At 60.6% G+C, this 56,209-nt stretch carries 58 protein-coding genes (1 of these 58 cut by a window edge); 37 read left to right on the top strand and 21 right to left on the bottom strand.

Going from position 1 to position 56,209, the window contains the following annotated elements; genetic code table 11:
• The 5 genes from gcvT to ABL914_RS06800 form a co-directional block, all read left to right on the top strand.
• On the top strand, positions 1-285 hold the final stretch of the coding sequence (gcvT, locus tag ABL914_RS06820; RefSeq protein ID WP_391562418.1) for a glycine cleavage system aminomethyltransferase GcvT. The gene continues 864 nt to the left of window position 1, outside the view; 285 of the gene's 1,149 nt are visible here — the last part of the coding sequence; its start codon lies off the left edge, out of view; its stop codon occupies positions 283-285.
• 11 nt (positions 286-296) lie between these two features.
• Positions 297-668, top strand: coding sequence for a glycine cleavage system protein GcvH (gene gcvH, locus ABL914_RS06815; RefSeq protein WP_391562417.1), 372 nt, complete (start codon positions 297-299; stop codon positions 666-668).
• Between the two features lie 104 nt (positions 669-772).
• Positions 773-2,131: an aminomethyl-transferring glycine dehydrogenase subunit GcvPA gene (gene gcvPA / locus ABL914_RS06810; protein ID WP_391562416.1), complete on the top strand. Its 1,359-nt coding sequence runs from the start codon at positions 773-775 to the stop codon at positions 2,129-2,131.
• Entirely contained in the window at positions 2,128-3,690 is a 1,563-nt protein-coding gene (gene gcvPB, locus ABL914_RS06805) for an aminomethyl-transferring glycine dehydrogenase subunit GcvPB (protein ID WP_391562415.1), read from the top strand. Before gcvPA ends, gcvPB begins: the two co-directional genes overlap by 4 nt.
• 12 nt (positions 3,691-3,702) lie before the next feature.
• Complete coding sequence (locus tag ABL914_RS06800; protein WP_391562414.1) at positions 3,703-4,161, top strand: ABA4-like family protein; 459 nt, start codon at positions 3,703-3,705, stop codon at positions 4,159-4,161.
• A 1-nt stretch (position 4,162) separates the two neighbouring features.
• On the opposite strand, the gene ABL914_RS06795 is transcribed toward ABL914_RS06800, so the two are convergent.
• Both ABL914_RS06795 and ABL914_RS06790 read right to left on the bottom strand, forming a co-directional pair.
• The gene (locus ABL914_RS06795) at positions 4,163-4,294 is read right to left on the bottom strand and encodes an entericidin A/B family lipoprotein (protein ID WP_391562413.1); all 132 of its coding nucleotides are present in this window, start codon (positions 4,292-4,294) and stop codon (positions 4,163-4,165) included.
• A gap of 86 nt (positions 4,295-4,380) precedes the next feature.
• Positions 4,381-5,304, bottom strand: a complete 924-nt coding sequence (locus tag ABL914_RS06790; protein WP_391562412.1) for a DMT family transporter — start codon at positions 5,302-5,304, stop codon at positions 4,381-4,383.
• Positions 5,305-5,326: 22 nt separating this feature from the next.
• Here ABL914_RS06790 and ABL914_RS06785 point away from each other — a divergent pair, with 22 nt between their 5' ends.
• Entirely contained in the window at positions 5,327-5,566 is a 240-nt protein-coding gene (locus ABL914_RS06785; protein ID WP_391562411.1) for a hypothetical protein, read from the top strand.
• On the opposite strand, the gene ABL914_RS06780 is transcribed toward ABL914_RS06785, so the two are convergent.
• Positions 5,563-7,104: a CpaF family protein gene (locus ABL914_RS06780; RefSeq protein WP_391562410.1), complete on the bottom strand. Its 1,542-nt coding sequence runs from the start codon at positions 7,102-7,104 to the stop codon at positions 5,563-5,565. The two genes, ABL914_RS06785 and ABL914_RS06780, sit on opposite strands and share 4 nt — an antisense overlap.
• Before the next feature lie 260 nt (positions 7,105-7,364).
• Between ABL914_RS06780 and ABL914_RS06775 the strand changes: the two genes are divergently transcribed.
• From ABL914_RS06775 to ABL914_RS06765, 3 genes are all read left to right on the top strand, one after another.
• Positions 7,365-7,835: a DUF6265 family protein gene (locus ABL914_RS06775; protein ID WP_391562409.1), complete on the top strand. Its 471-nt coding sequence runs from the start codon at positions 7,365-7,367 to the stop codon at positions 7,833-7,835.
• A gap of 3 nt (positions 7,836-7,838) precedes the next feature.
• On the top strand, positions 7,839-8,678 hold the full coding sequence (locus ABL914_RS06770) for a PhzF family phenazine biosynthesis protein (protein ID WP_391562408.1): 840 nt from the start codon (positions 7,839-7,841) through the stop codon (positions 8,676-8,678).
• 168 nt (positions 8,679-8,846) lie between these two features.
• Complete coding sequence (locus ABL914_RS06765; protein ID WP_391562407.1) at positions 8,847-9,185, top strand: HNH endonuclease; 339 nt, start codon at positions 8,847-8,849, stop codon at positions 9,183-9,185.
• Between the two features lie 57 nt (positions 9,186-9,242).
• Here the strand turns inward: ABL914_RS06765 and ABL914_RS06760 are convergent, their stop codons facing one another.
• The 5 genes from ABL914_RS06760 to ABL914_RS06740 are packed head-to-tail and all read right to left on the bottom strand — an operon-like array spanning position 9,243 to position 14,090.
• Positions 9,243-9,500: an ATP synthase F1 subunit epsilon gene (locus tag ABL914_RS06760; RefSeq protein WP_391562406.1), complete on the bottom strand. Its 258-nt coding sequence runs from the start codon at positions 9,498-9,500 to the stop codon at positions 9,243-9,245.
• Positions 9,501-9,506: 6 nt separating this feature from the next.
• Positions 9,507-11,000, bottom strand: a complete 1,494-nt coding sequence (atpD, locus tag ABL914_RS06755) for a F0F1 ATP synthase subunit beta (protein WP_391562405.1) — start codon at positions 10,998-11,000, stop codon at positions 9,507-9,509.
• Positions 11,001-11,059: 59 nt separating this feature from the next.
• Positions 11,060-11,938: a F0F1 ATP synthase subunit gamma gene (locus tag ABL914_RS06750; RefSeq protein WP_391562404.1), complete on the bottom strand. Its 879-nt coding sequence runs from the start codon at positions 11,936-11,938 to the stop codon at positions 11,060-11,062.
• A gap of 23 nt (positions 11,939-11,961) precedes the next feature.
• The gene (gene atpA, locus ABL914_RS06745; RefSeq protein ID WP_391562403.1) at positions 11,962-13,491 is read right to left on the bottom strand and encodes a F0F1 ATP synthase subunit alpha; all 1,530 of its coding nucleotides are present in this window, start codon (positions 13,489-13,491) and stop codon (positions 11,962-11,964) included.
• 44 nt (positions 13,492-13,535) lie between these two features.
• Positions 13,536-14,090 carry a F0F1 ATP synthase subunit delta gene (locus tag ABL914_RS06740; RefSeq protein WP_391562402.1) on the bottom strand — a complete coding sequence of 185 codons (555 nt, stop codon included), beginning with the start codon at positions 14,088-14,090 and terminating at the stop codon, positions 13,536-13,538.
• Positions 14,091-14,248: 158 nt separating this feature from the next.
• On the opposite strand from ABL914_RS06740, the gene ABL914_RS06735 reads away from it, so the two are divergent.
• From ABL914_RS06735 to ABL914_RS06705, 7 genes are all read left to right on the top strand, one after another.
• Positions 14,249-14,929 (top strand): dienelactone hydrolase family protein, encoded by a 681-nt coding sequence (locus ABL914_RS06735; RefSeq protein ID WP_391562401.1) that lies wholly within the window; start codon positions 14,249-14,251, stop codon positions 14,927-14,929.
• A gap of 3 nt (positions 14,930-14,932) precedes the next feature.
• Positions 14,933-15,688 (top strand): type 1 glutamine amidotransferase domain-containing protein, encoded by a 756-nt coding sequence (locus tag ABL914_RS06730; RefSeq protein ID WP_391562400.1) that lies wholly within the window; start codon positions 14,933-14,935, stop codon positions 15,686-15,688.
• Positions 15,685-16,512 (top strand): TauD/TfdA dioxygenase family protein, encoded by an 828-nt coding sequence (locus tag ABL914_RS06725; RefSeq protein WP_391562399.1) that lies wholly within the window; start codon positions 15,685-15,687, stop codon positions 16,510-16,512. The genes ABL914_RS06730 and ABL914_RS06725 overlap by 4 nt, the downstream gene beginning before the upstream one ends.
• Positions 16,513-16,592: 80 nt before the next feature.
• Complete coding sequence (locus ABL914_RS06720) at positions 16,593-17,072, top strand: DUF1203 domain-containing protein (RefSeq protein ID WP_391562398.1); 480 nt, start codon at positions 16,593-16,595, stop codon at positions 17,070-17,072.
• On the top strand, positions 17,069-18,088 hold the full coding sequence (locus tag ABL914_RS06715) for a bifunctional transcriptional activator/DNA repair enzyme AdaA (protein ID WP_391562397.1): 1,020 nt from the start codon (positions 17,069-17,071) through the stop codon (positions 18,086-18,088). Before ABL914_RS06720 ends, ABL914_RS06715 begins: the two co-directional genes overlap by 4 nt.
• Positions 18,088-18,855, top strand: a complete 768-nt coding sequence (locus tag ABL914_RS06710) for an isocitrate lyase/phosphoenolpyruvate mutase family protein (RefSeq protein WP_391562396.1) — start codon at positions 18,088-18,090, stop codon at positions 18,853-18,855. The genes ABL914_RS06715 and ABL914_RS06710 overlap by 1 nt, the downstream gene beginning before the upstream one ends.
• 45 nt (positions 18,856-18,900) lie before the next feature.
• A complete protein-coding gene (locus ABL914_RS06705) occupies positions 18,901-19,785 on the top strand; it encodes a CPBP family intramembrane glutamic endopeptidase (protein WP_391562395.1) in 885 nt (294 codons plus the stop codon).
• Positions 19,786-19,789: 4 nt separating this feature from the next.
• On the opposite strand, the gene ABL914_RS06700 is transcribed toward ABL914_RS06705, so the two are convergent.
• Positions 19,790-21,955 (bottom strand): primosomal protein N', encoded by a 2,166-nt coding sequence (locus tag ABL914_RS06700; protein ID WP_391562394.1) that lies wholly within the window; start codon positions 21,953-21,955, stop codon positions 19,790-19,792.
• An 84-nt stretch (positions 21,956-22,039) separates the two neighbouring features.
• Between ABL914_RS06700 and ABL914_RS06695 the strand changes: the two genes are divergently transcribed.
• From ABL914_RS06695 to ABL914_RS06660, 8 genes are all read left to right on the top strand, one after another.
• Entirely contained in the window at positions 22,040-22,720 is a 681-nt protein-coding gene (locus ABL914_RS06695) for a DUF4197 domain-containing protein (RefSeq protein ID WP_391562393.1), read from the top strand.
• A gap of 65 nt (positions 22,721-22,785) precedes the next feature.
• Positions 22,786-23,436 carry a fructose-6-phosphate aldolase gene (gene fsa, locus ABL914_RS06690; RefSeq protein ID WP_391562392.1) on the top strand — a complete coding sequence of 217 codons (651 nt, stop codon included), beginning with the start codon at positions 22,786-22,788 and terminating at the stop codon, positions 23,434-23,436.
• A 10-nt stretch (positions 23,437-23,446) separates the two neighbouring features.
• Positions 23,447-25,267 carry a cobaltochelatase subunit CobT gene (gene cobT / locus ABL914_RS06685; protein ID WP_391562391.1) on the top strand — a complete coding sequence of 607 codons (1,821 nt, stop codon included), beginning with the start codon at positions 23,447-23,449 and terminating at the stop codon, positions 25,265-25,267.
• Positions 25,264-25,935: a nitroreductase gene (locus ABL914_RS06680; protein ID WP_391562390.1), complete on the top strand. Its 672-nt coding sequence runs from the start codon at positions 25,264-25,266 to the stop codon at positions 25,933-25,935. Before cobT ends, ABL914_RS06680 begins: the two co-directional genes overlap by 4 nt.
• A gap of 34 nt (positions 25,936-25,969) precedes the next feature.
• On the top strand, positions 25,970-27,424 hold the full coding sequence (gene cysS / locus ABL914_RS06675) for a cysteine--tRNA ligase (RefSeq protein ID WP_391562389.1): 1,455 nt from the start codon (positions 25,970-25,972) through the stop codon (positions 27,422-27,424).
• Between the two features lie 61 nt (positions 27,425-27,485).
• Positions 27,486-27,665: a type II toxin-antitoxin system HicA family toxin gene (locus ABL914_RS06670; protein WP_391562388.1), complete on the top strand. Its 180-nt coding sequence runs from the start codon at positions 27,486-27,488 to the stop codon at positions 27,663-27,665.
• 16 nt (positions 27,666-27,681) lie between these two features.
• Complete coding sequence (locus ABL914_RS06665; protein ID WP_391562387.1) at positions 27,682-28,080, top strand: type II toxin-antitoxin system HicB family antitoxin; 399 nt, start codon at positions 27,682-27,684, stop codon at positions 28,078-28,080.
• Positions 28,077-28,532 carry an RES family NAD+ phosphorylase gene (locus ABL914_RS06660; protein WP_391562386.1) on the top strand — a complete coding sequence of 152 codons (456 nt, stop codon included), beginning with the start codon at positions 28,077-28,079 and terminating at the stop codon, positions 28,530-28,532. Before ABL914_RS06665 ends, ABL914_RS06660 begins: the two co-directional genes overlap by 4 nt.
• Here the strand turns inward: ABL914_RS06660 and ABL914_RS06655 are convergent.
• Positions 28,529-29,398 (bottom strand): alpha/beta fold hydrolase, encoded by an 870-nt coding sequence (locus ABL914_RS06655; RefSeq protein WP_391562385.1) that lies wholly within the window; start codon positions 29,396-29,398, stop codon positions 28,529-28,531. The two genes, ABL914_RS06660 and ABL914_RS06655, sit on opposite strands and share 4 nt — an antisense overlap.
• A 115-nt stretch (positions 29,399-29,513) precedes the next feature.
• Here ABL914_RS06655 and trxB point away from each other — a divergent pair, with 115 nt between their 5' ends.
• Positions 29,514-30,467, top strand: a complete 954-nt coding sequence (trxB, locus tag ABL914_RS06650) for a thioredoxin-disulfide reductase (protein ID WP_391562384.1) — start codon at positions 29,514-29,516, stop codon at positions 30,465-30,467.
• Between the two features lies 1 nt (position 30,468).
• Here the strand turns inward: trxB and ABL914_RS06645 are convergent, their stop codons facing one another.
• Genes ABL914_RS06645 through ABL914_RS06630 form a run of 4 tightly spaced genes read right to left on the bottom strand, consistent with a single transcriptional unit; the run spans position 30,469 to position 33,234 of the window.
• On the bottom strand, positions 30,469-31,284 hold the full coding sequence (locus ABL914_RS06645; RefSeq protein WP_391562383.1) for a hydrolase 1, exosortase A system-associated: 816 nt from the start codon (positions 31,282-31,284) through the stop codon (positions 30,469-30,471).
• Positions 31,281-31,961 (bottom strand): hypothetical protein, encoded by a 681-nt coding sequence (locus ABL914_RS06640; protein ID WP_391562382.1) that lies wholly within the window; start codon positions 31,959-31,961, stop codon positions 31,281-31,283. The genes ABL914_RS06645 and ABL914_RS06640 overlap by 4 nt, the downstream gene beginning before the upstream one ends.
• On the bottom strand, positions 31,958-32,218 hold the full coding sequence (locus ABL914_RS06635; protein WP_391562381.1) for an acyl carrier protein: 261 nt from the start codon (positions 32,216-32,218) through the stop codon (positions 31,958-31,960). The genes ABL914_RS06640 and ABL914_RS06635 overlap by 4 nt, the downstream gene beginning before the upstream one ends.
• Before the next feature lie 11 nt (positions 32,219-32,229).
• Positions 32,230-33,234: a GNAT family N-acetyltransferase gene (locus ABL914_RS06630; protein ID WP_391562380.1), complete on the bottom strand. Its 1,005-nt coding sequence runs from the start codon at positions 33,232-33,234 to the stop codon at positions 32,230-32,232.
• A 36-nt stretch (positions 33,235-33,270) separates the two neighbouring features.
• Between ABL914_RS06630 and ABL914_RS06625 the strand changes: the two genes are divergently transcribed.
• The 12 genes from ABL914_RS06625 to ABL914_RS06570 all read left to right on the top strand — a co-directional run bounded on the left by ABL914_RS06625 (position 33,271) and on the right by ABL914_RS06570 (position 49,105).
• Positions 33,271-34,794, top strand: coding sequence for an acyl-CoA ligase (AMP-forming), exosortase A system-associated (locus tag ABL914_RS06625; RefSeq protein WP_391562379.1), 1,524 nt, complete (start codon positions 33,271-33,273; stop codon positions 34,792-34,794).
• Complete coding sequence (locus ABL914_RS06620) at positions 34,791-36,017, top strand: pyridoxal-dependent decarboxylase, exosortase A system-associated (protein WP_391562378.1); 1,227 nt, start codon at positions 34,791-34,793, stop codon at positions 36,015-36,017. Before ABL914_RS06625 ends, ABL914_RS06620 begins: the two co-directional genes overlap by 4 nt.
• Before the next feature lie 175 nt (positions 36,018-36,192).
• Positions 36,193-36,837: an XrtA/PEP-CTERM system exopolysaccharide export protein gene (locus ABL914_RS06615; protein ID WP_391562377.1), complete on the top strand. Its 645-nt coding sequence runs from the start codon at positions 36,193-36,195 to the stop codon at positions 36,835-36,837.
• Positions 36,838-36,862: 25 nt separating this feature from the next.
• The gene (locus ABL914_RS06610) at positions 36,863-38,392 is read left to right on the top strand and encodes an XrtA system polysaccharide chain length determinant (RefSeq protein ID WP_391562376.1); all 1,530 of its coding nucleotides are present in this window, start codon (positions 36,863-36,865) and stop codon (positions 38,390-38,392) included.
• Positions 38,393-38,402: 10 nt separating this feature from the next.
• Complete coding sequence (locus ABL914_RS06605; RefSeq protein ID WP_391562375.1) at positions 38,403-39,494, top strand: P-loop NTPase; 1,092 nt, start codon at positions 38,403-38,405, stop codon at positions 39,492-39,494.
• 2 nt (positions 39,495-39,496) lie between these two features.
• A complete protein-coding gene (locus tag ABL914_RS06600) occupies positions 39,497-41,248 on the top strand; it encodes a preprotein translocase subunit YajC (RefSeq protein ID WP_391562374.1) in 1,752 nt (583 codons plus the stop codon).
• A gap of 24 nt (positions 41,249-41,272) precedes the next feature.
• A complete protein-coding gene (locus ABL914_RS06595; RefSeq protein ID WP_391562373.1) occupies positions 41,273-42,451 on the top strand; it encodes an XrtA/PEP-CTERM system-associated ATPase in 1,179 nt (392 codons plus the stop codon).
• A 25-nt stretch (positions 42,452-42,476) separates the two neighbouring features.
• Positions 42,477-43,346: an XrtA system polysaccharide deacetylase gene (locus tag ABL914_RS06590; protein ID WP_391562372.1), complete on the top strand. Its 870-nt coding sequence runs from the start codon at positions 42,477-42,479 to the stop codon at positions 43,344-43,346.
• A complete protein-coding gene (locus ABL914_RS06585) occupies positions 43,343-44,419 on the top strand; it encodes a FemAB family XrtA/PEP-CTERM system-associated protein (protein WP_391562371.1) in 1,077 nt (358 codons plus the stop codon). The genes ABL914_RS06590 and ABL914_RS06585 overlap by 4 nt, the downstream gene beginning before the upstream one ends.
• Positions 44,416-45,654, top strand: coding sequence for a TIGR03087 family PEP-CTERM/XrtA system glycosyltransferase (locus ABL914_RS06580; protein ID WP_391562370.1), 1,239 nt, complete (start codon positions 44,416-44,418; stop codon positions 45,652-45,654). The genes ABL914_RS06585 and ABL914_RS06580 overlap by 4 nt, the downstream gene beginning before the upstream one ends.
• Positions 45,655-45,673: 19 nt before the next feature.
• Positions 45,674-47,200 (top strand): exosortase A, encoded by a 1,527-nt coding sequence (xrtA, locus tag ABL914_RS06575; RefSeq protein WP_391562369.1) that lies wholly within the window; start codon positions 45,674-45,676, stop codon positions 47,198-47,200.
• Positions 47,201-47,212: 12 nt separating this feature from the next.
• Positions 47,213-49,105, top strand: a complete 1,893-nt coding sequence (locus ABL914_RS06570) for an XrtA/PEP-CTERM system amidotransferase (RefSeq protein WP_391562368.1) — start codon at positions 47,213-47,215, stop codon at positions 49,103-49,105.
• A gap of 438 nt (positions 49,106-49,543) precedes the next feature.
• Here the strand turns inward: ABL914_RS06570 and ABL914_RS06565 are convergent, their stop codons facing one another.
• The 7 genes from ABL914_RS06565 to ABL914_RS06535 all read right to left on the bottom strand — a co-directional run.
• Positions 49,544-51,853 (bottom strand): EAL domain-containing protein, encoded by a 2,310-nt coding sequence (locus ABL914_RS06565; RefSeq protein WP_391562367.1) that lies wholly within the window; start codon positions 51,851-51,853, stop codon positions 49,544-49,546.
• Between the two features lie 192 nt (positions 51,854-52,045).
• Complete coding sequence (gene zapE / locus ABL914_RS06560; protein WP_391562366.1) at positions 52,046-53,167, bottom strand: cell division protein ZapE; 1,122 nt, start codon at positions 53,165-53,167, stop codon at positions 52,046-52,048.
• Positions 53,164-53,640: a PaaI family thioesterase gene (locus ABL914_RS06555; RefSeq protein ID WP_391562365.1), complete on the bottom strand. Its 477-nt coding sequence runs from the start codon at positions 53,638-53,640 to the stop codon at positions 53,164-53,166. Before ABL914_RS06555 ends, zapE begins: the two co-directional genes overlap by 4 nt.
• 12 nt (positions 53,641-53,652) lie before the next feature.
• Entirely contained in the window at positions 53,653-54,435 is a 783-nt protein-coding gene (locus tag ABL914_RS06550) for a succinate dehydrogenase iron-sulfur subunit (protein WP_391562428.1), read from the bottom strand.
• 87 nt (positions 54,436-54,522) lie between these two features.
• Positions 54,523-55,098, bottom strand: a complete 576-nt coding sequence (locus ABL914_RS06545; protein WP_391562364.1) for a helix-turn-helix transcriptional regulator — start codon at positions 55,096-55,098, stop codon at positions 54,523-54,525.
• Between the two features lie 16 nt (positions 55,099-55,114).
• Positions 55,115-55,588 carry a hypothetical protein gene (locus ABL914_RS06540; protein WP_391562363.1) on the bottom strand — a complete coding sequence of 158 codons (474 nt, stop codon included), beginning with the start codon at positions 55,586-55,588 and terminating at the stop codon, positions 55,115-55,117.
• A partial coding sequence (locus ABL914_RS06535; protein ID WP_391562362.1) for a response regulator transcription factor occupies positions 55,582-56,209 on the bottom strand: 628 nt, incomplete at its 5' end. The genes ABL914_RS06535 and ABL914_RS06540, both read right to left, overlap by 7 nt.

Raw genomic sequence — 56,209 nt, 5'->3', positions numbered from 1 at the left:
GTGCTGCGTGATCTGGCACAAGGCACGCCGCAAAAGCTTGTTGGGCTTTCGCTTGATGGCCGCCAGGCCGCCCGCGAAGGGGCCGAGGTATATTCGGGTGATCAAAAGGTTGGTGTGCTGACTTCGGGTGGTTTCTCACCCACGCTCGGTCATCCGATCGCGATGGCCTATGTTGATACCGCATTGGCCGTTCCTGGCACCGCGCTGGAAATCGACGTTCGCGGCAAGCGCCTTGCTGCCGTGGTTACTGCAATGCCTTTCGTTGCCCATCGTTATCACCGTTAAGGAGCCTCCCCATGCCGCGTTACTTTTCTGAAGACCACGAATGGATCGATGTTGACGGCGAAATCGGCACCGTTGGCATTACCGATTATGCGCAAAGCCAGCTGGGTGACATCACCTTTGTCGATTTACCTGAAGCCGGATCGAACCAGAGCAAGGGCGATGCGGCCTGCGTGGTCGATAGCGTCAAGGCCGCCAGCGATGTTTACGCGCCGGTCGGCGGCACGGTGAGCGAAGCCAACGGTGCGCTCGATAGCGAGCCTGAACTTGTCAACACCGATCCCGAAGGCGCAGGCTGGCTGTTCAAGCTTACCGTGGGCGATGCCGCAGAGCTGGACGCGCTGATGGATAGGGCCGCCTACGACGCTTACGTGGCTGGGCTGTGAATACGGCGTCCCGGACTTGATCCGGGACAGCTGGCTGCTCGCAGCGAGGCTGGCTTGTTAGGCCAGCGATCCTTGTTTTCGCGAGGGTGACGAAGGAATATTGTATGCGCTACCTCCCACTTACCGCCGATAACCGCAGCGAAATGCTCGCCGTCATCGGAGCCGCTACGGTCGATGATCTGTTCGCTGATGTTCCTGCTGCAGCACGCCTGTCTGGCCCGATCGCAGGCCTGCCCAATCACGCCAGCGAAATGGCGGTGGAACGGCATATGGCGGCGCTGGCGGCCAAAAACCTTAGTGCTGGGACGGTTCCGTTCTTCCTTGGGGCCGGGGCTTATCGCCATCATGTTCCAGCCAGCGTCGATCACCTGATCCAGCGCGGCGAATTCCTCACCGCTTACACCCCCTACCAGCCCGAAATTGCCCAGGGCACGCTGCAGATGCTGTTTGAGTTTCAGACTCAGGTAGCGCGGCTTTTGGGCACCGATATCGCCAATGCATCGATGTACGATGGATCGACCGCGTGCTGGGAGGCCGTGGCGATGGCCGGCCGGGTAACCAAACGCAGCCGCGCGGTGCTCTGTTCGGGGCTGCATCCGCACTATGTTTCGACCGTCCAGACCATGGCGAAATTCACCGGCGACACCATTGAATGGACTGCGCCGGACCTCGCTGCTGAGCCTGACACCGCGGGCGTTATTTCCAAAATCGATGATACGACCAGCTGCGTGGTTGTGCAGTATCCCGATATCCTGGGCCGACCGACCGAGCTTGCCGCGATTGCCGAAGCCGCGCAGGCGCACGGCGCGCTGCTGGTGGCTGTCGTGACCGAGCCGGTTGCGCTGGGGTTGATCGAGGCTCCAGGCAAGCTTGGCGCGGATATCGTCGTTGGCGAAGGGCAATCGATTGGCGTTGGGCTACAGTTCGGTGGGCCTTACCTGGGCCTGTTCGGGTGCCGAGAAAAGTTCGTGCGGCAGATGCCGGGGCGGCTGTGCGGCGAAACTGTCGATGCTTCGGGCAAGCGCGGATATGTGCTGACGTTGAGCACGCGCGAACAGCATATCCGGCGTGAAAAGGCGACCAGTAACATCTGCACCAATGCCGGCCTGTGTGCATTGGCGTTCAGCATCCACATGACGTTGCTGGGCGGGGAAGGGCTGGCGCAGCTTGCCCGCCTAAGCCACGCCCGCGCCCGGCAAACCGCGATCCGTTTGGCCAAAGTGCCGGGTGTTTCGGTGCTGAACAATGCCTATGTGAACGAGTTCACCGTGCTGCTGCCCACAGACGCAAGAGATGTTGTGCGGCAACTGGCAGACCAATCAATTCTGGGCGGGGTTTCGCTGGGGCGGCTTTATCCCGGCGTAGCTGGGCTGGCCAATGGCCTGGTTATCTGCACCAGCGAAATGACCACCGATGCGGATATCGAAGCGCTGGGCACGGCGCTGGAAGGAGTACTGGCATGAGCGCCACCAACGCCGCCGGATGGCGCCCAGAAATGGGAAATGCAGAAACATCGAGCCGCCCGACCAACAGCGGAGACCGCGCGCTGATGCTGGAAGAGGCGCTGATTTTTGAATTGGCTCCCCCAGGCACAACCGGCGTGGATATTGATGTGCCCAGCGCAGAGCCGATGGCTTCGCTGAGCAAGTTCATTCGCCAGGATATTGCCGCCTTGCCGGGCCTGTCCGAACCCGAAACCGTGCGGCACTATACCCGCCTGTCGCGTCAGAATTATGCGATTGATCTGGGGCCGTTCCCGCTGGGATCGTGCACCATGAAGCACAACCCGCGCCTGAACGAAAAGGTTGCGCGGATGGCGGGCTTTGCCGATGTTCATCCGCTTAGCCCGCAGCAATCGGTGCGCGGCGCGCTGGAGGTTATCAACGAGCTGGCGTTCTGGCTGATCGAGCTGACCGGCATGCACGGCGTGGCGATGACACCAAAGGCCGGCGCCCATGGCGAGCTGTGCGGGGTGCTGTGCATCAAGGCTGCATTGCAGGCGCGCGGAGAAGACCGCCGGGTAATTTTGGTCCCTGAAAGCGCCCACGGCACCAATCCCGCAACCGCCGCCTTTGCCGGTTTCGCAATCGAGAATATCCCCGCCACCGCTGAAGGCCGGGTTGATCTTGCCGCGCTGAAGGCCCGGCTGGGGCCAGATGTGGCCGGGGTGATGATCACCAACCCCAATACCTGCGGCTTGTTTGAGCGTGACATGAAAGTCATTTCCGACGCGGTCCATGCCGCTGGCGGATATGTTTACTGCGATGGAGCCAATTTCAACGCGATTGTTGGCAAGGTTCGCCCGGGCGATCTTGGCATCGATGCGATGCACATCAACCTTCACAAGACCTTTTCCACACCGCACGGCGGCGGCGGTCCGGGCTCTGGTCCGGTGGTGCTCAGCAAGGCGCTTTCGCCCTTTGGCCCGCTGCCGTTCACCGCACGTCAAGCCGATGGCACTGTGCTGTTGATCGAGGAAGAGGATGCCGCCGCTGCGCACCCGAACAGCTTTGGCCGGATGGCCGCGTTTCATGGCCAGATGGGGATGTTCACCCGCGCGTTGGCCTATATCCTCAGCCACGGCGCAGATGGGCTGGCCCGGGTAGCTGAAGATGCGGTGCTGAACGCCAACTACGTCTTGCGCAGTCTGGAGGATGATCTTGATGCGCCGTTCGGCAAAGCCGGCCCATGCATGCACGAAGCGCTGTTCAGCGATGCGGGGTTGGCCGATGGCTTCACCACGCTCGACATCGCCAAGGGACTGATCGACGAGGGCTTTCACCCGATGACTGTCTATTTCCCGCTTGTGGTCCACGGAGCAATGCTGGTTGAGCCGACCGAGACCGAGAGCAAAGCCGGGCTGGACCGTTTTATCGCCAGCTTGCGCAGTGTTGCACGGCGGGCGAAAGCGGGCGATGAAGGCCTCAAGAACGCGCCGCATTTTGCCCCGCGCCGCCGATTGGATGAAACCCAGGCCGCCAGAAAACCGGTGCTGGTGTGGAAGGGCGATCAGGAAGTTTAGGGAGAACGCGCGATGTGGTCAGCACTGTTCAGTTTCGTCAACATTGTGGCAATTGCCGCATGGCTGGTGCTGGCCGCCGCGCCGCGCACCCCATTGGTTTACAGTGTGATCCTGTACCTGGGTGTGGCGCTGCTGTGCCTGGTTTACACGGTGTTTTTTGCGCTGGTTACCACCGGCCAGCTTGATCCGGCCGCATCGCCTGGCGCGGGCCAGCCCGGCTTTGGTTCACTGGCCGAGGTTCAGGCGATTTTCCAGAGCCAGGGCGGGGCGCTGATTGGCTGGACGCATTACCTTGCGTTCGATCTGTTCGTTGGGCTGTGGATCAGCCGCGATGCCGATGCCAAGGGTTTTGGCCGATTGATCCAACTGCCGTTCCTGTTCGCAACCTTCATGGCTGGCCCGATCGGGCTGTTTGCTTGGTTGATCGTTCGCGAACGTGCGGCGCGGCGCACTGCGAAGGGGCAGGTTTGAACTACCGTATTGCCCGGTCACCTGCTTCGCCAACCGATTGAATATCACGGCCAAGGCCTTTCACCGTGTTGCAGGCGGCAAGGCCCAGCAGCATTGAAGTGGCGGCAAGTGAGAGGGCGATTGTGCGCAACATGGTATAGTCTCCGGATGGCTCCCCAATTCCGCAGACTATGCGCCAGCCCTTACGCAACCGTAACCATCAGGCCTTCACGCTGCCGCTCATTCCGCACCGCTGGCCGCAGCAGGCGGTGTGCGGCGATAGAGCTGGTGTTCGCGCCAGGCGATTACCGCGCCGGCGGCAATGATCACCGGGGCGCCCAGCCAGGTTGCGGCTGAGGGCATATCATCCCACAACAACCAGCCATATAGCGTTGCCCAGACCAACGATGAATAGTCCATCACCACCACGCTGGCGACCTGGCCATAGCGCAGCGCCGCCGTTAGCAGCAGCTGACCCACCAGGCCAAGCACGCCGCCTGACAGCAGCAGGAACCACTGCCAGGTGCTGTGCGGGGTATAGAAGAATGGCAAAGCCACGAGCAGGATTGGCGTGGACAGCGCAGCGAACCAGAACACGATCGACAAGGATTCTTCGGTGCGGCTGAGATCGCGCACCTGGATCGAGATCAGTGCCACCATAAAGCCTGCGCCCAGTCCGACAAAGGCACCAAGCGGGGTCAATGCCTCTTGGCCGGGCTGGGCAATGATCATCACCCCGGCAAACCCCAGGGCCACCGCCAGCCAGCGCACCGGGCCAACCCGTTCCTTGAGCAGCAAGACTGAAAGGATCACGGCAAAAACCGGTGTGGTAAAGCCAAGCGCGGTCGATTCAGCCAGCGGCATCAACAGCGGAGCGCCAAAAGTAAACCCCATGCCGGTAAGCCCCAGCATAGCCCGGCGGGCATGAACCGGAAGCCGCCTGGTTTTCAGCCGTTGCAATTGGCTGCGCCCTGCCAGCCAGCCCAACACCAGCACAATCGTGGGCAGCTGCCGCCAGAACAATATCTCTGGAAAGCGCACCCCGGTTTCAGACGTGAACTTGACCAGCATGAACAGCGTGGAAAGCACCAGCGCCGCCATCAGCCTGAGGGCCAGCGCATAAAGCGGGCGCTGCCGGGGCGGGGTGGGCTGGACAGACTGCATCGGCTGGCTCTAACGCGCAGCCATGGACTGGCAAGCAGACATATCGCACTGGCTCACCGCCGATTGGGTGCGCTACCTGCTGTTGCCGGGTATTGCCGCACTGATCCTGTCGATCATCGGCTGGCGCAAGGAACGCGCCCGCAAGAACCGCACCAATCCCGATGCGGTGCCGCTGCTGCCGTGGCGCGATATCTCGTTCTGGGCGAGTTTTGCGGCGATCCTGCTGCTGATTGCAGCGGGCTACAGCGCACTCACAAGTTAGAGGCAGGCTTCCAGATAAGCCTGATCAAACCCGAACATCCGGGCTTTTTCCAGCGTATAGGGGCGCAAGCCTGACGAGCGATATTCACCGATGATCTTGCCGTCGTCGCTTTCGTCAAGATATTCGAACTTGAACAGCGATTGGGTCACGATCACTTCGCCTTCCATCCCGATTACCTCGGTGATTTCGGTGGTGCGGCGCGAGCCATCGCGCAGGCGCTTTACCTGCACAACCAAATCAACCGATTCAGCGATCTGTCGGCTGATTGCTTCCTTGGGGATCTTGATGTCGCCCATCAGGATCATGTTTTCCATACGGCCCAGGCACTCGCGCGGGCTGTTGGCGTGAAGCGTACACATCGAGCCATCGTGGCCGGTGTTCATCGCGGCGAGGAGATCAAAGCATTCTGCTCCGCGAATTTCGCCCAGGATGATCCGGTCAGGCCGCATACGCAGCGCGTTCTTGACCAGATCGCCGATGGTGATTGCGCCCTGGCCTTCAAGGTTGGGTGGGCGGGTTTCCAGTGGCAGCCAGTGCGGCTGCTGCAGCCGAAGTTCGGCGGCATCTTCGATCGTCAAAACGCGCTCACCCGGGTCGATCATTTTTGACAGGGCGTTGAGCATGGTGGTCTTGCCCGATCCGGTGCCGCCCGAGATGACGATATTCATCCGGCAAGCGCCGGCAATTTTCAGCGCGGTTGCCATCTTCTCGCTCATCGAGCCAAATTCTTTGAGCATGTCGATGGTGATCGGCTTTTCGGAAAACTTACGAATCGAGATCGCGGTGCCGCGCAAGGAAAGCGGCGGTACGATCACGTTCACGCGGCTGCCGTCCTTCAGGCGGGCGTCGGCCAGCGGGGTGGTCTGATCGACGCGGCGGCCGACCTGGTTGACGATTCGCTGCGCGATTTGGAACAGGTGCTGTTCATCGCGGAACTGGATCGGGGCAAGCTGCAACTTGCCCTTCTTTTCGATGTAGGTCTGCAGCGGCCCGTTGACCATGATATCGGAGATATCAGGATCTCCCAGCAGCTCTTCCAGCGGACCGAAACCCAAAAGCTCGTCGATCAGTACCTTTTCCAGCGCGAACTGTTCGCGCCGGTTAAGCGTCACCTTCAGCTCGGCCAGCACTTCCATGATGATCGGACGGAATTCTTCCGACAGCTCATCCTTGCTAAGCGTGGCCGCGGCTTCGGGATCGACGCGTTCGAGCAGGCGCGGCAGCACCTGTTCCTTGATCTTGTGAACCGACGCTTCAAAGCCTTCGGCAACGTGATGGCCTTCGACCACGCCGTTGACGCGGTCTTGCAGCCGGGTCATCGCATCGTTGCGCTGGTTGTTACCGCCGCCCATATCCATCGGCGGCAGAGCGGCACCGGTATCCTCACCGGGTAGCGGCGGGAACTGCTCTCCACCCAGCGGTGCTGCCTGTGCAGAGGAACCGCGCGCGGGATCTGCGCCGCCCTTCATCGGACGCGCGACACCGAACTGCGGGCGGGCTCCCTGTCCAGCACCTCCACGGCGGCCAAATGCGCTCATCGTTCCCTACCTTCATAGTTCGGGTCATCATGCCAAAGATATGGCTAGCCCGTGATTTATCGTCATGGTGAATAAGTCGGAAACTTTGAAGAAACCCTAATGCCGGGCGGAAAGTTTCAAGCTGCCGTAATTCAAGCGAAATCTCCGCTTCCCATCCGGTCAGGGCGGCCGTGCTGGCCGACAGGCGCGCCAACCGTGGCGCAAAGCCAGCCAAGCCGCTACAGCGCGGGTTCACCTTTTGGAGCCGATAGGGCATCGCGATGAAAAAGCTGTTTCTGGCCATGCTGCTACTGGCAGCGCCGCTCGCCGCCCAATTGCCCGTAAACGCTGCCTTGCCGGCCTGGCTGGCTGGTAGCTGGACCATGGAAAGCGGCGCGAACTGGGCTGACGAGGTGTGGATGAACCCGCGCGGCGGGGTGATGCTGGGGATCAGCCGGGGCGGGTTCGGGCCTGAGTTGCAACATTGGGAAAGCGCGCAGATCCGTATCAAGAATGATGGCACCATCAGCCATTTTTTGCAGCCGCAGGGCAAGGCGGCGGTAGAATTCCCGATGGTGCTGGTCAGCGATGATGCGATCGAATTTGCCAATCCGGCTCACGATTATCCGCAGCGGATCCGCTATTGGCGGCAAGGCAAGCTTTTGATGGCGGAAGTTTCGCTGATCGACGGCAGCCGCGCAGAACGTTGGAATTTTCGTCCGGTGGTACCGCCGCGCGATCAAGTGGAGTAAGCCATGCAGACCCGAAAATTCACCCAGGTCGATGTGTTCACCGCGGTTCCCTTCAAGGGCAATCCGGTTGCCGTGGTCCTTGATGGGGAAGGGCTTTCCGATGCGGAAATGCAGACGTTTGCCAATTGGACCAACCTGTCCGAAACAACCTTCGTGCTGCCTGCATCCGATCCGGGCGCAGATTACCGTGTGCGGATATTCACGCCCAAGGCCGAATTGCCCTTCGCCGGGCATCCGACGCTGGGCACAGCCCACGCAGTTATCGCGGCGGGGCTCGCAAGCCCGCGTAACGGGCGGCTGGTGCAGCAATGCGCAATTGGACTGGTCGATCTGACGGTGAATGAAACAAGCCTTTCGTTCCGGCTGCCGCGTTATTCGGTGACCGAACTGACCGATCCTGAAGCGCGTGCTTGGCTGGGAGAGGGGGTCAGCCTGGTCGGTCAGCCACAGGCGGTTGATGTCGGGCCGGTCTGGCTGGTGGCGCAATTGGTAGACGTTGCTGCGCTGGAGAATCTGGCACATGATCCGGCGCGGCTGACCCGCTATTACGAAGCTACGGGGATGACGGGGGCAACGCTGTTTGCCGCCGAAGGCGCGCATCTTGTCGTGCGCAGCTTCGCCCCCGGCGATGGCATTCCCGAAGATCCGGTTTGCGGCAGTGGCAACGCAGCGGTTGCTGCGTTTCGGTTGCTGGCCGGGCAAATCGGATCGGGCGACAGCTATATTGCCAGCCAAGGACGACAGGTTGGCCGTGATGGCTATATCAATGTCCGGATTGACTGCGCCGATGTGCACGTTGGCGGGCAATGCGTGACCTGCGTTGAAGGGGTGGTTTTACTCTGATGGTAAACAGGCTTGCTAGTGTTTAGCGCTGGGTAGTATTCACGAATCACAAGAAGCGAGTCGTCATCCACAAGGAGACGATTTGCGTGAGGCGGAACGCCCACAGCCAGTTCTTGGTCTAAGACCAAAGCGCTTCCTGATTTTACCTAATCATTGGAGACGCCAGCTATGGCCAAAACATTGCAAACGATTCGACGGGCTAAATTTGTAATTCAGCAGGGCCAGTGTCATTACTGTGGGTGCAGCATGTGGGAGGGCAGGCCCTCCGTTCAACAGGCACGGATAGGGAAATTTGCTCAACAAATGCGCTGTACTGCGGAGCATCTCCGTGCGCGATCTGACGGAGGCGGAAACGCTTACGACAACATTGTTGCTGCTTGCCATTGGTGCAACAGGTTGCGTCATGCCCGACCAGTGCCATTGTCTGCTGATGCCTTCAAAGTTTTGGTCCGCAAACGGGTTCAGAAAGGAAAATGGCATCCAGTTCGATTGGAAACCCTTGCATGAACGAAAAGGGCGGCCCAACGGACCGCCCTTTCGGATCTCAAGTCAGGCCAGAAATCCTCAGCCTTCGACGCGTTCGGCCAGGATTGTCAGGCCGCTGTCACCGACTTCGGCAAAGCCGCCGGAAACGCGGATTTCCTCTGGCTGGGCGCCATCGGTCTTGTAGATCCGCACTGTGCCATCGCGCATCGTGGTCATGAATGGCGCGTGGCCCTCCAGCACGCCTTCCTCACCTTCGGTGCCGGGGACAACGACCATATAGACGTCGTCCGAACGGACCAGGCGGGCAGGGGTGACGAGTTCGAAGTGGAGTGCCATGATAGTCTACGCGTCCTCAGCCAGCTTCTTGGCCTTTGCCACGGCTTCATCGATCCCGCCGACCATGTAGAAGGCGCTTTCGGGCAGGTGATCGTATTCGCCATCAACCACCGCCTTGAAGCTCTTCACGGTGTCTTCCACCTGGACGAATTTGCCCGGGATGTTGGTGAACACTTCGGCAACGTGGAACGGCTGGCTGAGGAAGCGCTGGATCTTGCGGGCGCGGGCCACAGTCAGCTTATCTTCTTCCGAAAGCTCGTCCATCCCCAGAATCGCGATGATATCCTGCAGGCTCTTGTACTTCTGCAGCGTTTCCTGAACCCGGCGCGCGGTATCGTAGTGTTCCTGGCCGACAACCGCCGGGGTCAGCACGCGGCTGGTGGAATCGAGCGGATCGACTGCCGGATAGATGCCCAGTTCCGAAATCGCGCGGTTCAGCGTGGTGGTTGCGTCCAAGTGGGCGAACGAAGCGGCCGGGGCGGGATCGGTAAGATCGTCGGCCGGAACGTAAATCGCCTGCACCGAGGTGATCGAGCCCTTGTTGGTCGAGGTGATGCGTTCCTGCAGCTGGCCCATGTCTGTGGCCAGCGTCGGCTGATAGCCAACCGCCGAAGGAATACGGCCGAGCAGCGCCGACACTTCTGAACCGGCCTGGGTGAAGCGGAAGATGTTGTCCACGAAGAACAGCACGTCCTGGCCTTCCTCATCGCGGAAATATTCGGCCATGGTCAGACCTGAAAGCGCCACGCGGGCACGCGCGCCCGGGGGCTCGTTCATCTGGCCGAACACGAGAGCGACCTTGGAACCGTCCGGCGTCGGGTTGCCATCCTTGTCCTTGGCGATGACGCCTGCATCGAGGAATTCGTGGTAGAGATCGTTGCCTTCGCGGGTGCGTTCACCCACGCCAGCAAAGACCGAAACCCCGCCGTGGCCCTTGGCGATGTTGTTGATCAGTTCCTGGATCAGCACGGTCTTGCCCACGCCCGCACCCCCGAACAGACCGATCTTGCCGCCGCGCGCATAAGGCGCGAGCAGATCGATTACCTTGATGCCCGTCACGAGGATCGCAGCTTCGGTTGACTGGTCGACGAACAGCGGGGCATCGGCGTGGATCGGGTTGCGCTTGGCAGCGTTAACCGGGCCTTGCTCGTCAATCGGCTCACCAATCACGTTCATGATCCGGCCCAGCGTCATCGGACCAACCGGCACCGAGATTTGCGCGCCGGTGGCGGTGACGGGCTGGCCGCGGGTGAGGCCATCGGTCGCGTCCATCGCGATCGTGCGCACGGTGTTTTCGCCCAGATGCTGTGCCACTTCGAGAACAAGGCGGTTGCCATTGTTTTCGGTTTCGAGAGCGGAAAGGATCGCCGGCAGCTCGCCGGTGAAACTCACGTCAACAACGGCGCCGATGACCTGGCTGATCTTGCCGGTGGCGACACTGGTGGCAGCAGCCTTGGGGGCTGCCTTTTTGCGGGTGGTGGTCTTGGCGGCGGTGGCCATGGTCAGTTTCCTTGCCTTGAATTACGTTGGAGCGCCTAAGCGCCCACAATTGTCTGTTGCTACAGCGCTTCTGCGCCCGCGATAATTTCAATCAATTCAGTGGTGATCGCGGCCTGGCGGCTGCGGTTGTACTGGATCGTCAGCTTGTTGATCAGATCGCCGGCGTTGCGCGTGGCGTTGTCCATCGCGGTCATCGAAGCGCCTTGCTCCGATGCCTGATTTTCCAGCAGCGCGCCAAACAGCTGGGTGCGCAGATAGCGCGGCAGCAGCGCGGCGAGGATTTCGCCTTCGTCGGGTTCGTAATCAACCGCGCCCGAAGCGCCGGTGGCAGCTTCGGCCTTGGGCGTGGGAACGGGCACAATCTGTTGCTGCGTGGGCACTTGCGCCAAGGCGCTTTGGAAGCGCGCGTAGAACAGGTGGGCGATGTCAAATTTGCCATCGTCATACAGCGCCAGCAATTCTGCCGCCACAGCTTCGGCCTCAGCATAGCCCGGTTCGCGAACCGCGGTGGTATCGAAGCTGGCCAGGATCGCCTTGGGATAGGCCCGGCGAATTACCGCGCGGCCTTTGCGGCCAACCAGGTAGAACAGCACGGTCTTGCCCTCGGCTTCAAGCGCGCGCGCCGCGATCAGGGCCGCCTTGACGATGTTCGAATTGAACGCGCCGCACAGGCCCTTGTCGCTGTTGGCCACTACCAGCAGCTGGATCTGGTCTTTGCCAGTGCCCGCCAGCAGCTTGGGGCTGCTTTCGCTGACGGTCACTTTGCCCGCGATTGAGGCCATGACGCCAGCCAGACGGGTGGCATAGGGACGTGCAGCCTCAGCCGCAGCCTGCGCCTTGCGCAGTTTGGCAGCGGCGACCATCTGTTTGGCCTTGGTGATCTTCTGGGTCGATTTGACCGAGTTGATCCGACCTTTGAGTTCCTTAAGCGAGGCCATGAAGCCTTACCCTTTCAAGTGGATCAGGCGAACTGCTTCGCGAATGCGTCAAGCGCGGCAACGGTGCCCTTTTTGGCTTCGTCACCAAAATCGCGGGTGTCGCGGATCGTTTTCAGCACCTTGGCATGCTTGTCACGCATGAAGCTGAGCATTTCAGCTTCATAGCGAACCACATCGCCGGCCGGGATGCCATCGAGATAGCCGTTGGTGCCGGCGAAGATCGACACGGTCTGCTCTTCAAACGGCAGCGGGCTGAACTGCGCCTGCTTGAGCAGTTCGGTCAGCCGCGCGCCGCGGTTCAGCAGCTTCTGGGTCGAAGCATCAAGATCTGAGCCGAACTGGGCAAAGGCCGCCATTTCGCGGTACTGCGCCAGCTCCAGCTTGATCGATCCGGCCACCTTCTTCATCGCCTTGGTCTGGGCAGCGCCGCCAACGCGGCTGACCGACAGACCGACGTTGATCGCCGGACGCACGCCCTGATAAAACAGGCCGGTTTCAAGGAAGATCTGGCCGTCGGTGATCGAGATCACGTTGGTCGGGATATAGGCCGAAACGTCACCGGCCTGGGTTTCGATGATCGGCAACGCCGTCAGCGAACCGCCACCCTGCGAATCGTTCATCTTGGCGGCGCGTTCGAGCAGGCGTGAGTGCAGATAGAACACGTCACCGGGATAGGCTTCACGGCCCGGCGGGCGGCGCAGCAGCAGCGACATCTGGCGGTAAGCCACAGCCTGCTTGGAAAGATCGTCATACACGATCACGGCGTGCATGCCGTTATCGCGGAAGAATTCGCCCATGGTCGCGCCGGTGTAGGGGGCGAGGTATTGCAGCGGGGCGGGTTCCGAAGCGGTTGCGGCAACGACGATCGAATATTCCATCGCGCCGTTTTCTTCGAGCTGGCGCACGATCTGCGCGACAGTCGAGCGCTTCTGGCCGACCGCGACATAGATGCAGTACAGCTTTTTCTTCTCGTCGTCGCCTTGGTTGGCTTCCTTCTGGTTGATGAAGGTATCGATCGCGACGGCGGTCTTTCCGGTCTGGCGATCGCCGATGATCAGTTCGCGCTGACCGCGACCGACGGGAACGAGCGCGTCGATTGCCTTGAGGCCGGTCTGAACCGGCTCATTCACCGACTGACGCGGGATGATCCCCGGAGCCTTCTTTTCAACGCGCATCCGCACGGCGTCCTTGATCGGGCCCTTGCCATCGATCGGGTTACCCAATGCATCAACCACGCGGCCGAGCAGGCCCTTGCCGACGGGAACGTCCACAATCGTGCCGGTCCGCTTGACCACATCGCCTTCGCGAATTTCAGCGTCCGAGCCGAAGATCACCACGCCGACATTATCGGCTTCGAGGTTGAGCGCCATGCCCTTAACCCCGTTGGCGAATTCGACCATTTCGCCGGCCTGGACATTATCCAGACCGTGAATGCGGGCGATACCGTCACCCACCGAAAGCACCGAGCCGACTTCCGAAACCTGGGCTTCGGTGCCGAAATTGGCGATCTGGTCCTTGATGACCTTCGAGATTTCTGCGGCGCGGATATCCATTACGAATTAGCCTTTCATCGACTTTTTACTGGCGTACAGGCTTTTCAGCCCTTCATCGCCTGCGCGAGAGTGTTCAAACGGGTGCGGATCGAGCTGTCGATCTGGGTCGAGCCGATCCTGACGATCAGGCCGCCAAGCAGGTCGGGATCGACTTTGGCGGTAAGTTTCACTTCCTTGCCTTCGCGTGCGCGAAGCTTGGCCGCGACTGCCTTTAGTTGGGCATCGGTCAGGGCATGGGCACTGGTTACTTCGGCAGCCAGCTCGCCGCGTGCGGCGGCGGCAATCGTGGCGAAGGCTGCAACAATTTCAGGCAATTTGGCCAACCGGCGATTATCGGCCAGCGCGCCAAGAAATTTGGTGGTTAGCGGGCTTAGCTTCAGCAGCTTGCCCAGGCCGGCCATGGTTTGGGCGGCCGCATCGCGGCTAATCCGCGGATTGCGAATCAGTCCGGCAAGGTCAGCAGAGCCGAGAATCGCCTGGCTGACTTTTTCAAGATCGCCTTCAACAGCGGAAACCGCCTTGGTCTCTGCCGCCAGTTGATAAAGCGCAGAGGCATAACGCCCTTGCAAACTTGCGGTAATGCCGCCGGAAATCTCCACGCGCTCAGGTTCCTTGCATCGGGTGCATTGGCGGGGCGGATCGGCGTGCAAAGCACACTTTCACCCCTGTGACGGGGGCGCGCATAGCCATGATTGTGCTGCGATGCAAGGTGGGGCAAGGAACTTCCCTAATAGGAATGCGGCCAAGGGGATTTAGGATGGGCGATTGGCTCAATTTGACGATGGCGGATGGGCACGCGATGCCGTGCTATCATGTGCCGCCCAAAGGTGATCGGCGCGGCGGTCTGATACTGGTCCAGGAAATTTTCGGGGTGACCGAACATATCCGCGAGCTATGCGATGAATACGCCAGCGATGGCTATGAAGTGATCAGCCCGGCGCTGTTCGATCGGCAAGAGCCGGGCTGCGAACTGGGCTATTCCGGTGCAGACTGGGATCGGGCGGTGCAGATCGCGCGGGTTGAGCATGATTGGGATCAGGGGCTTGATGATACTGGCAGCTGTGTTTCATGGATGAAACTGCGGGGCGGCCCGGTGTTCATGGTTGGCTATTGCTTTGGCGGATCGGTATCGTGGCGGATGGCGCAGCTGTCAGACGATCTGGATGCGGTCAGCTGCTATTACGGCGGATATGTTGCAACCAAATTCGCCGACGACGCCCCCAGATGCGCCGCGATCACCCATTTTGGCCGGTACGATTCGATGGTGCCGATTGAGCCGGTTGAAGCGCTAATCGAAAAGGCCCACCCCACCGCGCAGCACTTTATCTATGAGGCTGGGCACGGCTTCAATTCTGATCGGCGCAAGGACTATCATCCCGAAAGCGCGGAATTGGCGAAAGAGCGGACGCTGATGCTGTTCAAGGCGCTGGGAGGTTAGGATTTGGCCAAGATACTCATCATATTGCCTTCGTCAGACTATGATCCAAGCGAAGTGGCCCTGCCATGGCTGGTCTGGACCGAGGCCGGGCATGCGATCACTTTCGCTACCGAGAACGGCAAAACGGCCTATGCCGATCCGGTCACGCTGACGGGCGCAGGTCTTCCGCGGCATGCCGCATCGCTCAAGATCCGGCTTGAGGGGGAGGCGGCCTATGCCCGGATGATCGCCAGCGCGGAGTTTCTGATACCGATCACCTGGGCCAAGGCGGGCGCCAAACATTACGATGCGCTGCATTTTCCAGGCGGACACGGGCCGGGGATGCGCAGCTATTGCGAAAATGCCGAGGTGTTCCGGCTCGCCAAAGAGGCTTTTGCCGCGGACCAGCCGGTCAGTGCGATCTGCCATGGGGTGCTGCCGCTGGCCCGGGCCGGGGTGCTGCGCGGGCGGCGCACCACGGCGTTGACCCACATTATGGAAGAAATTGCGGTGCGGCTGACCCAGCGGGTCTTGCCGGGCCACTACCGAACCTATCCGATCAGCGTGGAAACCGAAGTGAAGCAGCGGATCGGCAAGGCCGGCACGTTTGCGCGCGGCGGCCTGTTTCCGCGCTATTCCGGCGCGCGGGCGCCCGGGGCGGGGTTTGTTGTGCAAGACGGCAACTACCTGTCGGCGCGCTGGCCCGGCGATGCCTGGACACTGGCCTTGCGGTTGGTTGAACTTTTGCACACAACGCCGATCAAGGGAGAGAAGCCATGAAAGTCGCACCGCTATCCGCAGCACTGGGCGTCGAAGTGACCGATGTTCAACTGGCCGATCTGGCAGGCGCATCGCTCGACGCGCTCAAGCGTCAGGTGTTTGAAAACGGCGTCGCGGTTATCCGTGATCAACAGCTGTCACCCGATCAGCACATCGCCTTTGCCAAGCGCTGGGGCGGGATCGACGTTAATCCGTTTTTCCCCACCAACAGTGGCTGGCCTGAAATTGCCGAAGTGCGCAAGGCCGAAGAGCAGAAGGACAATATCGGCGGCGGCTGGCACACCGATCACAGTTTTGATTCCGTGCCCGCAATGGGATCGATCCTGGTCGCGCGCGAACTGCCGCCCAGCGGCGGTGATACGCTGTTTTCCAGCATGGGCGCGGCCTATGATGCGCTGTCAGATGGGCTGAAGGCCACGCTTGCGGGGCTGAGCGCAGTGCATACTGCCGATCATATCTATCAGCCGGGCGGATACTATTCGCATACCGATCTGGCCGATGAGATGACCGGGCAGGAACTTTCAACCCGGGCCGTTCATCCCGTGGTGATCCGTCACCCGGTGACGGGCCGCAAACTGCTCTACGTAAACGGGGCATTCACCACCCATTTTGAAGGCTGGACCCGCGAAGAAAGCCTGCCGCTGCTGGGCTATCTTTACAGCGTTGCATCGCGCGAGGAGTTTCAGTGCCGGATTGAATGGCGGCCGGGCTCGGTCGCGATCTGGGATAATCGGGCAACCTGGCATCTGGCACAGAATGACTATCACGGCCACCGCCGGGTGATGCACCGGATCACATTGACGGGCGATCCGCTGGCAGCTTGATCGGCTTTGAGCGCAAGGGCCGGGACGCAGCAAGCGGCAGAGGCGAGTAGCCCGGTTGCTCAGCAGCCGAGGAGCCGTCCATGACCTATCGAATAGCCGGGCTTGATCCCGAAACTTTTTCAGACCTGTTCAGTCTTTCCTGCACCGAACTTGCCGCCCGCAATGCAGCGCGGGTGATGGCAGACGCGGACCGGGGCTTCCCTTGCCGGGTCAGCCTGGAAGATGCGCGCGCAGGGGAAGAGTTAATCCTGCTGAACCACACCAGCCACGATGTCGCGACAGCATATCGCAGTACCTATGCGATCTATGTGCGCAAGGATTCAGCTCAGCGCGTTTTCGTTGATACAACGCCGCCGGTGTTTGAAGGGCGCCCCCTGGGGCTGCGCGGGTTTGATAAGGCCGGGACTTTGCGTGATGCGCGGCTAGCTTTGCCGGGGCAGGCTGATGAGAAGATTCGCGATTTGTTTGCCCAACCCGAAATTGCCTATATTCACGCCCACAACGCGGCCCACGGCTGCTTCGCTGCCAAAGTGGAGCGCCACGAAGGAGAAGCGGCATGATTGCCGACGAGGAATGCTGGCAAGCCGCGCTGTCCCGTGACCGGGCGTATGACGGGCGCTTCGTTTCGGGTGTGCTGTCAACCGGGATCTATTGCCGGCCCAGTTGCCCGGCACGCCACCCGCACAGGCACAATGTGCAGTTCTTTGCCAACGCGGCCCAGGCCCGCGCTGCCGGGCTGCGGCCCTGCAAGCGCTGCTCGCCCGATGATGTCAGCCGCGATGAGCGCGCGGTTCTGGCGGCGATTGCGGCGATAAAGGCGGCCCAGCAGCCGCTGGCGTTGGCCGCGTTGGCGCAAGAGACCGGCTATTCCCCCAGCCACTTTCAGCGTGTTTTTACCCGGCACACCGGCCTATCCCCCGCGGCCTATGCCCGGGCGCTGATGGCAGAGCGCGCGGCGCAGGCTCTAAGCGACGAGGGCAGCGTGACCGATGCCATCTATGCGGCTGGCTATTCGGCACCGTCGCGGTTTTATGAAGGCAATCAGGGGAGACTGGGGATGGCGCCTTCGGTTTGGGCAAACGGCGGAAAGGGCGCGGTTATCCATTGGGCGGTGGTCGATACCAGCCTGGGCATGATGCTGGTCGCGGCGACTGGCAAGGGCGTGTGCCGCCTGTCCTTCAACGAAGGGCGCGAGGCTTTGGAAGCGCGCTTTCCCCATGCCGAATTGAACGAAGGCGGAACCGCCTTTGCGGAGCTGCTGGGGCAGGTTATCGCCGCTGTCGAAGCGCCGGGTGATTTTGGCCACATTCCGCTCGACGTCAAAGGCACCGCGTTTCAGGAAGCGGTCTGGCGCGAATTGCAGCGGATTCCCAAAGGCGAAACCCGCACCTATGCGCAGCTTGCCGCAGCGGTGGGCAAGCCCAAGGCGGTCCGCGCGGCCGGCAGCGCCAATGGCGCAAACAATGTTGCCGTGCTGATCCCGTGCCACCGGGTGATCCGCACCGGCGGGCATTTGGGCGGCTATGCCTATGGCTTGGAGATCAAGCGCAAATTATTGGAAAAGGAAGCGGAATGATGGGAAAAATTGCGGCCTTCAAGGCGCTTCATATTGCTGGCGATCCGCTGGTTCTGTTTAATATCTGGGATGCCGGCAGCGCCAAGGCAGTTGCTGCGGCCGGTGCCAAGGCCATCGCTACCGGCAGCTATGGCGTGGCCGAAGCGCAAGGCTTCAAGGATGGCGAAGACTTTTCGATCGAAGATGCACTGCGCAATCTCGAACGGATCGTCGCGATTACCGATCTGCCGGTGACGCTTGATTTTGAGAGTGGCTACGGCGATACTCCGGCGGGGGTGGCTGCATCCGTCCGCCGAGCCCTGACAAGCGGCGCGGCCGGGATCAATATGGAAGACCGCATGCCGGGCCAGACCGCGCTGTTGCCGCTGGGCGATGCGGCCGACCGGATCGCTGCGGCGGCGCAAAGCGGCCTGTTCGTCAACGCGCGCTGCGATGTCTATCGAGGGGTCAAGCCGCAGGACTATGGCCCGCAGCTGGTGGAATCCGTGCTTGAGCGCGCTGATGCCTATGCCGCTGCGGGCGCTGGCGGGCTGTTCGTGCCATTTCTGGGCGATCACCCCACGATAACCGCGATCTGCGCTGCATCGCCGTTGCCGATCAACATCTTGTGGGGCCCAGGGCGCGGGACAACGGCCCAGCTTGCCGCCTGCGGCGTTGCCCGGATCAGCTATGGCCACGGACCTTGGGCTGCCGCGATGGACTGGTTGGCCGGTCAGGCCCGAACGGTGTTTGCTGGCGAAATCGTCCCCTATGCCGCAGGCCAGTAGCGCATAATCGATTGCAAGCTGCGGCGAATTGGGCAATCTAGGTGTATGGATAACATAATACACCAAGAGAACCCTTTGCCGCTGCCCTCACTCGCCCGGCGGATTGTGGCCTTTCCGCTGACTTTGATGGTGATCGGGTTTGTCTGGATTGCTGTGCTGGGTGTGGGGACGGCGCAGTTATACGAACAGCTTGGCTTTGCGCGCAACACGCCTGAAAAAACGCTTGGCGCTGTGCTGATGGCGGCCGCGGTGATCCTGGGGTATAAAGCCTACAAGCGTTGGGTGGAACGCGCCGATGATATTGAACTGCCGTTTTCGGGCGCGTTGCCGGAACTGGGCGCTGGCATTGCGATTGGCACCGGGCTGTTTAGCCTGATGACCGCGATTGTTGCGATGCTGGGCGGTTTCGAAGTGCTTGGCGTGCGCGGGGCCGGGCAAATCTGGACCATGGTGGCGATCGCCACCGTCAGCGGCACATTGGAAGAGATCCTGTTTCGCGGGATCATCCTGCGGCACATGGAAAATCTGATCGGAACCTGGGGTGCGCTGATATTTACCTCGGCGCTGTTTGGGCTGCTGCACATTACCAATCCTGATGCGACGTGGTTCTCCTCGTTTGCAATCGCGCTTGAGGCCGGCATCCTGCTTGGCGCGGCATACCTGTTGACCCGGCGGCTGTGGCTGGCAATCGGGATCCACGCGGCCTGGAATTTCACGCAAGGATGGATCTTCTCGGTCCCGGTCTCGGGCGGCGAAGCACCGCTCGGCTTGCTCATCACCCGCCGCGTCGGACCGGATTGGCTGACCGGCGGCGATTTCGGTTTGGAAGCGAGCGCTGTCGCGATGGTGGTGGCGACCGGAGCGGGGGTATTGCTGTTGATACTCGCATACAGGCGCGGGCATTTCGTCGCGCCGATGTGGAAGCGTTGATGCGTCAAACGAACGAATAAGGATCAATATCCACTGCAACCCGCACCCCTTGCGCGAATTGCAACTGGCCCAGCCAGGCCCGGATCACGTCCTGCAATTGTGCCGATCGCCGGGCATTGATCAGCAGCCGATAGCGGTAGCGGCCGCGCAGCAGCGCGAGCGGGGCAGGGGCCGGGCCGAGCACCATGACATCGGGCAGGTTGGGGGCCATCGCACCGATGGATTTTGCTGCCTCGCGGGCTTCGGCTTCGTCCTCGGATGAAACGATGATTGCGGCCCAGCGGCCGAACGGCGGGGCGCCTGCATCCTTGCGGGCTTCGGCTTCGGCAGCATAGAAAGCGTCGCGGTCTCCGGCGGCCAGCGCTGCGAAAACGGCGGCTTCGGGGTGGCGGGTCTGGATCAGTACCTCGCCGGGCTTTTCGCCCCGGCCGGCGCGGCCAGAAACCTGTGCGATTTGCTGGTAAGTTCGTTCGGCCGCGCGCAGATCGCCGCCTTCCAGACCCAGATCGGCATCGACCACACCAACCAGGGTCAGATCGGGGAAGTGATACCCTTTGGTCACCAATTGGGTGCCAACGATCACATCGATCAGCTTGCCTTCCGCAGCCTCGACAAAGGCTGAAATCTTTTCAGGACTGTTGAGCGTATCCGAGGTTACCACCGCCAGGCGCGCATCGGGCAGAAGTTCGCGCACTTCATCGGCGATCCGTTCCACACCAGGGCCGCAGGCAACCAGACAATCGCCGGTGTGGCATTCTGGGCATTCTTCGGGCGTGCTGGTTTCATGCCCGCAATGGTGGCAGGCCAGCCTGCGCGAGAGCCGGTGTTCGACCAGCCAGGCACTGCAATTGGGGCACTGGAACCGGTACCCGCAGTGGCGGCACAGCGTCAGTGGCGCATAGCCGCGGCGATTGAGGAACAGCAGGCTCTGTTCGCCGCGGGCCAGCCGTTCGGTCAGTTTCGCAACCAGTCGCGGGGCCAGCCAGCGGCCGCGTTCCGGCACTTCCTTGCGCAGGTCCACGATCTCTACATCGGGCAGCTGTGCGCCGCCAAACCGGTCAGGCAGATCGATCTTGGTATAGACGCCAGCCTCAGCCAATTGGAGCGATTCCAGTGCCGGCGTGGCGCTGGCCAGGATCACCGGGGCTTGTTCAAACCGGGCCCGGATAACCGCCACGTCGCGCGCATTATAGCGCACCCCATCATCCTGTTTGAACGAAACCTCGTGCGCTTCATCGACCACAATCAGCCCCAGCGTCTTGAACGGCATGAACAGCGCCGATCGGGCCCCAACCACAACCTGTGCTTCACCTGACACGATCGCCCGCCATGCCCGCCGCCGCTCGCTTTGCTTGACAGAGCTGTGCCACAGCACCGGCGGCGTGCCAAAGCGGGCTTCGAACCGGCGCAGGAAATTCTGGGTCAGGGCGATTTCGGGTAGCAGCACCAGCACCTGGCGGCCGAGCTGGATCGCTTCGGCAATCGCCTCAAAATAGCACTCGGTCTTGCCCGATCCGGTTACCCCATCAAGCAGGAACGGAGTGAAACCGCCGCTGCGAACCGCGCCAACCAATTGCTGGGCGGCTGCATCCTGCAATTCGGAAAGGGCGGGCGGGGCATGGTCTGGGCGAGCCCGAGGATAGGGGCGATCCAGATCGACAGTTACCGGCTCAAGGATCCCGGCGCCCAGCATCCCGCGCAGCACGCCTTCTGAAACGCTGGCCAGCGCCGCCAGTTCGCGGATGCTGGCCTGTTCACCATGCAATGCGTCCATGGCCGCGGCCCGCTGCGGGGTCAGCCGCCTGGGTTCATCGCCAGACAAGCGATATTCGGTGGTAGTTCCGCCGCCGCGCAGCGCCGCCATACTGCCCAGCGCCATCCGCGCGACCGAATTCATCGGGGCAACGTAATAATCCGCAGTCCATTCAATCAGGCCGCGCAGCGCCTTTGATAGCGGCGCCGCCGGCAGCACTTCCAGGATCGGGCGCAGCTTGGCCTCGGGCACTTCATCACCGGGCAGCCGATCAGGTTCCCAGACGATTCCCAGCACCTGGCGCGGCCCGAGCGGAGCCATCACCAGCTGGCCGAATTCTATCGCCATTCCAGCGGGAACGCGGTAGTCAAGCACCTGCAATACGGGGTTGAAGACAAGGAGTCGGACACGGTTCATTGCGCAGCTTCTATGGCGGCAATCTGGCGTGGGTGACAGTCGCTAATTCGATGGAACGCTAATCGAATGAAACAGGGGGTAGGAATGAAAAGCAACGGTAGCAGCATCATCGCACGGCGCACTTTTTTGGCCGGAACGGCTGCGGCTGGCTTGCTGGCATTGCCAGGTTGCCAATCGATGGGCGGTTTTGGAATGGTCGATGCGATCCGCCGGCTGCTGGGCCTGGCTTCCAGGAACGCCTTTGCCAAACTGACCGCGCCCGGCGGGTTCTGGGATAGCGAAGTGGCGCGGTTTGATCTGCCTGAACTGTTCACCGGCGGCGGGGCGGTCAAGACCTTGCTGACATCGGGCCCGTTCCGCACAAGCCTGCAAAAAGGATTGAATACGGTTGCCGAAAAGGGTGCAGAGCGCGCCGCGCCGGTGGTTTATGAGGCGATCCGCAACATCTCTGTTCCCGATGCGATCGCCCTGGTCCGGGGCGGACCAACCGCGGCCACTTCTTACTTGCGCAGCGAAATGGGCGCCGGGCTGATCAATGCCATGATCCCGGGCCTGTCCGATGCGCTGCGCGTATCCAGCGATCCGGTTTTGGGCCAGGCTATCCGCGCCCTGGCTGGCGTGGATGTGGGCCAGGTGGCGCAAAGCATCGCGATAAAGGCTGATAATTCGATCTGGTATCAGATCGGAGCTGAAGAAGGCGCAATCCGGGCCAATCCACAAAGCACCAATGATCCGCTGCTGATCGGGGTGTTCAAGGTGCTCTAAGGCTGTTGCCGCAGGCGCACGGCGGGCTATAGCGGCTTCTGACTCGCAGTCAGGAGCCCGCGCCCGTGAAATTTTTTGCCGATACCGCCGAAATTGCCGACATCAAGGAACTGGCCGCCACCGGCCTGCTGGATGGCGTTACCACCAATCCCAGCCTGATTATGAAATCAGGCCGCGATTTCATTGAAGTAACGCGTGAAATTTGCGGAATTGTCGATGGCCCGGTCAGCGCGGAAGTGGTCGCACTGGATCACGCCGGGATGATGGCCGAAGCAGAGACGCTGCGCAAAATCGCCGACAATGTTTGCATCAAGGTGCCGATGACGCTGGATGGCCTGAAAACCTGCAAGGCGCTGACCAGCGATGGCACAATGGTCAACGTTACACTGTGCTTCTCTGGCAATCAGGCGCTGCTGGCTGCAAAGGCCGGCGCAACCTTTGTTTCGCCCTTTGTGGGCCGCCACGATGACAACGGATTTGATGGGATGGATCTGATCCGTGATATCCGGCTGATCTATGATAATTACGATTATCGAACCGAGATCCTGGTGGCATCGGTTCGCCATGTGGTCCACGTGCTTGAAGCCGCACGGATCGGCGCCGAAGTGATGACCGCGCCGCCTGCGGTTATCAAGGCATTGGTGAAGCATGTGCTGACCGACAAGGGTATCGAAGGTTTCATGGCCGATTGGGCCAAGACCGGGCAGACGATCTGAACTTTTGAGCATGGCCGACGAATCCCCCCTCGATCGTTTCAAATCGGTGCTAACCGGCGTTTCGCGGGCGGTTGCACGGGAGCCTGAAGTTGAAGTGGCCTGGACCGCCGATAGCCCGGTGGCCAATGGCACCAATTTTCGCGTGCCGATGCCGGGCCGCACCCTGCCGCGCGATCAGGCGCTGGAAGCGCGCGGGTTTGCCGATAGCTTTGCCTTGAAGCTGCGGCACCATAACGAGGCGCTCCACGCCCGCCATGCCCCCAGCGAACCGGCCGCGCGGGCTTGTTTCGATGCGGTGGAGATGGTCCGGTATGAGGCGTTGGGATCAAAAGCCTATGCCGGGATGCGCGGCAACCTAGATGCCGCGTTGATGGCGCGTACGCTGGGTGATCCGATCACCCGGGCGACCCGGCCCGATGAGGTTCCGATTCAGGGTGCGCTGGCCTTGTTGCTGCGTGAACATCTGACGGGCCAGCCGGTGCCCGAACCCGCACGCGAAGGTGTGGCGATGCTGCGCGGCTGGATTGAAGAAAAGGCCGCCACCGATTTTGATGCGCTGGCTCTGATGCTTGATGATCAGGCGGCGTTCCAGGCATTGACGCTGGGCATGTTGCAGCATCTTGAACTGACCAAGTCCGAACCGATGGATCCCGAAAGCGAAGATGGCGACGATACGGATAGCGAGGACCAGGATCAGGAGCAGCCAGACGACGGCGAATCGAGCGAAGACCAGAATCCCAGCGAAGTCGCCAGCGAACCCAGCGAAGGCGAGGATGAGAGCGAAAGCGAAGTAGAAAATCAGACCGACGATGATCAGTCTGATGCTGAAGAAGGCGATGAGGGCGAGGAGGGCATGCTGCCAACCCGGCCCAATCGCCCGTGGACCGAGCTGCCGCTGAAGTTTGATTACAAAGCCTATACCGAAGCGTTCGATGAAGTGATCGCTGCCAATGAGCTGTGCGACGATGAAGAGCTGACCCGGCTGCGGGCCTATCTGGATGCACAGTTGAAGGGCCTGCAGGGGATCGTCACCAAATTGGCCAACCGGCTTCAACGCAGGCTGATGGCGCAGCAAAACCGCAGCTGGGATTTCGATCAGGAAGAAGGCCTGATCGATGCCGCGCGGCTGGCCCGGGTGGTCATCTCGCCTGGCCATTCGCTGAGCTACAAGGTTGAACGCGAGGTCGATTTCAAGGACACTATCGTCACGCTGCTGATCGACAATTCGGGATCAATGCGCGGGCGGCCAATCTCGATCGCGGCAATCAGCGCAGATGTTCTGGCGCGTACCCTGGAGCGCTGCGGGGTAAAGACCGAAATCCTGGGCTTTACCACCCGCGCCTGGAAGGGCGGGCAAAGCCGCGAGGCATGGCTGGCCGGCGGCAAACCCGCGCAGCCGGGCCGATTGAACGATTTGCGCCATATCATCTACAAGAGGGCCGATCAGCCTTATCGCCATTCCCGCAAGAACCTGGGCCTGATGATGCGCGAAGGGCTGCTTAAGGAAAACATCGATGGCGAGGCTCTGCTGTGGGCCCACGCCCGGCTGCTTGCCCGGCCAGAAGACCGCCGCGTGCTGATGGTGATTTCAGATGGCGCACCGGTGGATGACAGCACGCTCAGCGTGAACAACGCCGGCTACCTTGAACTGCATTTGCGCAAGGTAATCGACTGGATCGAAAAGCAATCGCCGGTGCAGCTGGTGGCGATCGGGATCGGTCATGACGTCACCCGCTACTATCGCCGTGCGGTAACGATCATGGATGTTGAACAATTGGCCGGCACGATGATCGAGCAGCTTGCGGGATTGTTTGAAGAGGAAACCAAGTGAACGTAACCGAAGCCGTCGCCAGCCGCCGCTCAATCCGCCAGTATCTTGACCAGCCGGTCGATCAGGCCGTGCTGCTGCGCGTGCTGGAAAAGGCCCAGAACGCGCCATCTGGCGGCAACACCCAGCCGTGGAATGCGGTGATGCTGACCGGGGAGCCACTGGCCAAGCTGGTCGATCTGGTCGCCGAAACGATCCCCCAGGGGTTGGCCGCCTATTCGGCCGAATATCCGATCTATCCGGCTGAGCTGGAAGGCCGCTATGCGAACAGCCGGTTTGGCGTGGGCGAGGCGATGTACAAGGCGCTTGAAATCCCACGTGAGGACAAGGCGCAGCGGCTCGATATGTTCCGCAACAATTTCCGCGCATTCGGCGCGCCGGTGCTGATGCTGGTCCACACGCCCCGCTATATGGGCCTGCCGCAGTGGAGCGATATCGGGATGTGGCTGCAAACCGTGCTGCTGCTGCTGCGCGAAGAAGGGCTGGATAGCTGCGCGCAGGAAGCCTGGGCGGTTTACCAGAAGCAGATCCGCGAAGTGACCGATATTCCCGAGGACCATATCTTCTTCTGCGGCGTATCGATCGGCTGGGGAGACCGTGATGCGGCGATCAACCAGTTCCCGGTGCCACGCGTCGCGCTTGATCAAGCACTGCGCTGGGAAGGGTTCTAGCCAAACCCGCCGCTTCGATTTATGGGCCGTGACCATGACTGATGGTGCCCAACTTAAACTGTTCAACAGCCTTACCCGCCAGATGGAGCCATTCCAGCCCGTCCACCCCGGCGAAGCAAGGGTCTATTCGTGCGGGCCAACGGTTTATAACTACCAGCACATCGGCAACATGCGGGCCTATGTCTTTGCCGATACGCTGGGCCGGGTGCTGCGGTTCAAGGGTTATGATCTGAAGCACATCATCAACATCACCGACGTTGGCCACCTGACCAGCGATGCCGATGCGGGCGATGACAAGATGGAAAAAGCTGCCGCGCTTTCAGGCAAAACTGCCTGGGATATTGCAGCGTTTTACACCGCAGAGTTCAAGCGCGATCTGAACTGGCTGAACGTCACCCCGCCGGCCAAATGGACCGTCGCGACTGACTATGTGCCCGCGATGATCGACTACGCCAAATCGATTGCTGAAAAGCACTGCTATGAACTGGAAAGCGGGCTCTATTTCGATGTTTCGACCGTGCCGGAATATGGCCGTCTGGCCCGCGCTGTAACCGATGATGGCGAAGGCCGGATCGAAGATGTCAATGGCAAGCGCTCGCCCGCCGATTTCGCGATCTGGCGCAAAACCCCGCTGGGCGAAACCCGCCAGATGGAATGGGATTCGCCGTGGGGAAAAGGCGCACCCGGCTGGCACCTCGAATGCAGCGTGATGAGCGCGGCTGAACTGGGAATGCCGTTCGATATCCACACCGGCGGGATCGACCACCGCGAAATCCACCACCCCAACGAAATCGCCCAGAATCAGGCCCACGAAGGCTGCGCCCACACCGGGGCAAGCATCTGGATGCACAACAATTTCCTGATCGACCGGGGTGGGAAGATGAGCAAGTCAGCGGGCGAATTCCTGCGCCTGCAAACCCTCGTCGACCGCGGCTATCACCCATTGGCCTACCGGATGATGTGCCTGCAGGCGCATTATCGGAGCGAGCTGGAGTTTTCGTGGGAGGGGCTGGGGGCGGCGCTTGTTCGACTGAAGCGGCTGGTGATGGGTGTTGAGAAAATTGACGCAACGACAAAAACAGAGGCCAAAGAGCAGACATTCTCAGCAGCCGAAGCGATGTCTATTGTCCACTACGGCCACTTTGCCGAAGCGCTGTCAGACGATTTGAATACTCCGCTAGCCCTCACCGAATTCGAGAACGTGATTGCGTATAAGCAAACACCGGCAGTGATCAAACTCTCATTGATCCGGGAGATGGATAGGGTGCTTGGGTTCGATTTCACAAAACTAACCCGCCAAGACCTCCGCATCCGCCCCAAAACCGCAACGATCACCGAACCCGAAATCGAGGCCGCGCTCGCTCAGCGCAAGGACGCCCGCGCAGCGAGAGACTTCGCCACTTCCGACCGCCTGCGCGATGAACTCGCTGCCCAAGGCGTCGAAGTAATGGACGGCGATCCGCTCGGCTGGGACTGGAAGCTGAGCTAGTGCGCATCATGTTGCGCAAGAACCCTTGACAAAGGCGCTCAATTTGCGCATATAACTGCGCATGGAGCGTGATAGCCGTAAAATCGTGAAGCGCCTGCTGGCCGAAGGTTTTGATGCGGTGTCAGTCAAGGGGTCGCATCACAAATTCAGGCGTGGCAGCGTGACCGTGATTGTTCCGCATCCCAAAAAAGATCTGCCATCCGGCACCGCACGGGCGATCGCGCGAATGGCTGGGTGGTAATTGAACGAGGTGTAAGATGCAGTATTTCTATGCCGTGGTACATAAGGATGAAGACAGCGCGTTCGGGGTAACCTTTCCTGATCTTCCCGGCTGCTTTTCGGCTGCGGATCGGATGGAGGATGTGCTGCCGGGTGCCTGTGAAGCGCTTGAACTGTGGTTTGAGGATGCAGCGCATGTAACGCCGATGCGGCTGGATCAGGTTCGCGCGCAGGTTGCAACCGATCTTGCCGAAGGGGCATTTTTGATTGCCGTTCCCCGTATCCGCCGGACCGGGCGAGTTGTCCGCGCCAATATTTCGATCGATCGGGGCATGCTCGATGCGATCGATCGGGTTGCGACTGAACGCAACCTGACCCGCAGCGCGTTTTTGGCTGATGCGGCACTCAAGGAAATCGAAGGCTACTCACGCGGATGAAACTCTGGTGCCTCACCCGCGCGCCATATGTGGCGCTCGACGGGAAGGGCGCGGAGCTTAACGGCGCGCGGTATGCTCCGCCGGGCTACCCTGTGGTAAGCCTTGCCAGCGAGGCCGGGCTCGCGGTGCTGGTGGCGCTGCGGTATCAGCCGCGCGATCTTGTCGGCATTCCCGATGATTTCGTGCTGGGCTGGACTGAAGTGAATACCGTGCCAGAACGCGTGCCCGATCCTGATGAGGATACTATCCGCGCTTTTGTCGGTGAATGGCTGGAAACGAAACGCTCGCTGATCTGTGCGATCCGTTCACGCGTGCTGCCAGAGGCTGACGTGATCTACCTCAACCCGCGCCACCCAGATGCCGGCGCCATCGCGCCGCTGATCACCCGGCCATTCAACTTTGCCGAGTGCCTTCACCGTCCGCCGATGCTGGACAGTTTTAGCAAGGGCTAAAGAAACGCCCGTACTTCGCGCATGAACCGGTCAAACTGGTCATGATGCAGCCAGTGCCCGGCATTCTCGAATTCGCTAACCCGGTAATCCTGAAACAGCATCGCGCGGCCATCGGTTTCTGGGTTTGAGGCCCACGAATCCGCGCCATAGAGGAACAGGATCGGGCAGGTTATTGCGGCCCACAATTCCTGCATCCGCTCCTCTGGCGTATCTTCAAACGGCCAGTTGTTAAGATAGGGATCGAACTTCCAGCTCCAGGTGCCGTCTTCGTTGCGGCTCGCGCCGTGGACGGTCAGATGGCGGGCCTGTTCGTCGGTCAGAAAGCCGTTTTCCGCCTTCATCCGGGCAAAGGCCGCCTCGATCGTTTCATAGCGGCGCGGGATCCGGCCGGATGATTTGCGGCGTTCGTCGATCCATTTGCGAAAGCGGTTGGCATAGCCTTCGCCCTCGCGCCGGGCGCGGACATCGGGGGAGGGGCCAAGCCCTTCGATGTTGACCAGCTTGCGGACTTTTTCAGGGTAGAGCCCGGCAAAGCGCGTCGCGATGTTACCGCCCAGCGAATGCGCAACGATCGTAACCTGATCGTGGCCAAGCGTATGGACCAGCTGCGCAAAATCATAGACGAAAGCGTTGGTATCATAATTGCCATCTGGCACCCACGCGCTGTCACCATGCCCGCGCAGATCGGGCGCGATCACATGCCAGTCCTTGGCCAGTTCCTCGGCTACCCAGTCCCAGCTTCGGCAATGGTCGCGCCCGCCATGCTGAAGGATCAGCGGCGGGGCCGTTGGATTGCCCCAATCGATGTAGTGCATGCGCAGGCGCTGCGAGATGAAGCTGTTGGCGGTAGGTCCGTGAATTGTCATGCGCGCGGATTTGCGCGTTTTGCTGCGCTGCGTCAATCCGGGGAAATTTGCTGTTGGCGGACTCGCCAAGTGGCGCGGCAATTCCTATCTGATCGGGCAACGAACGGAGACTTTCATGGCCACCCACACCACCCACATGTTGATTATCGGTTCTGGCCCGGCGGGGCTTTCGGCCGCGATCTATGGCGCGCGGGCCGGGATGCAGCCGATTGTGGTTCAAGGCCTGCAACCAGGCGGGCAACTGACCATCACCACCGATGTTGAAAACTATCCCGGCTTTCGTGATGTGGTTCAGGGCCCGTGGCTGATGCAGGAAATGCAGGCCCAGGCCGAACACGTCGGCACGCGGATGCTGTGGGATACGATTACCGAAGTTGATCTTTCGGCCGCACCGTTCCGGGCAATTGGTGATAGCGGCGATATTTACGAAGGCGATACCCTGGTGATCGCAACAGGCGCTGCGGCAAAGTGGCTGGGTGTTCCGGGGGAACAGGAACTTTCGGGCAAAGGCGTTTCGGCTTGCGCCACCTGCGATGGGTTTTTCTATCGCGGCAAGAAAGTGGTTGTGATTGGCGGCGGCAACACTGCGGTTGAAGAGGCACTCTATCTTACCAACCATTCGCAAGACGTAACCCTGATCCACCGGCGTGACAGCTTGCGGGCGGAAAAAATCCTTCAGGACCGGCTGCTGGCCCATCCCAATATCAAGGTGCTGTGGAACAAGGCGGTCGATCATTTCGTTGGCGGCGAAACCGGATTGGCCGGCGTGGCGCTGAAAGACACGGTTACCGGAGCATCATCGATAGAGCCCACCGATGGAGCATTTGTAGCGATCGGCCACGCGCCTTCGACCGAGCTTTTCAAGGGCAAGCTTGAAGTCGATGGGGGCGGATATCTGGTGGTCGAAGCTGGAACACCCAAGACCGCGATCCCCGGCGTTTTCGCTTGCGGCGATGTGATGGACCACACCTATCGCCAGGCCGTGACAGCGGCCGGAACCGGCTGCATGGCCGCGCTTGATGCCGAACGCTTCCTTGCAGAAAGAGACTTTCACGCGGCCAAAGGCTGAGCTAGCCGAGCGAGCGCAGTGCAGCCAGAATTTGGCCCTGGAGCCAAATCCGCGCCTTGGGTTCAACAAAGCTGTGGCCCGCGCCGGGGCACTTGCGCAGACGCGGATCGGCCTTGTCCCAATGCGACATGAAGGCCTGCGCGGTGCGATCGTTTTCGGCAATCAGAATGGTGGCGCTGCCTTCGAATTCGTCCAGGCAGGTGGCGATCTGCTGGGCGAGCGTGCTGGGCGGGGGTGCCGGCATTACCGCGGCGGCAAGTGATCCAGCCAGCTTGCCGACTTCAATCTTGCCAGAAAACAGGCGCTTCCAGGCTGACAGATCGAATATCCGGCGCAGGTAATGCGCGCGGATCGCGGCGGGCGGCATCACTGGCTCAGGCTCGGTCACTGGGGCCAGGGGCTCAGCTTCCGGTTCTGGCTCAAACGTCCATGGATTTGCCAGCACCAGCGCATCGAAGCCCGCACCGCCAGCCAGCATAAGTGCACTGGCGGCATCGCAATTTCCAAAAGCGACGACTTGCCTTAACGTGGGAACATGGGCGCGGAAGGCATGGAGCGCGGCGGCGATATCGTCGCCGCTATCAGCAAACGTGGCGTTATGGCCCGAACTATCGCCCACCCCGCGCCGATCATAGCGTAGCACCGGAAAGCCGGCCGTAGCGATCTTGTTTGCCAGATCGGCATGGCTGCCGAACGGCCCGCAGCGCAGTTCGTTTCCGCCGGTTACGATCAGCAGACCGGTTTTGGCGCCAGCCAGATCGATGCTGCCAACCAGCGTATCGGATCCGCAGGAAAACGTGATGTGGCGCCGGTTCATGCGGAAAGTCCGATTGCAATCACCGCTGCCAGGGCATCGGCTTGCTGCGCATCTTCATCGGCTTCGGCGCGAAGCCAAAGCGCGCTGCCGCCGATCAATTCATGCTCGATTACGGAAATTCCGGTTTGCTTGCCCGGCAACAATTCGCCCATCTGGCGCAGCATTTCGCCTGAGAGCGAATATCCCGCCAGATCGATCCCCATTTGCAGGCCCTGTTCCATCAAGGCGTCAATCGTCTCTTCGCGGCCGGCCTCGCGTGCGGCAATGATCCGTGCGCGCAACATGGTCTTGAGCAGACTTGCGCCTTTGACCGGGGCATAATGCCACCCACCAAGCCGGGCTGGCAGTACCAGTCCGCCGCCACGGATTGCCAGAATGTGGGTTGCTTCAAAATGCCGTGCTGCGGCTTCCAGGGCCATTCGCCAGTCTTCCGGCTCGATCAGCGCCAGATCTTGCGAGCTTTCGTTGCAGCCTGGCAAATCAGGCAAAAAGCAATCGATCCCGGCGCCATCAAGCCGCCGCATCACCTCCAGGGTGAACCGTCGCAGCTTGTGTCCTTCTTCAAACAGGGCCGGCGCGATCAGCACACGCTTTTCGCGCGCTGCATCAAACGTCAGCGCATATTCGCGTGCAGCCGCTCCACCGGGGAGCGGGCAGGGATACTCGGCTGCCTTCACGCCTCGGGCAGCTTGGCGCGGGTAAAGGCCAAGAGCGAGCCGTAGGTTTCAAACAGTTCGCCATCGATTTCATCTTCATCGATCACGATATCAAGCCGGTCTTCCATTTCAGTGAGAAGCCCGGCCACGGCCATCGAATCCAGCTCGGGCAGATCGCCAAACAGGCCGGTGTCTGGCGTGAATTGATCAGCCTGGCCGGGCTTGAGGCCCAGCACATCGGAAAGAATAGCGCGCAGTTTTTTGTCGATGGGATCCATGGTCGGGTTCTCTAGCCGGGTGTGCGCCTGCCGCGCAAGGCGGCGCGAATGATCCGGGGCCAGTTTCCTGGCCATCCGGGGCGATACATTTCAAGGAGGTAACGCGGACGGACCAATTCCATCCAATCGCGTTTGTAGGGATCGTTTCCAGTCCCGAAATCAACCATGGCCACGTGATCGCGCTCAATCACATGCTGAAACAGCGCGGCTGACAGCGTGGTGCCGGGCGAAAGCGGCTTTGACGCTTCGGTATGGGCAAGCTTGTGGATGAAGGCGGTGCCATGCTCCACCGTCCAGAACTGTGCGGCCACCGGCTGGCCATCTGCAAAGACCAGGCCCATCCGCAGCCGCCCTGCTGCCCCTTCGGCCTCTGCAAATGCCCGCAGAAAAGCCGGATTGCCTTCCTGCGGCTTCCAGCTTTGGGCATAGATTGCCTCGTAAGCGGCCCAGCTTTCTGGCTCGAAGTGAGTCTCTATCCGCAAATCGACCTTGCCGGATTTGCGTTTCAGCGTGGTGCGCAGCTGGCCGGGCCGCGTGGCCAGATATTCGGCGTAACTGCGCCCGGCTACTTCGAGCACATGGTTCACATCGCACTGTCGGCGGAACACGCACCATCCAGATTTGCGAAAGGCCTGCTCAAGCAAAGTCGTTTCGCCATGCTCGTCGGGCAAGGACGAAAGCGTGATGCGCGCGGCTTCACCAGCCAGATCGCTGGCAAGTGCGGCCAAAAGCTTTTGGCGATCGGCCCCGGGAGTAAAGACCGGAGCAACCCTGAATGAATACCAGTTGGCCAGCGCGGTGATTGCGCGGCCTTGCCGCAGCAAAGGCAGCACGGCGCGGCTTTGACCATCACGGGCTACTGCGATCAGCGGGAGCAGATTGCAATGCCCGACCAGCCCCAGCCACCAATCGATCCGATCAAATGGCGCAGCGGCGTGGGGCGCCTGCAACACCGCCTGCAGCGCCGCATCGCCTTGCACTTCGTTAAGATCATCGTGATAGGTAACCACGATCACGCCATTCACCTTTCCGCCGTTGGAGCGACCAAGCCTTTGTCTGCACAGCCTATTCCTGAAGTCTGGCCAATCGACCATGTGGCCGAGCGGGGCTGCGATGCGGCACCGGCACTGGTGCTGCGTGGGGACACCCTTAACCACAAGGACTTAAGGGATCGTGTCGCTCGGCTGGCCGGATGGCTTAAAAGCCTGCGGCTGGAGCCGGGCACGCGAGTGGCAAGCTGGGGTTCCAAGGGTGAACTGACCTGCCTGATGCCGCTGGCCGCGCCGCGCGCCGGGCTTGTTCATGTGCCAATCAACCCGCTGCTCAAACGAGCGCAGGTGGCGCATATCCTGACTGATAGCGGCGCGCAGCTGTTGATTGGCACGCCATCGCGGCTGGCCAGCCTTGAGCCGGGCGATTGCCCGGCGGCATGCCAAATGCTTGATGAAAACCAAGCGATAGGCCTGGCCGCAAGTGCAAAGCCGATTGGTCCCAGCGCCGCAGATCCGGGCGATCTTGCGGCAATTCTTTATACCAGCGGATCGACTGGCAAGCCCAAAGGTGTGATGCTTAGCCATGCCAACATGTGGCTGGGGGCCGAAAGCGTCGCCGATTATCTGGGCATGGCCACCGATGATGTAACCCTGGCCGTCCTGCCATTCGCGTTTGACTATGGCCAGAACCAGCTGTTTTGCACATGGCTGGCCGGGGGCTGCGTTGTTCCGCTGGATTACTTGACGGCGCGCGACGTGGTGAAGGCGGCTGGCCGTCATGGGGTAACTACGCTGGCCGCGGTGCCGCCGCTGTGGGTGCAACTGACCGAGCTTGACTGGCCGGATGATGCGGCTGCCGGGCTGCGGCGGTTGACCAATTCAGGCGGCGCTTTGACCGTGGACCTGGTGCACAAATTGCGCGGCCTGTTTCCTTCAGCGCAGCTCTATCCGATGTACGGGCTGACCGAAGCCTTCCGCTCAACCTATCTTGATCCGGCCCTGGTCGATGCGCACCCCACTTCGATGGGCAAAGCGATCCCGCATGCGGAAATCATGGTGATGGCCGATGATGGCAAGGTTGCGCAGGACGGCGAAGAGGGTGAGTTGGTCCATTGCGGGCCGCTGGTTGCCCAAGGGTACTGGCATGACGCCGAACGCACCGCCGAACGGTTCAAGCCCGCACCGGCGGCTTCGCGGTATGGCGGCATGGCGGTTTGGTCTGGAGACCGGGTTCGGCGCGAGGCCGATGGCTTGCTGTATTTTGTCGGACGCCGCGACGCCATGATCAAAAGTGCCGGTAACCGGATCAGCCCGCAAGAGGTTGAGGAGGCCGCGCTTTCGAGCGGTCTGGTGGCCGAGGCCGTGGCGCTGGGCATCCCCGATGAACGTCTGGGCCATGCCGTTCACTTGATCGTTCGTCCGGTTGCGGGAGCTTCAGATGCCGAAACAGAATTGCCGCGTATCCTGATGCAACAATTGCCAAATTTCATGCAGCCCAAAATAATTCACTGGCGCAAGGCCATGCCGATCTCGCCCAATGGCAAGATCGATCGGACCGGATTGTATCAGGAGCTGGCGGCATGAAACCGCTGGGCCCAATCCCAGCCGGCTTTGCCATGATCGATGGCCAGCTGGCGATCGGCGGGCGCAAGTCCCGCGATCTGGTGGCCGAGGCGGGCAGCACACCATTGTTTGTCTATTCGGCTGAGCGAATTCGCCGGCGGGTGGGTGAATTGCTGCATGCGTTGCCGCCAAGCGTGGCACTGCATTATGCAGTCAAAGCAAATCCATACATGCCGGTTCTTCAATTAATGTCTGAATTGGTTGACGGCTTTGATATTGCTTCTGCTGGAGAACTGGGGCTGGCTATGGCTGCGGGGGTTGATCCGGCGCGGATCAGCTTTGCTGGACCAGGCAAGCGCACCGCCGAATTGGAGGCCGCCATTGCTGCCGGGGTCACGCTAAATCTGGAAAGCGAAGGCGAAGCCGTACGGGCGCTTGAAGCTGGGGACCGGCTGGGGATCACGCCGCGGCTGGCGATCCGGGTCAATCCGCCGTTTGACCTTAAGGGATCGGGAATGAAAATGGGCGGCGGGGCCAAGCCGTTCGGGGTTGATGCAGAGTGCGTCCCGGCGATGGCCCGCGCGGTGATTTCCAGCGGCGCGGAATGGCGTGGATTTCATATTTTTGCGGGAAGTCAGGCGCTGAGCGCCGATGCTATTATTGATGCCCAGGCCCAGGCCTTGGCGCTGGCCGGTGATCTGGCCGAACAAACCGGCGTCGCTTTGCCGCATTGCAATCTGGGCGGCGGGTTCGGCATCCCCTATTTCCCGGGTGATGAACCGATCGATCTGGTGAAGATTGGCGAAGCCCTGTCGACTGCTTTGGAGCAGCGCGCCGAGGTTCTTCAAAACACCCAGTTTTGCGTTGAATTGGGCCGCTATCTGGTTGGCGAAGCCGGGGTCTATCTGACCGAAATCGTTGATAGAAAACGAAGCCATGAAGAGCTGTTCCTGGTTGTTGATGGCGGGTTGCATCATCAACTGGCCGCAAGTGGAAATTTCGGCACTGTGGTGCGCCGTAACTATCCCGTGGCAATTGCATCGCGGATGGATGAAGCTGCGGATGAAGTGGCCAGCGTGGTTGGCTGTCTTTGCACTCCGCTTGATCGGTTGGCCGAGAAGGGCCAGTTTCCCCGCGCTGATGTTGGCGATCTGGTGGCGGTATTCTGTGCCGGGGCATACGGGGCCAGCGCCAGCCCGGCGCAGTTCCTGGGCCATGGGCCAGCGAAAGAAATGCTGGTTTAACAATTGCCTTTTGGTCCGTCCCAATCTGGGACCAGGGGATTCCCGCACAGAATCTGCACATAAGGCTAACGCAATATTCACCCTTTTTTCCGATAGCGGAACCTGAATTGCCGGGTCTTCGCTGCAGGTGGGCATGCCAGCAGCGTAGACGCGGCGCCGATGAAGGACATGCCCGATGAAGTTCACCCGCTATTCCAGCCTTTTGGCAAGCTGCGCCATGGCTAGCCTTGCGCTGACCGGCTGCGCCGGGGCAGGCAGCGGGCCGCAGTTGCCGCCAGCAAGCTTCGTGGCGATGCAGGAAGGCCCAGGCGAGGATTACATCATCGGCCCGCTGGACGAGCTGACCATCTTTGTCTGGCGCAATCCTGAACTTGGCGCGAAAGTGCAGGTTCGACCAGACGGCCGCATCACCACCCCATTGATCACGGACATGCCGGCAGTTGGCAAAACGCCAAAGATGTTGGCCGATGATATCACCCTGCAGCTTTCGCAGTTCATCCAGGACCCACTGGTTTCGGTGATCGTCAACAAGTTTGCAGGCACGTTCAGCCAGCAGGTGCGAATTATCGGTGCGACCGGCAAGCCGGCTTCGTTGCCATATCGGGCCAATATGACGCTGCTCGATGCGATGATCGCGGTGGGCGGGCTCAGCGAATATGCAGCAGGCAATCGCGCCAAGCTGATCCGGTTTGACAAGGAAACCGGCCGCCAGAAGGAATATACCCTGCGTCTGGGCGATCTGCTTAAGAAGGGTGACAGCCGCGCCAACGTGATGCTGATGCCCGGCGATGTGATCATCATCCCCGAAAGCCAGTTCTAGGAAAGGGCGGGCCAGAGGCAAACCGATGACCAACATTTTCGACGAAATGCGCGCTGCGCTCTATTCAATCTGGCACCGCCGCTGGATGGCGCTGGGTATCGCCTGGGGGCTGAGCCTGCTGGGCTGGCTGGTGGTGGCGATGATCCCCAACAGCTATGAATCGCGGGCGCGGATCTATGTCCAACTGGACGATATGCTGGCGCAGCAAATCGGGATCGGGCAGGGCGATCGCAAGCAGGGCGTAGACCGGGTTCGTCAGACCCTGACCAGCGCCGTCAACCTGGAAAAAGTGATCCGTTCAACCCCGATCGGGGCTGACATCACCACGCCCAAGCAGATGGAATCTGCGGTGCTGGGGCTGGCCAAGCAGATCAAGGTGGAAAGCAGCCAGGAAAACCTGTTCATCATCACCGCCAACTACGGCAACGGCAGCAAATCTGATGCTGAAAATGCCAAGGTTGCGCAGCTTATCGTGCAGAAGATGATCGACATTTTCCGCGAGGAAAATCTGGCCGGCAATCGCGGCGAGATGAGCACTTCGCTGGAATTCATGGATGCCCAGCTGGCCCAGCGCCAAAAGGAATTGGCCGCCGCTGAACAGAAACGCCTGCAGTTCGAAGCCCAGAACCCCAGCCTGGCTGGTGGTGCCGGGGCCGGGTTGCAGAAACTTGAAGCTGCGCGTGCGGAACTGCGCGGAATCGATGCCGATCTGGCTGCTGCCCAAAGCGCGCTGGCCGCGATCAATGGCCAGCTTGCCGGAACACCCAAAACCATCGCTGGCGTAGCCGGTCCGGTCGGCGGTGCACGCGGAGCCTACAATCAGGCGCAGGCTGAGCTAAACGGGCATCGCGCCCGCGGTCTAACCGAAAACCATCCAGACGTGATTGCCGCGCGCAATCAGGTTAACGCGCTGCGCTCAGCTGCTGCGGCCGAAGGTGGCGGCGGAGTTTCCGGTGTCTCAAACCCGGCCTATACCTCGCTTGAATCGATCCGCGGAGAACGTCAAGCCAACGTCCAGGCCCTGGGTGCCCGGCGCGCGGCGGCTCAGCAGGAAATCTCGACGCTAACCGCTCAGCAGTTTTCGAACCCGGCTTCGGCTGCCGAATATCAGCAGATCACGCGCGATTATGGGGTGCTGAAAGAACAGTACGACAAGCTGCTGCAGAACCGTGAGCAGCTGCGGATCCGCGGCTCGATCGAAACCGAACACAATGCAGTGCGCTTTCAGGTGATCGACCCACCCACCAGTCCGCGCAGCCCTGTTTCGCCCAACCGCCCGGTGTTGTTGTTTGGCGTCTTGGTGATGGGCCTAGGGGCAGGGGTGTCTGGGGCATTTGCGGTCGGGCAGCTGCGTTCAACCTTCTCGATGGCCAGTCGGCTTGAAAAGGCGATCGGCCTGCCGGTGCTGGGCACAATCAGCCAGACGGTGACCGATTCAGCCCGTGAGCTCCGCAAGAAGCGCATGAAACTGTTCTACGCCGCCAGCAGCGCTCTTGGTGCGCTGTTCGTGATCCTGCTGACGCTTGAATTCGTTCAGCGCGGCATGGTGGCTTGAGGGGATCGAAATGACCGAACAGACCAAGATCCCTCTGCCAGACGCGGAACCGGCCAAGAAGGCTGGTGCCACACTGATCGAGCGGGTTGTGCGCAATTATGACCTGGTCAAGCTTGCACCGGCGCCGATCCCTGAGGAGCTGATCCCGCCCAAAGCCAAGCATCGCCGCTATCGCCGGGCCGATGAGGATTTGGAAGAGGCCGTGGCCGTTCCGGTTGAAGCACCAGCGCAGCCTGCGGTGGCCGCTGCGGAGCCGCGCCCCGAAGTGGTTGAGCCAGAAGTTATCGAACTCTCTGCTGCTTCGGCAGCGGCACCTGTGATACAGGCCAAGGCCTCGTTCCCGGCCAAGCGCAAAATTGAATTCACCGGCGAACGCCACCAGATCAACCGCAATCACTTGCGCGATCAGGGGCTGATCGTGCCGGAAAGCTCGGTCACTGCGGTGCTGGAAGAATTCCGCATCGTAAAGCGCCAGCTGCTGTTCAACGCCAGCCAGCTTTCACAGCAAGGCATGGGTGAGCCAGCCCAGCGCGTGCTGGTTTGCAGCCCGCACCCCGGCGAGGGCAAAAGCTTTACCTCGGTCAACCTGGCACTGGCGATTGCCGCCGAAAAGGAAACCGAGGTTCTGCTGGTCGACGCCGATTTTGCCAAGCCATCGGTGCTGTCGATGCTTGGCTTGCCTGGCGGGCCGGGTTTGATGGATGCGTTGGTTGATTCTGATCTTGATCCGGTCAGCTGCGTGATCGGCACCGATATTCCGGGGCTATGGGTTCTTCCGGCCGGCAGCGCAACCAGTTCGGATAGCGAATATCTGGCCTCATCACGCACCAAGACCGTGCTTGATCGGCTGGTCGAAGGCGCACCGAACCGCTTTGTAATCTTTGATTCGCCGCCAGCGCTTGCCGCTTCGCCTGCCGCAGAACTGGCCAAGTACGCTGGCCAGGCGGTGGTTGTGGCCCGCGCCGACAAGACCGGACAGGGATCGCTGGAAGATGCGATCTCGCTGCTTTCAGCCTGTCCGAATATCCAACTTCTACTGAATGCCGTGCACTTTAGCCCAAGCGGCCGTCGCTTTGGCTCTTACTACGGATACGGAGGGTGACCATGAAGTCCGACCTCATTTCACGTTTGATGACGCTGGTCGCCGGGCTGGCGATTGCTGCTCCCGGTCTGGCGCAAGCCCAGTCGCTGCCCTATGGCAATGTTGCGGCGCCCAGTGCGGGTGGCGGCGATGACGCCAGCGGCGCTAGCGGCGATGAAGCCGAAGGGGATGACAGCGATGGCAATGCGGTTTCGATGCCGCACAGCCGCCAAGTCAGGATCACGCCCTACATCGAATTCCAGCAGGTGGTGAATGCCGAGCTTTCGCCGGGTAATGAAACCCTGACCTGGTCAACCGTTGCGGTTGGTGCTGATGCCAGCATTTCCAATCGCAACGCCGAAGCCGGCCTGGCCCTGCGCTATGAGCGCCGCTTTGGCTGGGGCAGCAACACTCAGGATACTGATGCTGTGACCGGTATTGCCCGGGCAAGCGTTGGCGTGGTTCCGGGTGCACTCTATATCGAAGGCGGGGCCATGGCCGCGCGGGTTGGGGTGCAGAACAACGGCTCGACCGCATCGGGTTCGGCCTTCGGGGATAATGCCACACAGATCTATTCCGCCTATATCGGCCCCGCAATCCGCGCCAAGGGCGGGGATGTCGAGGTTGAGGGACATTACCGGTTTGGCTACAACAAGGTCAGCACCCCGGTTTCGGTGCCACTGGCGCCGGGCCAGGCTGCGGTTGACGTCTATGATGAAGGCACCATCCATAACGCCTTGCTGCACTTTGGCACGCGCGCTGGCTCGATTTTGCCGATCGGCGTCGGTGTTGGCGCTGGCTGGGTCCGCGAAGATACCTCCAATCTCGACCAGCGGGTTGAAGATCGGCATGTTCGCGGCGATGTCACATTGCCGCTCGGCCCCGATCTCGCCCTGGTTGGCGGTGTCGGCTATGAAAAGGTTGAGGTTTCGCACCGCGATGCCGTGATCGATACGCTGACCAGCCTTCCGGTAATCGGAACCGATGGCCGCTATGTCACCGATGAAACCCAGCCGCGCCAGATTGCCTTCGAAACCGAAGGTCTGATCTGGGATGCTGGCGTTATGTGGCGGCCAAGCCGCCGCACCGCGCTGGAAGCGCATGTTGGCCGCCGTTACGGTTCAACCACCTATTTCGGCAGCTTTGCCTATGCGCCCAATTCGCGCACCACGTTCAACCTGTCGGTCTATGATAATGTCACAGGATTTGGCGGGCTTATGAACAATACGCTGGCCAATCTGCCAACGCAGTTCGAAGGCCAGCGCAATCCGCTGACCGGCGGGCTGGGCACCTGCGTTGCGGCAACTGGCGCGGTGGGCCAGGGCGGCAGCACCTGCCTTAATGGCGCGCTGGCTTCGATCGGATCCTCCACCTTCCGCGGTCGCGGGGTAATGGCCAGCCTGGCTATCACCGGAAACCGGGTAAGCTACGGTGTCGGCACCGGGTACGAGCGCCGCAAATTCATTGCCGCGCCCGGTACTGTGCTGGCTTCAGCCAATGGCGTGATCGACGAGAACTACTGGGTGGCTGCCTATCTTAACGGGCAGATTGACCGGAACTCGAGCTTCAGCACCAATGTGTGGGCCAACTGGTACCAAAGCGGAGATGTGTTGGCTGGCAACACCGCGGCCTTTGGTGCAACGGCCGCCTATTACCGAACGTTGAGCCGCAACCTTACTGCGAGTGCCGCAGTCGGGGTTGATGGGGTCAACCGCGAATTGTTGCAGGATTTCTGGTCAGCCTCGGCGCTGGTTGGCCTGCGGCTTTCGTTCTGAGCCTGATTTTGGGGGTATAGAGTGATGTTCAACGACTTCTACGGGCTTACCGGCCGGCCTTTCCAGCTGACGCCTGATCCGGCGTTCTATTTTGAAAGCCTTACGCACCGCAAAGCCCTTTCGTACCTTTCGTACGGCCTGGCGCAGGGCGAAGGCTTTGTGGTGATCACCGGCGAAGTGGGCGCAGGCAAATCAACCTTGGTTGCGCATCTGATGGCAACGATCGATCCGGCCCGGCTGACCGCCGCGCAGATCGTTACCAGCAAGCTTGACGGCGAAGAGCTGGTCCATGTTGTCGCGCAGGCTTTCGGCCTGATCGTGGACGGCCACGACAAGGCCAGCGCACTCGGCGCGATCGAGGCGTTCCTGCATGACGAGGCCCGTGCGGGCCGGCGCTGCCTGCTGGTGGTGGACGAATCGCAAAACCTCAGTCTTGAGGCGCTGGAAGAGCTGCGAATGCTGTCCAACTTTCAGCTTGGCTCGCACCCGCTGTTGCAAACGCTGTTGCTGGGCCAGCCTGAATTTCGCGATCTGATACAGGATCACCCGCAGCTTGAACAGCTTCGCCAGCGTGTGATTGCAGCGCATCATCTTGATGCGATGGAGCTGGGCGAAGTCCAGACCTATATCGAACACCGCCTCAAATGCGTTGGCTGGGCCGGCAATCCCAAGTTCGATCAGCGTGTCTTTACCGAACTGTTTGATGCTTCGGGCGGCGTGCCGCGGCGGATCAACCAGATCTGCAACCGGCTGATGATGCTGGGCGCGGTTGAACAGCGTAACCGGATCGATGGTGCCATGCTCAGCCAGGTGCTGGAAGAGCTGGAACTCGATGGAACCATGCCGCTGAACAAGCCGGCCAAGGTTGAAGTTCCGGCTGAGCAGCAAACGCTTTCAAGCCCAGCGCACCAGCCAATCCCGGTTGATGTGGTGGCGATGGCACAGCTCCAGGCTCTGCTGGCCGAACGCGATTCCCAGATTGCCGAGCTGCAACAGGCGGTAATCGAACTGGCGAATGAACAGGATGCCGGTGCAACGCCCGTTGCGGCTGATCCGGCGCAGGCTTCGGCTTTGGCGGCGCTTGATGCCAAGCTTTCCGGAATCGAGACCAAAATGCTCGAGCAGGAACGCACGATCCGGCACACGCTGACCATGCTGATCGAATGGATCGAGGCTGACGACGCCAGCCGGGCTGCGGCCTGAGCCGGAACAGGATTGCAAGGGCATCATGTCCGATAACTTGGTCAATGGGCTCTCGGTTGATGTCGAGGACTGGTTTCAGGTTGGCGCCTTTGAAGGGGTGATCGACCGTGATCAGTGGGATTCGCTGGGTAGCCGGGTTGAACGCAATTGCGAGGCGATCCTTGAGATGTTCGCCCGTGCCGATGTGAAGGCGACATTCTTTACGCTGGGCTGGGTGGCGCAGCGCCATGGTCCGCTGTTGCGCAAGATCGTTGATGCCGGGCACGAATTGGCCAGCCATGGCTGGGATCATGAACGGGTTTTCCGGCTTGATCGGGCAAGCTTCGCCGCCGATCTCGATCGCAGCCGCAAGGCGTTGGAAGATGCCGGTGGGGTTCGAATTACCGGATATCGCGCGCCCAGTTTCTCGATCGATCAACGCACCCCATGGGCCTATATGGCACTGGCCGAGCAGGGCTTTGAATATTCATCGTCGGTCGCGCCGATCAACCACGATCACTATGGCTGGCGCAATGCGCCGCGGTTTGCCTTCAAGCCGCTGCCGTGGTCCGATCTGATTGAAATCCCCGTTACCACCGCGCATTTTGCTGGCCGGCGCTTGGCGGCGGGCGGCGGCGGCTTTTTCCGGGTGCTGCCCTATGGCTTTTCGCGCTGGGCCATTCGGCAAGTCAATCGCCAGGACAAGCGGCCGGCCGTGTTCTACTTTCATCCGTGGGAAATAGATCCGCAGCAACCGCGCGTGACCGGCGCATCGATGCGCAGCCGGGTTCGCCACTATACCAACCTTGATGTGATGGCCAAAAAGCTGGAACAGCTGATCGGCGATTTCGCTTGGGGCCGGATGGATCTGTTGGCGCACCGCGAACGCGCCCTTGCGGTGGATCTTGCGGCATGAACGCGCCGTTCCGCAGTGCAACCAACCAAGTCAGCCTCGCCGATCTATCAGATCCGGGCGAGCTGAGGCGGATCGAAGCCTACGTTGCCGCGCACAGCGATGGTGATGCATTTCACCGGCCGGCCTGGCTGCTTGGCGCGGCCGCCGGCACAGGCAACCGGGCGCTGGCCCTGACGCTTGAATCTGGTGGTGAGCTGGCCGGCTATCTGCCGCTGATAGAGATCCATTCGCCGCTGTTTGGCCGCGTCATGGCTTCCAGCGGATTTGGGGTGGGCGGCGGCCTGTTGGTCGATCAGCCCGCAAAAGCCAAATATCTGTTCGCAGCACTGGAAGAGCTGTGCCTGCGCCGATCAGTCCAGTCTGCCGAATTGCGCGGGGGTGTGTTGCCCAAAGCCCGCGAAGGTTGGACGATCAAGCGCGATTCGCACTGCGGCTTTGTCTTGCCACTGCACTTGGATGATGAGGCCCAGCTTGGTTCGATCCCGCGCAAGCAGCGCGCCGAAGTGCGCAAGGGCCTGGCCGGGGAACTTTCGGTCAGCACCGGCACCGATCAGCGTCACCGCGCCGCGCACTATGGCGTCTATGCCGAGAGTGTTCGAAATCTAGGGACACCGGTGTTCCCGCGCAGGCTGTTCGATTGTGTTCTGGATACCTTTGGTGACAATGCCGATATTCTGGTGGTGTGGGAAGGTTCGCAGCCGGTGGCGGCAGTTTTATCGTTATACCACAAGGGAGCGGTGATGCCCTATTGGGGCGGCGGCACCTGGCAAGCCCGGCGGCTGCGCGCCAATGATCGGATGTATTACGAACTGATGCTGCATGCGCGCCGGCGCGGATGTGATCGGTTCGATTTCGGTCGCTCCAAGACTGAAAGCGGCGCCTATCATTTCAAGCGTAACTGGGGTTTTGAACCTGAACCGCTGTCCTACGGTGTCTGGACCGCTGTGGGCGCCGAAGCACGCGATGCTGATCCGACCAGCAACAAGCATGCCGCCAGGATCGAACTATGGAAACGTTTGCCGCTGAAGCTGGCTAACCTGATCGGCCCGCACATCGCGCGGGGCCTGGGATGACCGACGGGGTTCTGTTTCTTTCGCACCGGATCCCGTTTCCGCCCAATCGCGGTGACAAAATTAGATCACACCATTTGCTGCGCCACATCGCCGGATTGGCGCCGGTCCATGTGGCCACGTTTGCCGACGATGCAGCCGATATGGCAGCCGAGCCTGAACTGGCCGCGCTGACCGCAAGCCATTGCCTGGTACAGCGGACCAAGCCGCTGTGGCGCGCAGGCGTCGAGGCTTTGGTCAGCGGCAAGCCGATCAGCCTGACAGCGTTTCGTTCGTCCGCTGTTGCTGCCTATGTCCACAAGTTGATCGCCAGCGGCCAGATTGCCACGATCTATGCCTTCTCCGGCCAGATGGGGCAGTATATCCCGGCCAGTTTCACCGGGCGGGTGGTGTTTGACTTCGTAGATGTCGATTCAGCCAAATTCGAGGCCTATGCCGAAAATGGCAAAGGCCCGCGCCGCTGGATCGATGCCCGCGAAGGGCGATTGCTGGCCGCCGAGGAAACGCGGCTGGCAGCCCGCAGCCAGATCAGCCTGTTGGTATCCAATGAGGAAGCGGCCCTGTTTCGCGCCCGCCTTGCGCCCGAAATACGCGGCGCCTGTGAAGTGCGGGCACTTCGCAATGGGATAGATAGCCAAACCTTCGATCCCGCCACCTGCCATCCTGCGGCAGCCATGATGCAATGCACCGGACCACGGATCATATTTGCCGGGCAGATGGACTATGCCCCGAACATTGCCGCTGCAATGCGCGCGGCGCTGCGGCTGATGCCAGCCATCCGATCACGCTTTGCCGGGGCAACCTTGCACATTGTGGGACGCAACCCGCCAGCCGATCTGACGGCTTTAAGCGGCCAAGACGGCGTCCATGTCTGGGGCGCGGTTGACGATATCCGCGAATGGGTAGCCGCAGCCGATCTTGCGTTGGTTCCGCTGGATATCGCCCGCGGGGTTCAGAACAAGGTGCTTGAAGCCATGGCTATGGCCAAGCCGGTTGTGTTGACCCCAGCTGCCGCGACCGGAATCGGCGGTGAGGACGGCAAGTCATATGCTGTCGGCGATTGCGATGCGCAGCTGGTTGGGCGTATGTTCGCGTTGCTGGCCGATGATTTGGCCGCCCTGAAAATGGGTGAGAATGCCCGCCGCTTCGTGGTGGATACTCTCAGCTGGAAGGCAACCCTGGCTCCGCTTGCCGGGATGTTGGGCCTGCCGCAGGCGGCCAATCGCCATGCAGCTTAAGGCGCCAAATCTGCCCGTGATGCCGCGTTGGCAGGATCTGCCCGAACGCTGGCGCGGGCCGGCGCTGCAATTGGGGCTGGTCTGGCTGACCTTGCTGGCATCATTCGCCAGTGATTGGGCCGCGATGTTTGACCAGTGGTGGAACTCTTCCACATACAACCATGTTTTGCTGGTTATCCCGATTGTCGGCTGGCTGATCTGGCAGCGTTGGCCGCAGCTTTCCGTACTTTCGCCAAGGCCATGGCGCTGGGGCATTGCCGCATTTGCCGGGGCCGTCTTGCTTTGGGCGCTGGGCAGCTTTGCCGGTTTCAACTTGCTTCGGCAGACCGGGGCAGTTGCAATGTTGCCAGCCAGCGCATTGGTCATTCTGGGCCCAAGGGCTTTCGCAGCGCTGTTGTTTCCGTTCGCTTACATGGCCTTCATTGTTCCGTTCGGAGACGAACTGGTGCCGCCGCTGCAAACGATCACCGCAAAACTGACGATCGGGCTGGTAAATCTGAGTGCAATTCCTGCACGGATTGATGGGGTTTTCATCGATACACCGGCCGGACTGTTTGAGGTTGCAGAAGCCTGTTCCGGGGTCAAATTCCTGATAGCGATGATCGCGCTAGGCGTGCTGGTGGGTAATGTCTGTTTCAAAAGCTGGCTGCGCCGGATCGCCTTCCTTGCGCTGTGCATCATTGTGCCGATCCTGGCCAATGGCGTCCGCGCCTGGGGTACGATCTATATTGCCCAATATGTCGGGGCGGAAAAGGCCGCCGGGGTCGATCACCTGATCTACGGCTGGGTGTTCTTTGCGGTTGTTATCGCCGCAGTCATGGCGATTGGCTGGCGCTTCTTTGATCGTGATCCGCGCGAGCCGATGGTCGATCTGCAATGGGTGCGCTCAGCCGCGCTGTTTGATCGACTGGACCTTCAGACGCTTGGCGCACCGCTGGCTGCGGCCTTGCTGGCCGGGCTCGTATTTGGCGGGATCGGCTGGGCCTGGGCGGCTGACGCATTGCACGCAAAGCTGCCCCAGCAAATTTTCCTGCCCGAAGTCACCGGCTGGAAACGCGTGCCCTATAAACCGCTCGCCGCGTGGGAGCCGCAGGCATCCGGGGCAAACCACCGCTTGCTGGGCCGTTTTGAGGACGCCGCAGGCAACCAGGTTGATGTGTTCTATGCGCTCTATGCCGCGCAGGAAGAGGGCGGCGAGGCCGGCGGTTTTGGGCAAGGCGCGCTCACTCCCAATTCCAGCTGGGCCTGGGCCAGCACCATGCCAGCGATAGCCGGGGCCAAGTCCGAGCGGCTGCTTTCGGGCGGCCAGATCGAACGCCTTGCCCAGACCTGGTATCGCACTGGTTCGCTGCTGACCGGCAGCAACACGCATCTCAAGCTTGCCAATATCCAGGACCGGCTGGTTCTGCGGGTCAGGCCAACCGCGATGTTGATCGTTTCGGCAGAAAGCCGGCCGGGGCGCGATGCGGCCAAGGCGATGGCGGCATTTGTCGGAACGATCGGCGATCCGGGACAATGGATGGACCGGATCGGCGAAGGTCGCTAAGCGCTTCATCCCATGTGCGGAATTGCCGGAATCTTTCATCTGAACACGCCCAAACCGGTCGATCCCGCGCGGATTGAACGGATGATCGCGGCAATGCCGCACCGCGGGCCCGATGGGCAGGGGGTGTGGACTGCTCCCGGGGTTGGGCTGGGGCACTTGCGCCTGTCGATCATCGACGTGGCCGGATCACCGCAGCCGATGGCCGCCAGTGATGGCCGGGCGATGTTGGTCTTCAATGGTGAAATCTACAATTTTCGCGAACTGCGTGCCGAGCTGATTGGCGGCGGAGCCACGTTTCATACCGATGGTGATAGCGAGGTGATCCTGGCGGCATGGCAGCGCTGGGGCCCCGATTGTGTCGGCCGGCTGCACGGCATGTTTGCGTTTGCAATCTATGATCTTCCCTCGCGCCAGCTGTTTCTGGCTCGCGACCGTTTGGGGGTAAAGCCGTTATTCTATGCCCCGCTCAGCGATGGCAGCCTGGCTTTCGCTTCGGAACTGAAGGGCCTGCTGGCGCACCCGTTGCTGCGCCGCGATATCAACCCGCTGGCGGTTGAGGACTATCTGACCTGGGGTTATGTGCCCGATCATCGCAGCTTCCTGGCCGGGGTGCACAAGCTGCCCGCCGGGCACACACTGTTGCTGGCGCATGACAAGCCGCTGGCGCAGCCGCAGCAATACTGGGACGTCAGCTTTGCCGATCGCCGCAAAGGCCGCACTGCTGATCTTGAGGCTGAGCTACTGCATTTGTTGCGGCAGGCCGTGACATCGCGAATGATCTCAGACGTACCGCTGGGCGCGTTCCTTTCAGGCGGGGTGGATAGTTCGGCGGTGGTCGCGTTGATGGCTGAAGCCAGCGGCAATCCGGTCAAGACCTGCTCGATCGGTTTCGATGTCGGCGCGCTTGATGAAACGACTTACGCCGAACAGGTCGCGCGAAAATTCGGCACCGATCACCGCGCCCGTCAGGTTTCGACCGATGATTTTGGTTCGGTTGACGATCTGGTGGCGATGTTTGACGAGCCCTTTGCCGATGCATCGGCCTTGCCAACGTGGCGGGTTTGCCAATTGGCGCGCGAGACTGTGACCGTGGCGTTGTCTGGTGATGGTGCGGACGAGGCGTTCGCCGGGTATCGCCGCCACAAATTCCAGCACGGCGAAGACCGTGCCCGCAGCTTTCTTCCGCAGGCGCTGCGCGGGCCGGTATTGGGCGGGCTGGGGGCGATCTACCCCAAGGCCGATTGGGCGCCGCGGCCCTTGCGTGCCAAAACCACGCTGCTCTCGCTCGCCGGCTCCAGCGAAGCCGGATATGCCCGCGCAGTGGCAATACTTCCGCCAGAGCTGCGCCAGAGCCTCTATTCGCCGGAATTCCTGCGCTTGCGGGGCGATTACCGGGCCGAACAGCCATTTGAGGCAATGATGCGCGGCGCACCCGCGCGCTCTGGGCTTGACCGCGCCCAATATGCCGATCTCAAGTTTTGGCTGCCGGGCGATATCCTGACCAAGGTGGATCGCACCAGCATGGCGGTAAGCCTGGAAGCGCGCGAGCCGCTGCTCGATCACCGCCTGATCGAATTCGCGGCCAGCCTGCCCGAAGGGCTGCGGCTGAAGCGCGGTGAGGGCAAGTGGCTGTTGAAGAAAACGATGCAGCGCTATTTGCCTGAAGAGATTCTCTATCGGCCCAAACAAGGTTTTGTTACCCCGATTAGCCAATGGTTCCGTGGACCGCTGGCTGACAGCGCCCGGGCAATCGCCTCAAGCGCGGCCTTGGCCCGGACCGGGTGGTTTGATGGCAAGCAGCTGGGGGACATGGCCGAAGCGCATATCTCCGGGCGGTCTGATCATGGCCGGTTGCTGTGGCAGATGCTGATGCTGGACAAAGCGATCGGGCGGTTAGCGGGTTAGAGCCCCACAGCAAATTCACGCGATACAGCAAATTCACGCCATACAGCAAATTCACCAGTACAAACGAAAACGGCCCCAGCTTGCGCCGGGGCCGGATTTCTAACCTCTCGGGGTCGTTTTAACGACGACCGCGAAGGACTTCACGCCAATCCCACATAACGACCTCCATGACGACCAACCGCACGATTGCGATGATCCTAGCCCCTTTATGATAACCAATTGGTAACCAAAGGCAATAGGAATATCTTTACTATTGGTTGGCGAGAAGCCGTGAGATTGCTCATAAAAATCAGCGCTCTAGGCCATATGGCAACGAAAGCCATCCAAATGGCCTGCGCACGAGTGGATGGCTTGGGCTTTAAAAGCTGAGGTGAAGATTAGTCGCAGTCAGTAGCCGATTCGCAGTATTTAGTGACTGCGACTGTATCGGCAGAGCGATCAGGCAGCGCGAATCCGTGCGGAAATATTGAGCAATGACTCTAGAGCTTCGATCCGCATTGGTTTGGCCAGATAGTATCCCTGGGCAATATCGCAGCCAATTGCGCGTAGCAGCTCAAGCGTTTCGGGATCCTCGATCCCTTCGGCGATAACCCTTCGGCCCATGCCATGGGCAAGTTCGATCGTCGATTCAACCAACAGCATGTCGCCATTGTTGGCAACTATTTCAGCGACGAAGCGGCGATCAATCTTGATCTCCTGGCATGGGACTGAGCGCAAGTATTCAAGTGTAGCGTTGCCGGTGCCATAATCGTCAATTGAGAGATCTATTCCCAGTGCAGCAATGGCTTTCAAGTTTTGGGCCACAATTTCGTGCTCTGCAAAGGGTGCAGATTCGGTCACTTCCAGAGTCAGGCTTGCCGTTGGAAATCCGGTTTGGCCCAGAATTTCGATGATCCGGGCCGGAAGACCATCAAGTTCCATCAGGCTTGCTGAAATATTGACGCTAAGCCGAAATCCCGGATTGGTTGCAAGGAACGGATGCGCCGCGCTAGTCGCCAATTTGAGCACATGGAACGTCAAACGGCCGATCCGGTTATGCTCTTCAGCAGGCAAAATGAAGGCTTCGGGCGAAATCGCGCCGCGCACCGGGTGCTGCCAGCGCACCAATGCTTCGGCTCCGATAATCCGGTCAGACTTCAATTCGAACTGCGGTTGATAGGCAATCCAGATATCGCCATTGTCGATTGCTTCGTCCAGCTCGCTCATCAGCGAGAGTTCCCAGGCGCTTTCCTCATCATTGTCCGATGTGTTGAACAGATAGGACTGGTGCTTGGCCGCAGCGTTATCGGCTGCCAGCAACGCCCGGCCAATCCGGTTTACTACCGGCCGCGCCAGATCGAGATCAATACCAAAGGCGGCATGAATATCGATCTTGCGGCCCGAAATCAGGAATGGGCTTTCCATCAATCTGGCTAGACCGGCCATGTGCCCTTCAAGTTCGTACATCGGCAGCGCCGGGCCGAGCCAATAGAGCACATCTTCTGCCTGGTAAAAGCAAGCAGCCTCCCCGGGCAAGGTCAGGCGGCGGGCAACCTCGCCGATCAGTTCACTTTCAACAGAATCCGAAAAGCTTGCGCCAACAGCTGCGTAGTTGCGGAGCCGCATGGCAATGATCGGGCGCTTGGATGCCAGTACTTCTTCGCGAAGTGCGGCCAGATTGGGCATCAAGGTTGCCGAATTTTTCAGTCCCGCATCGCGAATTTCGCGCAGTGTTGCCAGGCGGTAGATTGCGATTCCGAAGGCAATATAGGATGGCAGGAATTCAGCGGTGACGAACCAGGCATCAAGGACAAATGGTGCCGCAACCCCAAGGCCAAGCCCTGCGGCGACAATTGCTGCACGGCGTTTCCGCGTTCGCGCCGAAGTGATTAGAATCAGCAAGGCACCGGTCAACAATATTGCTGGGATCCAGCCGATACTTACCGGCCGACCCTCGCGCAGGGTTTGTGCACCAATAACGTGTGCATAGACACCCCCGAACCAACCCTGACCGACAACATGCGCGAAATCGTTTTGGGTCATCGCGGTAATCCCAACGAAAACGTCTTTGCCGGATAAGCTTGATTGCGAGGCCTTGCCTTCGAGCACGTCGAGCATACTCACGGTAGGAACCGAGCTTACGCGGATTGACCAGTCAGGCCGATATTTGGTGTTTGCTTCGCCTTTGACACCGGCGATGTCTGCTGAGGCTGACTGTGCCCCGAAGCTTCCTTCGCGGTCGCCGTAATAGAGCTCTTCAGAAAGTCCAAACGGTGCTTGTGATGTGTGCAGCGATCTTACCCGGGCGACAGCACGAAATTGGGGCAATGGTTGGTAGATGTAGTTCTGGGACTTTTCCCGTGCACGAAATGTGATCGCGCCCAGCGTAACCTTTCCCGGATGCCGCTTAAGCGCCTCAACAAAGGCTGAGTCGCCTTCCTTGTCCAAAGGCACCGAAAAAATCTCATCAAAATAGACCCGTTTGGCCCCCAGCGCGAACAGGCGATCGATCAGATCGGCATTGTGTTTGCGCGAATAGTACCCCGAACCAAGCCGATCGAAGGTTCGATCATCTATCGCCACAACCACCGTTTTGCCATCGGCCGGACGCGCACGCAGCCAGGCTCGGCCGCCGCGGTAGATGTCTTCAAGTGGACGAGGCAGGTCAACCGCGCCGATGATTGCGCCGATAATTAGCGCCCAGATCACGATCCGGCGCGCAGATGGCGCCTTTTTCACGCTGGATTTGCGGCGAAATGGCCAGATCATGCTTTGGGCTCCGTCGCGACCACGAGAGCTTTGCAGAAGGTGCAGGAATGCAGCGCTTTTTCGCCAGTTTGCGAAGCGCTGCCAGTGCTCTCAAGCGGGGTAGTCCCGTTCCACATAGGCCCGCACTACGGCTCAAACCGTAATATTTCGTTATCCCTACTATCGCGTAAGCAAGTGGGCCGCTTGCGCCGATCAGGCCGCGCCGTGGCCGGCCGCCAGATAGTCGTGGCTTTGCATTTCCTTGAGGCGTGAAACGGTGCGTTCAAACTCGAACGCGCCGTCACCCTTGGAATAAAGTTGTTCGGGATCAGCTGCGGCGGCGGCGAACAGCTTGACCTTGTTTTCATAAAGCGCGTCGATCAAGGTCACAAACCGCGCCGCCTGGTTGCGGTTTTCCGGGCCCATCCGGGGAATGCCAACCAGGATGACCGTGTGATAGCTCTGCGCCACGGCCAGATAATCAGCCGCCCCCCGCGCTTCACCGCAAAGCCGCTTGAAGCTGAATACGGCCACGCCTTTGAAGCTTTTGGGAACGTGAAGCTGGCGTCCGCCGCCCAGATCGAGATCGGCAGAGGGAACGTGCGCGCTGTCTTCTGGCGGATAGTCGGTTAACCTGAAGAACGCCTCGCGCACTTGCCCAGTGGCCGCATCGCCCAATGGGGTATGCCAGGTATCAATCCCGGCCAGCCGCTCCAGCCGGTAATCGTGCGGCCCATTTAGCGCCATGACGTCAAGTTTGCGCTCGATCAGCGCGATGAACGGCAGGAAATGCTCACGATTGAGCCCATCCTTGTAAAGCTGCGCCGGGGCCCGGTTCGATGTCGTGATGATCACCAGGCCGTGAACCTCGATCAGTGCGGTGAACAGCCGGCTCATGATCATGGCATCGGCAGAGTTGTTTACGACCATTTCGTCAAACGCCAGGACGCGCAGGTTTTGGGCGATTGCAGCGGCCACCGCCGGGATTGGATCGCCGCTTTCGCTTTTCCGCGCCTCGCGCAGCCGGGCGTGAACCTCAATCATGAAGGCGTGAAAGTGGGCGCGGCGCTTGCCTGGAATTTCAAGGCTCTCGTGGAACAGGTCCATCAGCATCGACTTGCCCCTGCCGACCCCGCCCCAAAGATAGATCCCGCGGAATTGCGGCCCGTCAGGTTGCGTGCCGATCAGGTAAGAATACCACCGCGGCCGGGGTGGTTGCCGTTCAAGAGCAGCTTGCAATGCATCCAACCGTTCCGCCGCCGCGCGTTGCTGGGCATCCGGGCGCAGTTCGCTGGCTGTTACAAGGGCCTCGTACCGAGCGAGAATTCTGGTCATCGCGGCGCTGTTGGCTTGCGGATTGTTCCCGAATAGGCGGCCACCAGGTTGCCGGCGCCTTGTTCCACGATGCCGCGCAGAAACACCAGCCGGCGCGTTTCCTTGAGCAATTCTGTCACTGCGTCGCACGGCACCCCGGGTTTGCCGGCGCCGATGAACTGGACCGATAGATCAAGCGTCACCGCCGTGCCGGCTTCGATAATTCCCAGTTGGCGTGAACAGGCGAACAAGGCGATGTCGATCAGTGCCATCACCGCAGCGCCGTGAATATTGTTGCCCAGGTTGGTATGGCGGTGCTCTGGAAACATCCGCAGCCGCGCCTTGCCATCAGGATCGGCGCGGACCAGCAGCCTGGGGAACATCCAGCTATTGAAGCGGGTGCTATCGTGCAGCTGCCAGGTGAACCATCCCGGATTTTCGGGATCGGGCTCGCTTCGAAAGCCGCGATCGTCTCCGTTCGCGGCCTCGTTCAAGCGCGGCTTCCCTTAAACATGCTTGGCTACCTGCATCTTCTTGATTTCGGCGATCGCGCGCGCAGGGCTAAGCCCCTTGGGGCAGACGTTGGCGCAGTTCATGATCGTGTGGCAGCGATATAGCCGAAATGGGTCTTCCAGTTCGTCCAGCCGTTCCCCGGTCATTTCGTCACGGCTATCTGCCAGCCAGCGATAGGCCTGAAGCAGGATCGCCGGGCCCAGAAACTTGTCGCTGTTCCACCAATAAGACGGGCAACTGGTAGAGCAGCAGGCGCACAGGATGCATTCGTAAAGTCCATCCAGCTTTTCGCGCTGCTGCGGGCTTTGCAAGCGTTCCTTGCCCGAAGGCGTGGTCGAAACCGTTTGCAGCCACGGGCGGATGCTGGCGTATTGCGCATAGAAATGGGTGAAATCGGGGACCAGGTCCTTGATCACTTCCATATGGGGCAGGGGCGTGATCCGCACATCGCCTGAAAGGTCCTCAATCGCCATGGTACAGGCCAGCCCGTTGCGGCCATTGATGTTCATCGCGCAGGATCCGCAAATCCCTTCGCGGCAAGACCGGCGGAAGGTCAGCGTTGGATCCATCTCTGATTTCATCTTGATCAGCGCGTCGAGCACCATCGGCCCGCAGCTGTCGAGATCAATATCGAAAGTATCATAGCGCGGGTTCTGGCCTGAATCCGGATCGAAACGATAGACCGTGAATGATTTGATCCGTCCGCCGCCGGGCGCAGAGTGGCGCGTGCCGTTGCGGCTAATCTTGCTGTTCGCCGGTAGGGTGAATGTTGCCATGATTATCCCTGATCGCTTGCGGCCAATGGCCATTCGGGCCTTCTCTAGCGATTCGGCAGGATCGGGCAAGTGCCTGCAACGGCAAAGTTAGCTGCTGCTACCGCCCGGTCCCAAAACGTTGGTGACAAGCAACGCGATCGCCAGCGCAGCCGCAACGATACCGAATATGGCAAATACCCGGGCCATGGCCATCGGGCGCTGCTCACTCATCAGCCAGGGCGAACTGGCTGGAGGAAAAAAGGCGGAAAGCTGCGACCCATCCACGCCAGCATCACCAAAAGATTGCAACCCATCAGAGCTGCCAGCATGGATGCTTTCCGCTTCCGCCCCATTGCCGTTGCCCGCTGAATTCGGAAGGTGTATTTTCTGCCATGTAGGGCCCTTTTCGCCCTCATCTGTAGAAAAATTCAGGCGATAGAGCCGGGCAAGCTCGCCGCGCGGAAGTCCGCCCAGCCGCGTTCGAACAATTTCTATACGCTGGTTGACTGCGCTTTCGGAAATACCAAGCAACCCGGCTATTTCCTTGCTTGTGCGATTGTCAGCAACAAGCGCCAGCACTTCGCGCTGCTTTCGGGTCAGCTGGGGAAGCGACCGCTCCACTGGGTTCCTGCTTGTCATCATGCGCGCCTTGTCTCCGCAGCTATAGCCGAGCTTGCCCGGCACAACAATCGCAATGAGACTAAATGCGAATTGCTACAGGCTGGCTGCCGCGCCGATATTTGCCGCCCCGGCGAAAGTCTTGAATCAAGCCCGCCCAGCAGGCTGCAACCAGCACAGCATTGGCCAATGCGGCGATCAATCCGGCGGCATCGGCCTGGGCCGGTGGCAACAGTGTTCCAACCAGCTGGACCAAGGCAGCCAGCAACGCAGCCGCTGCTGCGATCAAGGGGTAAGTGCGCTGCGAGCGGACTGCGAGCGGGATCAGCAAGGCCAATCCAACCAGCGAGCATACGGCATGGACCGGCCGAGCCGGACCATAGGCTAGCCAGGCCGCGAAATGCAGAGCGACGGTGAACGCAATAGCCATTGTCATGGCCCGGCCCGTGGCCCGGGCATAGCGCCTGGCTGGTGCAACGGTTGCCAGCAGCAGCACAGGAAGCACCGCCGGGCGATCAAACTGGAAAAGCAATGCGATGATGTCTGCTGTCAGCACCGCGAACAAGCCTCTGCCCCGATCATCCGAGCAAACTTTTCGGTCGCATCAAGTAGCAGCACAATAGTTGCTGCCAGCCCAAAAGCGATGGCAACAATCATCCCCAGTCTAAGCCAGACTGCACCGGGACCGTTCCAAGGGGAAGAAAAGGTGGAGGGTTGCAACACGCCGCTGGTCTCATTGAAACCGGGTCCACTGGGATCAACAGTCCCCTCCGCTGCAAAGGGTTGTTCGGCTTCACCCTCAATCTGAAGATGGATCGGCTTACCTGTAAGTGAATTACTGGTTGGCAGTGTGACCAGAAGTGTATTCTGACGGCGATAGATCCGCCCGATCTGAGCCCGCGGCATGCCGCCCAATCGCTGTCTTATGGTTTCGATCCGCTGGTTGACCGCGCTTTCCGAAATGGCCAATTTTCGGCCGATTTCCTTGCTGGTCAGCCCTTCCGAGACATGGCCCAGCACCTCACGCTGCTTTGGCGTCAGGCGATCTAACAGCGCGGATTGTTTGACTTCATCGGCCATCTTGGGTGGCATGATAGCCTGAGCGAGGACTGGTAACAAATCCATTATTTGGTCGAATTTTTTGCGGCTCCATAGCGATTTTGAATGGTGTCCAACC

This window comes from Novosphingobium sp. (genome assembly GCF_040079535.1).
Taxonomy (GTDB): Bacteria; Pseudomonadota; Alphaproteobacteria; order Sphingomonadales; family Sphingomonadaceae; genus Novosphingobium.
The sequence above is the reverse complement of the archived record's forward strand: the minus strand, read 5'-3'. Positions and strand labels throughout refer to the sequence as shown.

Coding starts and splice junctions, on each gene's coding strand:
- ABL914_RS06735 (WP_391562401.1), top strand. CDS start 14,249: ATGGGCGATTGGCTCAATTTGACGATGGCGGATGGGCACGCGATGCCG.
- cysS (WP_391562389.1), top strand. CDS start 25,970: ATGACTGATGGTGCCCAACTTAAACTGTTCAACAGCCTTACCCGCCAG.
- ABL914_RS06750 (WP_391562404.1), bottom strand. CDS start 11,938: ATGGCCTCGCTTAAGGAACTCAAAGGTCGGATCAACTCGGTCAAATCG.
- ABL914_RS06665 (WP_391562387.1), top strand. CDS start 27,682: ATGCAGTATTTCTATGCCGTGGTACATAAGGATGAAGACAGCGCGTTC.
- ABL914_RS06600 (WP_391562374.1), top strand. CDS start 39,497: ATGAAGTCCGACCTCATTTCACGTTTGATGACGCTGGTCGCCGGGCTG.
- ABL914_RS06580 (WP_391562370.1), top strand. CDS start 44,416: ATGACCGACGGGGTTCTGTTTCTTTCGCACCGGATCCCGTTTCCGCCC.
- ABL914_RS06585 (WP_391562371.1), top strand. CDS start 43,343: ATGAACGCGCCGTTCCGCAGTGCAACCAACCAAGTCAGCCTCGCCGAT.
- ABL914_RS06635 (WP_391562381.1), bottom strand. CDS start 32,218: ATGGATCCCATCGACAAAAAACTGCGCGCTATTCTTTCCGATGTGCTG.
- ABL914_RS06770 (WP_391562408.1), top strand. CDS start 7,839: ATGCAGACCCGAAAATTCACCCAGGTCGATGTGTTCACCGCGGTTCCC.
- ABL914_RS06570 (WP_391562368.1), top strand. CDS start 47,213: ATGTGCGGAATTGCCGGAATCTTTCATCTGAACACGCCCAAACCGGTC.
- ABL914_RS06550 (WP_391562428.1), bottom strand. CDS start 54,435: ATGGCAACATTCACCCTACCGGCGAACAGCAAGATTAGCCGCAACGGC.
- ABL914_RS06765 (WP_391562407.1), top strand. CDS start 8,847: ATGGCCAAAACATTGCAAACGATTCGACGGGCTAAATTTGTAATTCAG.
- gcvH (WP_391562417.1), top strand. CDS start 297: ATGCCGCGTTACTTTTCTGAAGACCACGAATGGATCGATGTTGACGGC.
- ABL914_RS06695 (WP_391562393.1), top strand. CDS start 22,040: ATGAAAAGCAACGGTAGCAGCATCATCGCACGGCGCACTTTTTTGGCC.
- ABL914_RS06785 (WP_391562411.1), top strand. CDS start 5,327: ATGGACTGGCAAGCAGACATATCGCACTGGCTCACCGCCGATTGGGTG.
- ABL914_RS06705 (WP_391562395.1), top strand. CDS start 18,901: ATGGATAACATAATACACCAAGAGAACCCTTTGCCGCTGCCCTCACTC.
- ABL914_RS06655 (WP_391562385.1), bottom strand. CDS start 29,398: ATGACAATTCACGGACCTACCGCCAACAGCTTCATCTCGCAGCGCCTG.
- ABL914_RS06725 (WP_391562399.1), top strand. CDS start 15,685: ATGAAAGTCGCACCGCTATCCGCAGCACTGGGCGTCGAAGTGACCGAT.
- atpD (WP_391562405.1), bottom strand. CDS start 11,000: ATGGCCACCGCCGCCAAGACCACCACCCGCAAAAAGGCAGCCCCCAAG.
- ABL914_RS06715 (WP_391562397.1), top strand. CDS start 17,069: ATGATTGCCGACGAGGAATGCTGGCAAGCCGCGCTGTCCCGTGACCGG.
- ABL914_RS06615 (WP_391562377.1), top strand. CDS start 36,193: ATGAAGTTCACCCGCTATTCCAGCCTTTTGGCAAGCTGCGCCATGGCT.
- gcvPB (WP_391562415.1), top strand. CDS start 2,128: ATGAGCGCCACCAACGCCGCCGGATGGCGCCCAGAAATGGGAAATGCA.
- ABL914_RS06605 (WP_391562375.1), top strand. CDS start 38,403: ATGACCGAACAGACCAAGATCCCTCTGCCAGACGCGGAACCGGCCAAG.
- ABL914_RS06795 (WP_391562413.1), bottom strand. CDS start 4,294: ATGTTGCGCACAATCGCCCTCTCACTTGCCGCCACTTCAATGCTGCTG.
- ABL914_RS06670 (WP_391562388.1), top strand. CDS start 27,486: ATGGAGCGTGATAGCCGTAAAATCGTGAAGCGCCTGCTGGCCGAAGGT.
- gcvPA (WP_391562416.1), top strand. CDS start 773: ATGCGCTACCTCCCACTTACCGCCGATAACCGCAGCGAAATGCTCGCC.
- ABL914_RS06610 (WP_391562376.1), top strand. CDS start 36,863: ATGACCAACATTTTCGACGAAATGCGCGCTGCGCTCTATTCAATCTGG.
- trxB (WP_391562384.1), top strand. CDS start 29,514: ATGGCCACCCACACCACCCACATGTTGATTATCGGTTCTGGCCCGGCG.
- ABL914_RS06595 (WP_391562373.1), top strand. CDS start 41,273: ATGTTCAACGACTTCTACGGGCTTACCGGCCGGCCTTTCCAGCTGACG.
- ABL914_RS06645 (WP_391562383.1), bottom strand. CDS start 31,284: ATGAACCGGCGCCACATCACGTTTTCCTGCGGATCCGATACGCTGGTT.
- ABL914_RS06660 (WP_391562386.1), top strand. CDS start 28,077: ATGAAACTCTGGTGCCTCACCCGCGCGCCATATGTGGCGCTCGACGGG.
- ABL914_RS06790 (WP_391562412.1), bottom strand. CDS start 5,304: ATGCAGTCTGTCCAGCCCACCCCGCCCCGGCAGCGCCCGCTTTATGCG.
- ABL914_RS06775 (WP_391562409.1), top strand. CDS start 7,365: ATGAAAAAGCTGTTTCTGGCCATGCTGCTACTGGCAGCGCCGCTCGCC.
- ABL914_RS06780 (WP_391562410.1), bottom strand. CDS start 7,104: ATGAGCGCATTTGGCCGCCGTGGAGGTGCTGGACAGGGAGCCCGCCCG.
- zapE (WP_391562366.1), bottom strand. CDS start 53,167: ATGACCAGAATTCTCGCTCGGTACGAGGCCCTTGTAACAGCCAGCGAA.
- ABL914_RS06700 (WP_391562394.1), bottom strand. CDS start 21,955: ATGAACCGTGTCCGACTCCTTGTCTTCAACCCCGTATTGCAGGTGCTT.
- ABL914_RS06760 (WP_391562406.1), bottom strand. CDS start 9,500: ATGGCACTCCACTTCGAACTCGTCACCCCTGCCCGCCTGGTCCGTTCG.
- atpA (WP_391562403.1), bottom strand. CDS start 13,491: ATGGATATCCGCGCCGCAGAAATCTCGAAGGTCATCAAGGACCAGATC.
- ABL914_RS06620 (WP_391562378.1), top strand. CDS start 34,791: ATGAAACCGCTGGGCCCAATCCCAGCCGGCTTTGCCATGATCGATGGC.
- xrtA (WP_391562369.1), top strand. CDS start 45,674: ATGCCGCGTTGGCAGGATCTGCCCGAACGCTGGCGCGGGCCGGCGCTG.
- ABL914_RS06565 (WP_391562367.1), bottom strand. CDS start 51,853: ATGATCTGGCCATTTCGCCGCAAATCCAGCGTGAAAAAGGCGCCATCT.
- ABL914_RS06710 (WP_391562396.1), top strand. CDS start 18,088: ATGGGAAAAATTGCGGCCTTCAAGGCGCTTCATATTGCTGGCGATCCG.
- ABL914_RS06800 (WP_391562414.1), top strand. CDS start 3,703: ATGTGGTCAGCACTGTTCAGTTTCGTCAACATTGTGGCAATTGCCGCA.
- cobT (WP_391562391.1), top strand. CDS start 23,447: ATGGCCGACGAATCCCCCCTCGATCGTTTCAAATCGGTGCTAACCGGC.
- ABL914_RS06590 (WP_391562372.1), top strand. CDS start 42,477: ATGTCCGATAACTTGGTCAATGGGCTCTCGGTTGATGTCGAGGACTGG.
- ABL914_RS06720 (WP_391562398.1), top strand. CDS start 16,593: ATGACCTATCGAATAGCCGGGCTTGATCCCGAAACTTTTTCAGACCTG.